Raw genomic sequence first — 57,671 nt, forward strand, 5'->3', positions numbered from 1 at the left:
CGAACAATACGCGTCTTATCGTTCAATTCCGTCTCCGTGGAAAAACACTATCGCGCTTCCAAATGGCATAACAGTGGATGGCTAAAAGCTGATCCGGCAAGGCAAAAATAAGGCCCGAAGTATATCGAACTGCTCAATAGGCAACAATAAATCAATATTCAAATATATTTGCATACGACCGTTTCGCACAACAACCATAAGGACCATTGTTCACCTGTCTGCTGTTGCAAGCAATTACGCAGCATTACATAGTGATAATCGCTGTTCGATTTTTTTCACTTAAAACATTCCTGGTAAAGCTTGCCAATACCCAAGCTGTCTTTTTGGTATTATCATTCCCGCAATATATCCCTGCTTTTCATTCCACAGTCAATCCTCTGGCAGGAGAAACCGTCATCCCGATAATTGGGGTCGGAGTCGAATACGGGAAACAGGCGTAATCCCGACAGGCATTGAATGGTTGTAATTAATTGGTGCCAGAGTTGATTTAATAAAAAAAAATAAGGTTTTTTTTTGCTGCGCCCTCTGCTTAAATCCCCCCAGTTGCCACTGTGATGCTGATCCAGTAAAAGCGCGATTGCAGGGGTAAAGGATTAACCACCAACACCATCAGCCAAATACAAAGAGGGACTCCCCATGGCTATCTATATGAACTTCAACAACAAATCTCATAAAGGCAACGTTACCGCACAAGGGTACGAAGACTGGATCGAGGTAGACAGCTTCAACTTTGGTGTTGGTCGTGGAATCACCATGGAGGCCGGAGCCACCTCCAACCGCGAAGCCTCTCGCCCCAGCCTGAGCGAGGTGACGCTCACCAAGCGTATCGATGCCGCTTCAGGCGGTTTGTTCAAAGCCTCTGTGACCGGTGACGAAGGTGTACCCGTGGAGATCCATGTAGTGCAAACCGGTGCCAACTCTGTAGAAAAATACGCAGTTTACAAGTTGGAGAACGTCCTGATTTCTTCTTACAGTATTGGCGCCTCAGCAGGCGGTGCACCGCAAGAGTCCATATCCTTGAGTTTTGCCAAAATTGAGGCCGACCTCAACCATGCGGACAAGACCAACAAGAATCCGAAAAATATGCGGGTTGGATACGACCTCACCACGGCTACCCCACTGTAAGCGATTCGGTTTCTTTCGAGTACTGGGCGCTGGCCTGCAGAATCTCCTGCGGGCCTCGCTTTACGGGTCTTTAGCTGAGCGCTTTACGAGCCCTCACCCAAGGATCCGCTGGTCCACAGTAATTTTTCTATTCCCTAAGGCACCGTCGGGATAGTTGGGGCTGCCCATGGCAACACTAAATCAAGATAAAAGAATGCTAAAAGTCGACAGTCCTGTCGGCACCGATGCACTGGTTGCAACCACGTTACAAGGGGAAGAGCATATATCCAAGCTCTTTCACTACGAAGTTCACCTTATTTCAGACAACCACGCCATTGCGCAGAACGAAATCGTTGGCAAACCCATCACTGTTTCTATTCATCACTCTGAAACACCTCGCTATATTAACGGCTTTGTCACCCAGTTTTCATTACACGATGTCAACTCTGAAGGCATACGTTGCTATAGCGCTATTATCCAGCCGGGACTGTGGTTCACAAGCCTCGGCAGCTGTAACAGGATTTTTGAAAAAAAAAGTGCCAAACAAATTCTGGAAGAGGTGCTGGGTGAATACAATCGTGTTATTCGGCTGACACTGAAATTAAACGCTGAATACATTACTCGTGAATACTGTGTACAATTTGATGAGACCGACTTCGAGTTTGTCAATCGTCTTATGGCAGAAGAGGGGATATCCTACTATTTTAAACACTCCGACGGACAGCATGAACTTATTTTATGCGATGACCCCCAGGATTTTTACGATTGTAACAGCGAACAGATAGAATATGCCGGCGGGGGCAGCCATCCCACCAAAAATTCTATCAACAGCTGGAGGCATAATTTCAATTATCACAGTGGAGGCTTTGAACTTAAGGACTACAGCGAGTTCACTGCAACAAAAGATAACAAGCAGCAGGTAAAAACAACCAGCAAGCTCAATGATGCCGCAAGTTATCTGCGTGGATTATACGGCCTGAATCATTTCCAGGCCGATGGTGAGCATAAACATAAATTTACCGACAACTACCACAAGGCGCTGGCCGAGCGTGCTATGGAATCCCAGGAAGCCCTATTCGATGTGAGCCATGGGCGCAGTGATTGTCCGTGTCTTGGTGCTGGAGGGCGCTTCCTTTTCGATCACCCCCTGTCCACAGAAAAGGGCAAATACCTGGTTACCGCTGTACATATCTCCGCCGCTGATGGCAATAACAGCGAAACACACTTTCACAACACTTTCAGTTGTGTACCCGCATCCGTATTACCGCGTCCGGCACCCAATATCTGCGCCAAGAAAATCCACTCCCCCCAGGTGGCCCATGTACTGGAGGTAAAAGCGACAGCCTCCGATAGCTCTCAAGACCCCTATACCCAGCTCAAGGTAAAGTTCCCATGGAACTCCCGCCAAAACAGCTGCTGGGTTCGGGTTATGCAGTCCTTTGCCGGTAAAAACTGGGGGGCCAACTTTGTACCCAGAATCAACCAGGAGGTTGTCGTCAATTATATCAACGGCGACCCGGATCGCCCCTTGATCACTGGTGCAGTCTACAACGGCGATAATCCCGGCCCCAATTACACCGCTACCCAAAGCGGCTGGAAAACGGAGCACGAAGGCAGCACCTTCAATGAACTCAGGTTTGATGACAAGAGTGGCAGTGAAGAAATTTATATGGAGGCCGGCAGGGATCACACCTTTGTGATTCACAACGACCAGAGCGGAAAAATAGAAAACAAGCAGACTCTGGAAGTAAAACAGGATCGCACTATTACCGTTACCGATGGCAGTGAAGTAGTCACTATTGCCAAGGGGGACCAGAAGCTGAATGTCGACAAAGGCAATCAGGTGGTCACAATTGGCTCGGGAAATCATACCCTGAAAATAAGCAAGGGATCTCAAACAACGGACGCCATGGGTGCCATAAAGATATCTTCAAAAGCTTCTATTGAATTAAAGGTGGGAGGCAGCAGTATTAAACTGACTCCGGCAGGAATCACCATTAAAGGCACAATGCTCTCCTGTAAGGGAGATGCCTCCGCTGAGGTAAAAGGGGGCGGGATGCTCACCCTGAAAGGCGGCGTCACTATGATCAACTGACGGGAATCGAGACTCAATGACCGATTTGATCAAAGTACAAGAACTTACAGCGGCAGAACTTCTCAAGAACTTCGATGTAAGCGAGGAAGCTGAAGAATACCTGGTGCCGGATACGGCACCAGAAGTCAGCATCAATCAACTAATCAATGCCGGCCTATATCCGGATGCGATCAAATTACTGGCCCATGGCCTGCCCAAGCGTGAAGCGGTATGGTGGGCTTGTCTCGCGGCTCGGGATATCCAAAGCCCGGCAACCGACGAGGACAATGTCAATGCCCTGATCGCTGCGGAGAGCTGGGCCAAGAAACCCAGCGAGGAGGCCCGCCTGAAGTGCAAGGTTCTTGGGGAAAAAACCAAACACAAAACACCGGCGAGTTGGGCGGCAACTGCCGCCAGTTGGTGCCACGGAAGCCTGGCAGCGGTGGGGGAGCCCGTGATTGAGCCTCCGCAATACCTGTATGCACACGCCGTAGCCGGCAGCGTAACACTGGCAGCTGTATTATCCGATCCCGTTGATCCCGGTAAAATCTTTGTTCGCTATATGGCGCAGGGACTGGATTTGGCCCGTGGCGGCGACGGCAGAGTGGAGGACTGATGCATGGGCAAACCCGCCTCACGTATCACCGATATGCACGTTTGTCCAATGGTCACAGGCACTGTGCCACATGTCGGGGGGCCGGTCCTGAGTCCCGGGGCACCCACCGTCATCATCGGTGGTATGCCTTCAGCTACGGTCGGCAGCATGTGTACCTGTGTGGGGCCACCGGATACGGTTGCCATGGGCAGTACCACCGTGATGCTGCAAGGCAAACCGGCTGCACGGATGGGTGACACTACAGGACATGGAGGCAAACTCGTTGTTGGCTGCCCCACAGTACTCATTGGTGGCTGATATCAGTAAACGTTACACATGCCTATTTGCTCTATCACATTCAGGTACACCTTAGAGCAGATCCCATTGCAAAACCTCAAAGGGCAGCTATTTTCATACACTCATTGCCATTCAACTGGCAAAACCGGGATGAAGACAATGATTGCGCAACATTCACTCAGCGCCTGGAAATATGCAGGGAAGCACAAAAGGGCCGCTCACTGACAACAGAGTGTTAAACCCGGTCAGAAATCACACTAGCGAACGATCCGGAAAATGACTTAATTGCTTATAATAAAAATAAAAAATGAGACAGCCTCAAGAAAATAATTTTTGTATCACCATAAGATAATAAATTATTTGCAGAAAACTGATAGCGAACCAGAAAAATAATATATAACTGAATTATTAGACGTACAGCGTGGAAGAAATTGAAGAAATTTTCCACTTTGCTGGAACGCAATGTCACAGAAGTTTGTGTTGCAGAGTATTTTCCTTACCGGGAAGTATTTTTTCTTTCAATTACCCGGCAAACGACAATGAAGTGTACTGTGAGAGCAACCAGGCAGGAAAGTGATATCTATGAGTAAAAAGAGATGTACTGTAATTTTTCTGTCATTGATTTGGCTTAGTTTCTCTTTTTCGGAGGCGTCTTACGCAATGACTTTTTCAAATCCCTTAAAAGCCTGTACTTTTTCTGAAATGAATCTCAGGATCACCCTAAATGGACAACCGGCAGCAGGAGCAAAAGTTATTCGACTGGTGGACTGGAAGAAGGAATCTATCGACACCTTTATGGTTGATGATAGTGGCAAGGTCCATCTTCCGGCCAAATTTGAAAGCTCTATTACACAGGCTTTACCAGTAGAATTTGTGTCTTCCCAGGTGATCAATGTGCAATATATGGATCAAGTTTACAAAATATGGGTATATGCAAAAAGAAATCCAAAAGAGAACTCTGAACTTGAAGGAGAGCCACTAAACCTTAGCTGTGAACTGCTGGATGATCCAAAAACAGAGAGAGTATTTAATTCGCTGCTTAAAACTTCATGCAAATTTATTTGATCATTAACAAAACAGGGGTGATAACAGTATGCTTATGCTTACTCCAAAATATAGTGCCCAACTCGCTGCGGATATCTATCTGGTACAAAAACCCGGCACGCAGGAATTGTTTTATGATGTCTATAAATCTGATCTTGAGGTTAACAACAAAAAAAACAACAACCTAAGCGGAAAAACAGGAGCCTTTTTCCTGCTTAAGAATATCCATACCATGGGTATAGCGGCCTGTGGTACTGGCCGATTCAAAGGCCAGGCTTTTATCGCATTAAAAGGGACTTCAAGCGGTTATGATGCGCTCACCGATATCAATGCAGGCATCAAGCGGTTCCATACTGGTAGCGCCGTACACCAGGGTTTTTATTACACTTTTGAATCCCTCCTGCCGCAACTGGAACAATTTGCACACGAGTTGCCCAAGGAGATCCATACCATTCATTGCGTCGGTCACAGCCTCGGGGGCGCTCTGGCCACTCTGGTCGCAGACTGGCTGTCTTTGAACAGTGGAAAAACTGTCAAACTCTATACATTTGGCAGCCCGAGGGTTGGTTTGGATCACTTTTCCAGAAATTGTAAACGCAGGCTTACACCCGGTAACATTTATCGGGTTTACCATCGCAATGACCCGGTGCCCATGGTGCCCACCTGGCCGTTTGTACATGTACCCAATGGTGGTGTGGGGGATTTTCAATTACCAACTCCCACCCACAGCCCTATTACAAGCCACAGCAGCCAGACGTATATAGCCTCGGTTTCCCCGAATGACTCCAGCCTTGATTGGGATGCCATCAAAAACAGGAAACCCAAAGAAAACCTGGAGAAAAGTATTGAGGCCTGGCTGAGATCCGATGGTGTGCTGTCACTGACAATGAATACCGCCTGGATCGCCGGAGAGGCACTGCTTTGGGTATTAAAGAAAATTGGTAACTTGGCCGGTATTTCCCTGGTTGTTGCTGGCAGCACAACCTTTACCCTGTTGGACAGGCTGGCAATCTTCCTCCATAAGGCCTATCACATCAGCAAGGATATTTCCTTCTGGGTCATACGCCTGATACGCAGGCTGGCCCAGTTAATCGGAATGGCTGTGGTCACCGGGGCAGATATCACCGCTTCATTTATTCGCATGGTGTTTTTGCGTTTACACCATGCTATCTCCGATCTGGTGATGCGCGCCGGGCGTACGATTCACTAATCCTGATTCGCAAACGGTGTATGCAGGGAGCCCCCTGACCGTGATAGCTTCATGTTGTGAAGGTGTATTGCTTTTACCTCGGAAAATATTCCCGCGGTTCTATGATCAGCGTGATTTTAACTTTTATGTGATCGGGGGCTTTCACAGGGAGACCGTATTGGCATAACCCGGTTTTGCACAACACTTTTACACTTGCTCTTGAATCCTCTGCAGGTGGATGCCCGGCAAGCTATATAACCGGGCAAAAATGCCTTGACGTAGCTGGATGACGCCCTTGCATACCTATTGTAAGGATTTGGGTTTGCCCTGAAATTCCGCCAACCGCATTTTAATTTGCTGACTCTCAAATTCATCGGGAATTTCAAATATCAGGGGTTTGGCAACCCGCACGTAGTATTCCGCATCCTTTTGCTGGTAGAGCTCTTCCGCCAGCCACTGGGCGATATGTAACTCACGCGGTGCCCGCTGATAAGCCTGTTCCAGCATCTCCAGGTATTTTTCCCTCGGGTAGTCCAGCATCTCCATTGTCATGGCCAGACCAAACCAGTGGGAGGCTTTCTGGGGTTCTTTATCTACCAGATACGCAAATTCATCAGAGGCCCGTTTCAAACTGCGCAAATCCCGTCCCTTATTGGGGATCGTGGCCTGCTGGTTCACCGTCAGCCAGGCATGTGCACTCAGGTACCAGGGCTGTCGGCGATCATTGCCCGGTACGCTCGCCAGCAGATGGCTGGCTTGGGGGAAGTCGCCCATACGCAGGTCGGCACTCGCCTTGATGGAAACCAGCTCGGTATTGTAGATACCCGTTTGCAGGGCGTAGGCCATCAAGTCTTCCAGCGCCTGCAGGTTGTAACCGGACTGGGCGATAAAACCCGCCAGTACATTCACCGCTTCCCTGTTTGTCAGGCGCTTAACCTCGGGGGTCGCCTCGAGAAAGTCGGCGGGAATTTCTCCGGTCACTGTGTCAAATTCGCCCAACTCGTAGGCAGCAACGTAGGCCTTTTCAATTTCCGCCAGTGTCATGTCGAGGGCCTCTTCCAGCGCCAGCACCGGGTCCGCACCATCGTTGTACGCCTTGACAAACTGATCAAATTCCTCTGTCTTGCCACTTGTCATCTTCAGCCAGTGCGACAGCAGCCAGCCACTGGCATAGACATTGGCTTTGGCTTCCGCATCCGTGTTGTATACCGTGGCGCGCAACAGCGGCTCCAGGGGCATCAGGCCAGCGTACATCAGTGTCATGGCACGTTCATGCGGAATGTCCCCGAGTTCATAGCGGCCCTTCTTTGGGAAAGACATTGTCGCCATAAATTCGGCAAAGCCTTCGCTATACCAGTAGGGGAAGTGGGTGGTGTTGCCGTTATAACTGAGAAAATGAGTGTACTCGTGGAAGAGAAACTCACGGGCCTTGAGCTGGCGCTCGGCACTGCGGCCATCCAGATTGACCAGGGCATAGCTGCCTTCCGCCGAGGTGTCGAACAGTCCATTGGTCATTTCTGCCAGTTCAGCACCCACCAGGCCGGCATAGGTATCGCGGTCTCCGGCAGCATAGATGGTGAGCTTCGGGATATCGGGTGTCGCATCGAGTAATTCAATCGCCACAGCACGGTAGCGCTCCAGATCGGCCACCAGGCGCTTTACGGTCTGGGGGTCACCATCGGTAATTACCCGGAAGTTGTCACTATCCACGGCATACCAGATTTCCTCCCCCAGATAGCGTGGAGCGGCAACGGCAGTCAGCACAAAACCGAAACAAAATACTAAACAAACAGCTGCGCGGGAAACCATAGTTCAAGTCACCGAGTCATTATTGCCGGAAGCCTCCCTGGCACGCCCAAAGAGCCTCCACACTACCGGTTTTTATTGGTTAAAAAAAGATCATTTCGATCATAAATTATCTAATTCGTGAATTTTATATGACTGAATATTCATAAATATATCGAACAAATCAAAAGCCATAGCGGATGCCAGCAGCGACAAGCAACGAGACAGATCTCTCAATTTTGCCCTGATCCACCTACCAAAAGCGGTCAAGGCTCTATATTTTCCTGTTGACCAGATACCAGTCGTTGGTCAAAAAATAAAAATGATTCAAACAGATGAGAGATAACAATGAAAATAAGTCGATTACTGGCGTTGCTTGGCAGCGCCCTGATCTCAATCCACGCCTGGTCGGCACCGGAGTATATTGCAGACCTGGATATCACTTCCTTTGACGGCACCCTGCTGGATGCCAATCTCTTTGTACCGGAATCACCCCCACCGGCAGAGGGCTTCCCCACGGTGATTTTTACCAATAGCTGGGCCCTGGATAAGCACCAGTACTATTTCCAGGCCCGGGCACTGGCGGAAAAGGGCTATCTGGTACTGAGCTACTCGACCCGCGGTTTCGGCCAATCCGGCGGCCTGGTGGATGTGGCCGGAGAAAATAGTATCGCCGACGTCAGTGTGCTGATCGACTGGCTCGAAGCCAACTATCCCGTGGGCAGACTGGGCATGGCGGGCATTTCCTACGGTGGCGGTATCTCATTGCTGGGTGCCGCCCAAGACGCCCGCGTGAAGGCCGTGGCCTGCCTGTCCGGCTGGGCCGATGTGGTAGAGGCGCTCTACCCCAATGAAACCGTCAATCTGGTTTGGGGCGGTCTATTGGTCAACACCGCCCTGCGCAAGGAACCGGAGCTGAACCAACTCTGGGCCGATCTGCGCAGCGGCCAGAATTTGGAGCAAGTGATTCGTTTTGCCGCGCAACGCTCGGCCATTAGCTATATCGATGGGTTAAACGAGCACGGCACTGCCGTACTGCTCTCGAATAATTTCGCCGACTATCTGTTCAAACCCAACAGCATGGTCCACCTCTATTCTCTTCTGGAAGGTCCCAAAAAGCTGTTGCTGAATCCGGGTACCCATGCCATTACCGAAATCCTCGCGGGCAGCGACGGTCGTATCTGGTCCACCAGTTTCCGCTGGTTCGATCATCACCTCAAGGGTGAGGACAACGGTATTGACAGCGAACCCAAAGTGGATATGGCGGTGCGTATCAGCAACAAACTGGAGCAGTACGAGGACTACCCGGTAACGGGCGAAAGCACCACCTGGTACCTGCGGCCGCGCTTTACCCTGTTCAACAATGGAGGCATGCACGGCGAACGCTATGATGGCTGGCGCTGGACCAATACATTCCACGGAGGTTCCGACACCTTCGCAGGTACCGGTATCCCGCTGTTATCCGACGCCCTGGAAGGCTTCGGTATCCCGGTTTACACCCCCATGCTAGCCATTAACGGATACTACGCGATTGAGTATCAATCCCCAATCCAGTGGCAAACCCTCAGGATTCGCGGGGAGCCGAGACTGGCAATGTGGATTGAACCCAGCCGGGAAACCGTACAGCTGCAGGCGCACCTCTACGATGTCGGCCCCCTGGGGCTGGGCCGGCTGATCACCCATGCGCCCATCACCCTGCGCGGTGGCAGGGCGGGAGAGCCGCAGAGGGTCGATGTGGAGCTGTTCACCACCAGCTACGATGTCCCCGCCGGTCACCGGGTGGTGCTGGCCATTGATACCCAGGGCCTGATCTACCAGAAACCCCAGGACACCGATTACCGTATCCGCGTGCCCTACAGCCGCAGCGAGGCCTCCAGCCTGACGATCCCGCACCTCTGAGAATACGCCAGCTTGCCCTTTCCCCGGCGGTGGCCTGCCGGGGGACTGAACCGCCCCGCTGATCAACTCGTCTCAGCACAGCGCGTATTTTCTCACCGAACCGTTACAATGCGCTTTTCGACTGAATACCCACACTTATGAATAAGAAGATTCCTTTTGCCCTGCTGGCCACTGCGCTGCTGTTTGCAGCTGCTCGCGCCCCGGCAGAAAAAACCCCGGAGCATCAACAACAAACCGCCGCGGAAACAGCGGCAGCGGACTACAGTGATGTCCCGGGAGGCAAACTGCCCGAGGGCGTGCACCCTTTGGCCTATCGCCTCGATTTGCTGCTGGATCCGCGCCAGGCGTCCTTTGACGGCAGTGTTGCCATCGATATCCGCCTGGACGAGAGCACAGACCACATTTGGCTGCACGGCAAGAATCTCACCGTGGAAAAAATCCATGCTCAGCGCAAAGACGGCCAGACCGTTGCGGCCTCTTACCGCCAGGTTCTCGACAGCGGCGTGGCCGTAATTGCTTTCGCCGAGTCTCTGCCCGCCGGCGACTTCACCCTGCACATCGACTATAGCGCGGCCTTCGATCGCAACCTCGCCGGCCTGTTCAAGGTAGAGGAGCAGGGCAATGCCTATGCCCTGGCCAAGTCCGAATCCATCCAGGCGCGCAAATACCTGCCTGGTTTCGACGAACCCGGCCTCAAGGCGCCCTTCTCTATCAGTCTCACCGTGCCCGAGGGCTACGCCGCCATCAGCAATGGTCCGGAGCTGGCACGGGAGCCGGCCGGTGCGGGTCTTGAGAAAGTCACCTTTGCCACCACGCCCCCCATGCCCACTTACCTGCTGTCTTTGTCAGTGGGCCCCTTCGATATGGTGGAACGCCCGGCCATCCCGCCAAATAAATACCGCAGGGAAGCCATCCCATTAAGAGGTTTTGCGCGCCATGGTCGCGGCGGGGATATGCACTATATCCTCGATATCACACCGAAAATGGTGGAAACCTTTGAGACCCAGCTACAACGCCCCTACCCTTTCAAAAAGCTGGATATTATTGCTGCCCCCCAGTGGCCCAGCGGCGCAACAGAGTTGTCTGCCGCCATTACCTACCGCGAACAGCGTATTCTGGTGGGAGACAACCCGGCACCCGGTACCCGCCTGGCCCTGGTGGAGGTGCACGCCCACGAGATCGCACACATGTGGTTTGGCAATCAGGTCACCCCACCCTGGTGGGATGACCTGTGGCTGAAAGAGGGCTTTGCCACCTGGGGTGAACCCCTGGCTCTCACCATTATGGAGCCCGAGGGCGGTCACGACCTCAATGCCACCACCTCCGCCATCAGCGCCATGCAGCTGGACTCCCTCGCCAGCACCCGCGCTATCCGCGAGCCGGTGACAAACAACAACACTATCCGCAACGCCTACGATGCCATCACCTATTCAAAAAGCCTCGGCGTCATCAATATGGTGGACAGCTACTTCGGCGCCGAACGGTTTCGCCCGGCCCTGGGCCGCTACCTGGAAACTTTCAGCGGTGGCAAAGCGGATTCCCCGTCCTTTTACCGTGTGATCGGTGAAGAAACCGATACCCCGGAATTGACGGAAACCTTTCGCAGCTTTGTGGAGCAGAAGGGGGTCCCCCAACTGGATCTGTCACTGGAGTGTGCCGATTCTGGCCGTGCCAAACTGCACGTACACCAGAGCCGCTACAAGCCGTTGGGCTCTCCCATTGCCGATGCCCGGCAACAGTGGAACATTCCCTTCTGCTACAAAAGCGATACCGCTGTGCAACACTGCCAGATGCTCACGCAGGTCGATACGACCCTGAATGTGCCCGGCGAGGCCTGCCCCGGTTGGATCATGCCCAATGTGCAGGGTAGTGGTTACTATCGCTGGAACCTGCCCACAGCCCAGTGGCAGGCGCTGGTCAAGCGTTTTGACCAGTTTGCCCCCACCGAACAGCTGTCGATTATCGACAGCGCTTTTGCAGCCTTCGAAGCCGGCAAGCTGCCGGACACCCTGCTGCTTGACGTAGTGCGACAATCTGCCGGGGCAGGCAAGCGCCAGGTAATCACCATGCCGCTGCGCTACCTGCGCAAGTACCGCAACAATTATCTCGGTCAAGCACAGCGCTCTGCATTTTTGCAGTTTACCCGCAATCTCTACCTGCCGCTCCTCAACAGCAGCGCCGACAGTCACGAGGCCGACCGGCAGATACTGCACAGTACCCTGCTCAGTTTTATGGCCCTGGTGGCTGAAGACCCGCAAGCGCGCAGGCAATTACTGGACAGGGCCAGGGCCTTTACCGGCTTTCAAGTCCCGCGCGATCCACAGGCACTGGACTCAGACCTCTACACTGCCGCCCTGACAGTTGCCGTGCAGGATGCCGGCGAGGCATTTCTGACACACCTGGTGAATCTGCGCGGTGCACTGGATGATCCGCGTTTTGAAAACGCCAGCGCCAATGCCATCGGCAGCAGCGACAGCCCGCGGCAGGTGGAAACCATCCACAGGCTGGCCCTCAGCGAGGATATGGGCCCGCGCGAGGCCTTTGGCCTGATCCAGTACGCTATGGCACAGCCCCGGGTACAGGCGCAGCACTGGGCCTGGCTACAGCAGAATTTCGAACAGGTGGTGGATAAAATCCCCGCACAAATCCGCCGCCGCACCCCCGCATTCGCCAACACGTTCTGCGATCGAAAGCATCTGGGAGAATTGCAGCAGCTGTTCGCAAAGCACGGGCATTTAACCCCCGGTTATGAGCGCAGTCTGGCCCAGACCGAGGAGCGTATTGCACTGTGCATGGCACTGCGGGAACAAGGCCGCTCTCTGATGGAGGCACTGCCCGGGGCGGAAGGTAAGGCGGCAGACAGCCCTTCCTGAGCCCACTCGGTCAGACCCAAATTGTAATGCCCCCCCGGTCCCTCAGGGAAGCCTGGGCGGGGCGCAATGGGCACACCCAATCCGCCTGCAGCGTGACACTGCGCGGGTGATTGCGATCGCAGGGCTTGCTCTGATTTGTCTCTGAACCGGGTCAAGGCCCGGATCAACCCTCGGACTCCGCACGGTAAGCATCGGCGTCCAGCATATTGTCCAACTCACCCGCATCCGCAGGCTTGACACGGTAAAACCAGCCATCGTCATAGGGCGAGGCATTCACGGTTTCCGGCGCATCTTCCAGGGTTTCGTTCACCGCCACCACTTCGCCGGATACCGGGGAGTAGATATCGCTGGCGGCCTTTACAGACTCAACCACACCGGCCTCATCACCCGCGGCCAGGGTACTGCCCACTTCCGGGGTTTCAACGTACACCACATCCCCGAGGGCATCCTGGGCATGGTCGCTGATGCCAACGGTGATGGTGCCGTCCTCTTCCAGGCGCGCCCACTCGTGGCTGGGCAGGTATTTCAGTTCATTGCGGATTTCACTCATGCTGTGATTCCTTGATTAAGCCTTTGAATAGATGTTCTTTTCCACGCATCCACCTGCGGTGCAATGCTCAGATGACCGATTTGCCGTTGCGCACAAAGCAGGGCTTAACCACCTTGACCGGCTGCAGTTGCCTGCGGATTTCCACCTGGGCACTGTTACCGACACTCGCAGGCACCCGCGCCAGGGCAACGGAATGCCCAAGAGTCGGTGAGAAGGTGCCGCTGGTAATGATACCGCGGTCCTCCGTGCCGTCTACCACCACGGGCTGGCCCGCGCGCAAAACACCGCGCTCCTCCAGTACCAGGCCCACCAGCTTCTGCCGGCCCCCCTGCGCGCGCTCCTGCACCAGCGTTGCGCGGCCGATAAAATCGCGATCCTCCGGCGCCCAGGCGATGGTCCAGGCCATGTTGGCCTGCAGTGGTGAGATGTCCTCGTCCATTTCGTGGCCGTAGAGATTCATACCCGCTTCCAGACGCAGGGTGTCGCGGGCGCCGAGGCCGCAGGGCGCGACGCCCGCGTCGGTCAGTGCACACCAGAAGCCACTGGCCTCTTCACCGGGCAGCATGATTTCCAGGCCGTCTTCACCGGTATAGCCGGTGCGCGCCACAAACCAGTCGCCGCGGGCGGCACTCTGAAAAACCTTCAAGGCGTCGATGGCCGCGGCCCAGTCGTTACCCAGGGCCACCTTGGCCCGATGGATGGCGCTGGGTCCCTGGATGGCGATCATCGCCAGTTGCGGGCGCTCGGCCAGCTCCACATCGAAGGGCTTCGCCTGTTGTCTCATCCAGGCGAGATCTTTTTCCCGGGTCGCACAGTTCACCACCAGGCGATAGCCGGGATCGCGCAGATAGACAATCAGGTCGTCAATGACACCGCCCTTGTCATTCAGCATGCCCGTGTACAGGGCCTTACCGGGGTTGCCATCCAGTTTCGCCACATCGTTGGCCAGCAGATAGCGCAGGTAGTCGCGGGCACCGCTGCCCTCGATATCGATCACCGTCATATGGGAGACATCGAACATCCCCGCCTCAGTGCGTACTTTGTTGTGCTCCTCCAGCTGAGACCCGTAGTGCAATGGCATATCCCATCCACCAAAATCCACCATCTTGCCACCGGCGGCGACATGTGCGTCATAGAGAGGCGTTCTGTTTCCCATTGTCAAATCCCAGTCTGCCAGGTTGCGAAGCGGCGTATTCTAGCGGCTTGGGTAGTGGCGTTTCCAGCAGACGCGGCTGCGCGGCAGATCTGCTCGGTTAGCCCTGCGGCCACCGGGACTTAACCCTGCCCAGATCATTGTTCACCGCCAAAGATTCCGCCGGGGCGCTTGCGAAGACAGAGGGGAAGTCCGGATCGGGCAGGTCCCCCAGGGAGAGCCGGGACTGACTGGGGAAAATCATTTGTCGGAATGATTCCGCCCATCGCCGGTGTCCTCGGTGTCTTTCTCCTGCTGGGCTGATTCATCCACCTTGAGACCATACCTCTTCGAGCGCCAGCGCCACAGCCGCTTGGCCAGTTCCTGTCGGTCCGGCGTTTTGTCGGCCTCATCGACGATTTCCTCGCCGAGTAGCGTCTCCAGCAAATCCTCCAGGGTCACCAGCCCCTCGAGGCTGCCGTACTCATCCAGAACGGCACTGATCTGTACCCGCCGCGACAACATTTTCTGGAAAGCCTGATAGATGGTGGCGGTTTCCGGCAGCATCAGCATATCGCGGCGGTATTCGGCCAGTTTCCTGTGCCGCTCCCCCTTGGCATAGGCGAGCAGCAGCTCCTGCTTGAGTACAAATCCCACCACACAGTCGGGGTCGCGATTCTCAAAAACCGGGATGCGGGAAAAACGGCCTCTCTCCACCTCCTCGTAGGCTTCACCCACCGTCTCATCCTGGGGCAGGGAAAATACCACGGTGCGCGGTGTCATCACCTCCCGCACCGAGTGATCGCGCAAGGTAAAAAACAGGTTGCGCAATATATTCGATTCGCGTGGCTCCAACTGCCCCTCCGCCTCGCCGATCTCCGCCATGACCGCAAACTCGTCGCGGCTGAAACCTGTCAACGTGGGGCCGTGGGTGAGACCGCGGGTCAGCCACTCCGACATTTTCACAAACGGATACAGCAACCACACCAGAGTACGCAGCACGAAAGCGGTAAAAGGCGCCAGTTGACGCCAGTAAATCGCGCCCAGGGTTTTGGGGATAATTTCGGAGAAAACCAGGATTAACAGGGTCAGGATCGCCGAGGCAATGCCCAGGTACTGACTGCCGAAAACCTCTGCAGCCTGGGCACCGGCGCCCGCAGCTCCGACAGTGTGCGCAATGGTATTCAGGGTGAGGATAGCGGCCAGAGGCGCATTGATATCCGCTTTGAGTTTGCGCAACAGTGCTCCAGCCCTGTGCCCCTTCTGCTCCAACAGGCGCACATAAGGTGTGGTGACACTGAGAATGACCGCCTCGGCGATGGAACACAGAAAGGAGAAACCGAGAGCAATCAGGATATAGGTGATTAAAAGACTCATAATTTACCGGCAACAGTGGCATCAGGGTTGAATTCTCGCGCACCTCCCAAGGCACAGTAAACCAGGGCAATCACCAGTCCGCTGAGAAAGCCACCGATATGCGCGGCATTGGCCACACCCACGCCGGTAAAGAAAGTCACAATGCCCAACGCACACAGGAGCAACCAGATCAGTGCCACAGCCGGGATACCATAGGGAACATCCCGCCACGCGGGCTGCCAGCGCTGTATCACCACTACGGCGCCCACAAGCGCGTATACCACACCGGACATACCGCCAAAGCGGACCTGCGGTTCCCACAGATACTGGGACACATTGGAGATAACGGCCCCGAACACGACCAGGGCGGCAAACGCCAAACTCCCTGCGCGGGCCTCCAGGGGCCGGCCCAGTATCCAGATGCCCAGGGCGTTGAACAGGGCATGGGCCAGGGAAAAGTGCACCATCGCCGGGGTGATCAGGCGCCAGTACTCCCCCCGCTGCAAATGCAATGCCAGGGAGGAGTGCACAGACAGGGGGCTGCCACTGTGATTCGGGGTGATCAACAGGGCATCTGCGGAGTGATTGGCCAAAAGAACCCAGCCGAGGAAGCACAGGGCAATCAACACCAGGCTGACCGGGGTCCGGACCAGGGGGAAAAACGGTAACACCGGGCTTGCCGGTTGCAACCCGGCCGGCTGGTTTCCGGTGTGGTTTTCAGGGCCTGACTCCGGTGCCTGTGGCGGCTGTACCCCGGTCTCACCGGGCCCGGAGCGATCGCCGGGCGCGACGCGCTGCAACTGTACCTCATCGAAACTGATCTCCCCTGCCTCCCAGCGCTGCAAAAGCGGCTTGAGTATTTGCCCGAGGTGATCGTCAACCGTCAGCAATAACTGCCGGTTTTTTTCCTCGACGATCCGCAGCGGCAATTGGTAGCGCCGGATAAAACCGACCAGGGCACCGAGATCTTTTGAGAGGGGAAACGAGTAAACTGCAATCCACTGGCTCAATTGACAAAAACCTTTTTTATAGTCCCGCCACAGGCGCGCCCAACGCCAGCGCGACGCCTTCAAGCGGGCGCCCCCGCTGGCCTGAAGAAAGTGCGGCGGCGCAAATCGACAATGCGCCAGTGGGCCCTCACTACACCGCCATAGCCCGCAAGATGATCCGTTTCTTTAACATGGGGCTGGCGTCCACCATATTCAAACCGGTATTGCGCAGCCAACGCCAGTGCAACTGCCCGGCACCAAAAAGCGATTTGAAAGCGCTCATGGCCTTCAGGGTGGCGGCATTGTCTCCGCGACGACGGCGCTCATAGCGCGCCAGTACCGATGGGTGGGCGGGTTCCAGTCCGCGCGACAGAGCGCGATCAATCTCATCACCCAGCACGCGCACATCCTGTAATCCCAGGTTGACGCCCTGCCCCGCCAGGGGGTGGATACTGTGGGCGGCATCCCCTACCAGGACGGCTCCCGGGCCCTGATAGCGCTCCGCATGGCGGGCGCGCAGGGGGAAGGACAGACGCTCAGTGACGGATTCCACTTTGCCGAGCCGGCTCTCGAAGGTTTTTTCCAGGTTCAGGGCAAAGGCCCGGTCGTCCAGCATCAGCAGTTCCCGCGCCAGTTCGTTGTCCGCCGACCAGACCACGGCACAGTGGTTGTCATCACCGAGTCCGGCCAGGGGCAAAAAGGCCAGCGGGCCTGTCTTTAAAAAGCACTGCCAGGCGGTGTGGCGGTGCGGCTTTTCACAGCGGGCCACACACACCAGGGCAGTCTGGTGGTAATCGGTGTCCTGGCAGCGGATATGCAACAGGTCCCGCACCCTGGAGCGGACCCCGTCCGCGCCGACCAGAAGCCGTGTGCGCACTATCTCGGGCTGCTCCCGCAGCCCCTCCAGCGCATTGACCTGGTCACCACGGGATTGCAGATGCCAGAGCCCGCAATCGCGCCACCAGCTCTCCAGGCAAAAGCCGTTGACCAGCTCTACATTGGGCAGTGCCTCCAGGCGCGAGCGCAACGCATTCACAATCACAGTGTTCTCGACGATATGGCCCAGGTTGGGCAGTTGCACATCGCGGCTCGTAAAGCGCACAGAGCCGGTACCGTCGGCATCCCAAACGCGCATCTCCACATAGGGGCAGGCGCGCGCCGCGGCGATCTCCCCCCAGGCACCCACCTCCTCGAGCAGTTCGCGGGAGGCCTGGGTGAGCGCCACCACGCGGGACTCGTAGTGCTGTGCCGGTTTGGGTGCGGTTTCCGGAGCGGACTCCAGCAGCGCCAGGCGCATCCCCGGGTGGCGCACTGCCAACAGTGCAGTCTGGGCCATGCCGACCATGCCGGCGCCGACAATGGCGAAATCCAAGCGGTGTCTATTCATAGCAAACCCATTGCGCAGTTGTGCCGATCGGGGCACCGTTAAAGCCCAAATCCCGCCGCCTGACGCACAAACGCCGTGCGCAGAGGCGGTACCAGTGTCAAACCCAGCATGCCCATTTGACGCAGGCCCTGCAGCACTGGGTTCGATGCTGCGAACAGGGCCGGTATACGATCGCTGAAGCCAACCGTCAGCTGCTGGTCCAGACGACGGCCACGACCATAGGCCGCCAACCTCTGCAACTGCGACGAAGATCCCTGTACCGGCCTTTCGCCTGCCATCGCCTGTGCCAGACCGTAACAGTCACGCAGGGTCAGGTTGAACCCCTGTCCGGCCACCGGGTGCAGAAAGTGTGCACAGTTGCCGATCAACACTACATTGCGCCGCCACTGCTCCCGCGCCAGGGACAGGCTGAGGGGGTATGCTTGCAGGGACCCCATACGCACAAACCGCCCTGCTCGCCAGCCAAATGCCCGCTGTGCCTGCTGCAGCCGCTGGCGCTCGGACAATGCACACAGCGCTTCGGCATCCTGTTGCCCACAGACCCAAACCAGAGCCGCGCGATACAGCCCGTCCCGCTGTGGCAGTGGCAGCAGGGCCATGGGACCGTCAGCGGTGAACCGCTCGTGAGCAACCCCACTGTGGTCCCGCTGTAGACCAACAGTAGTGACCAGCGCCCGCTGTTGGTACTTTACTGTGTCAATTTCTATACCCAGCTGTCGGCACAGGGGGGAGTCAACCCCATCGGCGACCACCAGCAACCCGGCGGTCAGGCGACGCTCAGCGTATTCCTCGCCGGCGCGCCAGCGCAGGCTCGCGCCCCGCGCGCCCATGCAAACCGTTGTTACCTGGGCCGGGGCAACAAGTTTGACCGATGTGTCAGCCAGGGCACTGTGCAGGATAGGCCCCAGGGCTGCATTCTCAATCACTGCCCCCAGCATACCCTCGAAGCCTGCCCACTGCTGTTCACCGGCAGCGAGGCAAGCGCCAAACGCCTGGCCGCGGTCGCTCACCTGAATACGCTGAATGGGGGCGCTGTATTCACGCAGGGCGGGCCAGAGACCCAGCTGTTGAAACAACTGCAGGCTGCCCGCGGCTATCGCCGTGGCGCGGGTATCGAAACTGGGTAACCGGACGCTGGCTGCAGCATCCGTCAGGGCGCTCTGCTCCAGTAAGACCACACGGAGTTGTGGGCAAAAATGCGACAGCATCAGTGCCAGGCTTGCACCGGCCATGCCACCGCCGACAATAGCCACATCGGTTCGCTGGTGAGGCTCGTTCATGAAGCGTTTCCCCCGGGCCAGGCGCCCCACAGTCTCTGGGCCGGCAGGCACAAAAATAGCGCATTAAACATTAACGGGTCATTAGGTCCCCGCCGTGGCGCATGGTGTACTCAATCTCTGCCACGGCCCTGGGAGCGGAGGCGGACAGGACCTGCACACCGTCACGGGTCAGGGCGACATCGTCCTCGATTCGAATGCCAATTCCGCGAAAGTTCACAGGGATACGCTCGTCATCCGCAGGCACATAGATGCCGGGCTCAACAGTCATTGCCATTCCCACCTCCAACTGGCGCCAGGCGCCGTGTACGCGGTAATCCCCGACATCGTGCACATCCATACCCAGCCAGTGGCCGACGCGGTGCATATAAAAGCGCTGGTAGTCACCGGTTTCTATCAGACCGTGCACCTCGCCGCGCAATAATCCCAGATCCACCAGGCCGCGCGTAATCACTTCCACGCTGGCAGAGTGGGGGTCATTCCAGTGATTGCCTGCCCGTACCTGATCAATTGCCGCCTGCTGCGCCGCCAGAACGATGTCATAAAGAGCCCGCTGCGCACCGCTGAAGCGACCGCTGACCGGGTAGGTTCTGGTGATATCGGCAACATAACCGCGATATTCACAGCCGGCATCCACAAGCACCAGATCCCCCGCCTTTAATTGCGCACGATTGCTGCAATAATGCATCACAAGGGCGTTGCGGCCACTGCCGATAATGGTGGGATAGGCGGTTTCCCGTGCCCCGCTGTCCACAAAAGTGTGTAACAGTGTTGCCTCCAGGTGGTATTCATAGAGCCCGGGCTCACAGCGCGCCATGGCGCGGCGGTGTGCATCGGCACTGATGTTTGCGGCTTTGGCCATCAGGCGCAATTCCCGGGCACTTTTTATCAGCCGCAGTTCCCGCAACGGATAATCCAAATCCACCGTATCCGGCACACCTCTGTTGCCCGGGGCCGCATCAATGGCCTGCAGATAGTTGCGGATGCGCCTGTCCAGATGGGGATAGCGCCCCATGGGGAAATAAATACGCCCGCAGCCCTCCAAAAGCCCTGGCAAAATATCGTCCAGATCTCCGATGGGAAAGGCGTCGGCCAGACCGAGGTGTTCGGCGGCGCTTTCGGGCCCCAGGCGCGGGCCGTCCCATCTCTCCCTTGCCGCATCTTTCTCCCGACAGAACAACAGGGTTTCCCCTCGCACACGCCCCGGCACCAGCACCAGCAGTGCTTCGGGCTCAGCAAAGCCGGTCAGGTAGAGAAAATCGCTGTCCTGGCGAAAGGGAAAATAGGTATCGCGGGAGCGCAGTTGTTCACTGGCGGAGGAGAGAATCGCCAGGCTGCCCGGTACCAGTTCGGCCATCAGCCGGGCGCGGCGGCGGGCATATTCCGCTTTGCCAATGCCCTCTGCACTTTTCACCTGGCTGGGTATCAGTGCACGGTAGGGCCATCGCCGGTTTGGCCCGCCTGTAACTCGGTGAAGATATTGAGCACTGCAACCCGCACATACTCCTGCAGCTCCATCAATTGCTGTTCCGCCTCTTCCCCCTCCTCGACATGATCCGCATCCACCTGCGAGATCGCGCCGATATCTTTCAGGGCTTCCTCACTGGTAGGCATTATTTCTACCCCGGTACCGCCGACACCAAAACCGTGTAAAAAACCCGCGCACCAGTGGCCCAGTGCCAGCGTTCGTTCGACAATATCCCCATCCTCGCAGAGTACCAACTGAAAGGAAAAGGCGCTGTCACCCAGTTGTTTTCGGCTGCCCTCCGCCAACTGCAACAACTCCCGGCTCAGGCCAGCAGGCACGGTCTCCAGGTCGAGCATTTCGGCCAGCTCGCGCTGCCAGCGCTCCTTGTCCGGTTTGGCCCCTGTCGCCAGCACACCACAGATAAAACCGTGTAACTCACTGGGGTCCGCGCGGCTGCCAGCCGCGAGAATGGCATTGGCGAGAAGCGCAAATCGGCTGGTTTCAGAGGTCATGCATAGCGCACCGTTTTTTCCCAACCGGGATGCAGTCAGCACACTGCGACTGCAGTGCCAGTGCAAAGGCCGGGCATTGTCGGAGAATTTTGTGATTGCCCGCGCAGGTGGAGCGATTGACCCACCATATCGCCGGCCATATAGTAGCGTAAACCCTCGCAGTCTGTCGTGTTGCGAGTCCGATGTCGACCTCAAATGCAGGAAATATGGATAAGCTGCGCGCGTTAGAAAGCACTGTGGATGCACTGATCGCCCGCTGCCAGCAGCTGGCCAGTGACAATCGTGAACTGCGTCGGCAGGAAGCTGACTGGCTGCGCGAACGCCAGCTCCTGATAAAAAATACCGAAACCGCCCGCTCGCGGGTCGAAGCCATGATCAATCGTCTCAAGGGGCTAACGCAGGATTCCTGATGGCTGACTCTGCCCAAACTCCCGAAACCGTCACTGTCTCCATTCTTGACAAAGAGTACCGGGTCGCCTGTTCGGAAAGTGAGCGCGCCGGGCTGCAGGCCTCTGCCCGTCTGTTGCACGAGCGCATGTCACGTATTCGTGCCTCCGGTACAGTTATCGGCATTGAGCGTATCGCCGTCATGGCGGCTCTGAATATTGCCCACGAGCTGATCCAGGCAAAAGCGGAATTGGGCCGCATCCCCCTGCAAGAGGAAATGCTCGACCGGCTCAAAGATAAGGTGCAAAACGCACTGGGAGAGATAGACTCCCCGCAGGAGTCCCAGCCATAATGGCCTGTGTCTCGGGGCAAGGTTTACATTTTCAGTTAACAGCCTCGCCACTCCCGGTTATACTTACTCCATACCCTGGGGTGCTGGCCAGCAGACTTTGTCCTTGAGCCGATAATCTTACCCTGGTGGTTTCCAGCGAGTGCTGGTGTGCAGGTCCGCCGTGCAGCGGAAAGCCTAATGTACTCCGGATACCACCACCTTGAACCTTACGGTTCAAGGCCCCGTCTACAGCCGCACACTCGGGGTTCCCTATTCTCTCCAGTCACTCCCCACAGATGAGCGAAAACAAAACGCAACTGCGCCGCCGTATGCGTGCGGGGCGACGGGACCTGAGCGCTTACCAACAGCGCCTGCACGCCCGCGCGGCCATTACCCTGTTAAGCCGCCTGCCGCAAATGAGGCGCGCGCGGCATATTGGCATTTACTGGCCCATTGACGGTGAACTGGATATTCGCCAGTTATTGCAACGCTTTCGTGCAAAACACTTCTACCTGCCGGTGCTACCGGTGGAATCGCAGCCACATCTAAGGTTCAAACGCTGGCATGGGGAGACACTTTCTTTTCGCAACCGGTTTCATATTCCCGAACCCGCAGCCGGTCCCTGCCGCGCACCGAAGTTACTGGATCTGGTACTGGTTCCCCTGGTGGCATTCGACCCGAAGGGGGCCCGCCTGGGCATGGGTGCGGGCTTTTACGATCGCACCTTTGAACACAAGCAGTTATTGCCCGGCGCCGGTCCGCAATTGATTGGTACCGCCCACCAGCTACAGTGCGTTGAGCACCTCCCCACAGATAACTGGGATATCCCCCTGGATCTGGTAGTGACAGAAAAACGTATCTATCGCTGTCGATAACCCCTGAGCAGCCAGATAAAAAAAAGGCCGGGCACACAGTGTGACCGGCCTTTCTTCTCAGTGCGCGAGCAGAGCGCCCCCCGGCATCAGCCTAGCGGGTAACCACTCCCTGCTGCAGAGCAGCTGGTGGCTCCGGCTCCGAGGCAAAAACCCCGGACAAGCCACTGGTGCTCAACAGTACGCCCGCGACAAAGACAATCACAGCGATTGTCAGCGCATCGGGTTTCATTGGGACCATCCTGTACGATCAATTTTGTTGTTATAGGTGCTTCGCCCCGCATATGACACAAGCCACAGCAAAAGTTCCACAACCGGAGAAGATACTGAAGATTCGATGGAATAGTAACCGTTTTCTGCCCATTTTATGGGGTTTTTGTCGCATTTTTACACAAAGAAACCCACAAAAAGTAACTCCCGGTCGGCGCAACCATTCTTGTCAAAAGCTTTTACTCTACCTGGTTCGGTGCGGGACTCAGTTGGCCAGAAAGCAGGCATAGGCCGGGTTCTCTGTTTCATCCCAGAAGGGGAATTGCAATTGCTGCAGTACCTCCAAAAGCGCGCTCCGGGCAGCTGGCGCAACCTGCAGCCCAACCAGAACCCTGCCATAGGCAGCACCGTGGTTGCGGTAGTGAAACAGGGTAATATTCCAGCGCCCCGCCAAGTGTTCAAGGAATGTGCGCAGGGCACCTGGCCGCTCGGGAAATTCAAAACGATATACGACTTCATCGCGCAATCCCGGCACCCGGCCACCCACGAGGTGGCGGATATGCAATTTGGCCATCTCATTGTCGGTGAGATCAGTTACCCCATAGCCGCCCACTTCCAGTTTGCCGATCAATCGCTGTCTGTCGTCATCGGCACTCACCTGCAGACCCACAAAGATATGGGCTTCCTCGTCACTGGCATAGCGGTAATTAAACTCGGTGATGGCGCGATCTCCCAAATCCCGACAAAAGCGCAGGTAGCTGCCGGGGCGCTCGGGTATGCGCACCGCGAGCACCACCTCGCGCTTCTCACCGATTTCCGTGCGCTCGCTGATATAGCGCAGCCGGTCGAAATTGAGATTGGCCCCACTGCACACCGTGGCCAGAGCGGCGTTGCGACACCCGTTCTGACCGGTAAATTTCTTCAACCCCGCCAGCCCCACTGCACCGGCTGGCTCGGCGATGGAACGGGTATCTTCAAAGATATCCTTGATGGCGGCACAAATCTCGTCAGTGCTCACAGTAATCACACCGTCCAGGGTTTCACTCAGCACCCGGAAAGTCTCCTCGCCGATCTCGGCTACGGCAACACCGTCGGCAAACAGTCCCACTTGCGGAAGGCGTACCCGTTTACCGCCTGCCAGAGCGGCTTTGAGGCAGGCGGCGTCCTCGGGCTCAACCCCGTACACCCTGGTCTCCGGTCTCACATACTTGATAAAGGCGGCCATACCCGCAGCCAGCCCGCCTCCACCTACCGGAATAAATACGGCTTTCAGCTCGCCGGGGTGCTGGCGCAGCATTTCCATGGCCACGGTGCCCTGGCCCGCGATCACATCGGGGTCATCATAAGGATGGACAAAGACCAGGCCCCGCGCCTCAACCAGTTGCCGCGCACGCGCAGCCGCCTCGTCAAACGTATCCCCGTGCAGCACCACCTCAGCACCGCGCATACGCACCGCGTTGACCTTGATAAGTGGAGTTGTCTTTGGCATCACAATCGTGGCGCGCACCCCCAGTTGTGCGGCCCCCAGAGCCAGGCCTTGTGCATGGTTGCCCGCAGAGGCGGCGATTACCCCGCGTGCCCGCTGCTCCGGCGGCAGTTGCAGCAGTTTGTTATAGGCACCGCGTATCTTGAAGGAAAATACCGGTTGCAGATCCTCTCGCTTAAGCAAAATACGGTTGTTGAACCGGTGGGACAACTGGCGCATCTGCTGCAATGGCGTCTCGGTAGCGACATCATAAATGCGCGCGTCTAAAATGCGCTTGATATAGGACTTGGGCATAGCGTGTTTCGGTAGCCGTTGCGTATCATTACTTTGCGCGACTCAGGGGGAAGGGAGCTGCAGACGCACACCTTCGGCAGGCCAGTCTAAGCCCTTGCAAGCACATTTGCCATAAATTTTACGATATTGCGCTTTTTTATATCAAATAATATAAACAAGCCCGATATAATTGCTGAGGAAATTATCCTTAAGATGACCCAGGATGAATTGAAGCTGGCTTCCGCGCGCGCGGCTGTCGACTATATCGCCCCACACCTGGAAACCGGCTCCATCATCGGTATCGGTACCGGCTCTACAGCGAACTTCTTTATCGATCACCTGTCAGGGATCAAGGGCAAATTCGACGGTGCTGTGGCCAGCTCCGAAGCCTCCGCCGAGCGACTCAAATCCCACGGTATTCCGGTTTATGAGCTGAACTGTGTCGACAGTATCCAGTTCTATGTGGACGGTACCGATGAGGTCAACCCGACACTCGAGCTGATCAAAGGGGGAGGGGCGGCTCTGACCCGGGAGAAAATAGTCGCAGCCTGTGCCGACCTGTTTATCTGTATTGCCGATGAGAGCAAGTGGGTCGAGACACTGGGGGCGTTTCCACTGCCGGTGGAAGTGATTCCCATGGCGCGCGCGCTGGTAGCCCGCGAGTTGGTAAAACTGGGGGGAGACCCTGTGTATCGCCAGGGTGTGATCACGGACAATGGCAATGCAATCCTGGACGTGTATAACCTAAAGATCCACCAGCCCATTGACCTGGAAGAGACGATCAACAATATCACCGGGGTAGTGACCAACGGCATCTTTGCCAGGCGCCCGGCAGACCTGTTGCTGCTCAGTACCGGCACAGGGGTAAAAAACATCACCGGTTAACTGTGTTCTATGGCTATGCGACAAAACAGGAAAAAGGGGATACTGGCGGTATTGATGACCGCCGCGGCACTGTGTATCGGCTGCGCAACCAGCCCACCGGATAATCCCGATGACCTCTGTTCCATCTTTCGCGACAAGAAAGGCTGGTACGCAGACGCCAGGGGAGCAGAGAAAAAGTGGGGCTCACCAATTGCAACCATGATGGCAATCCTGCACCAGGAGTCCCGCTTCGTATCCGATGCCCGCCCACCCCGCAGCAAGATACTGGGCTTTATCCCCGGACCGCGCCCCTCGGACGCCTATGGCTACGCCCAGGCCCTAGGTTCCACTTGGCGCGATTATCAGCGCTCCACATTCAGCTATGGGGCGGATCGCGATGATTTCGGAGACGCTGTCGACTTTGTCGGCTGGTATAACAATACCAGTGCGCGCCGATGCCAGATCCGCTCGAATGACACCTACCATTTATACCTGGCCTATCACGAGGGCCACGGCGGCTTTAACCGGCGCAGTTTTAAAAACAAGACCTGGCTCAAGCAGGTCTCCCAAAAAGTATCCGCACAGGCACAGCACTATCAGCAACAGCTCAATCGCTGTGAGTCGTCCCTGAACAGGCGCAAGAAGCTCTTCGGCCTTTTTTAAGCTCCAGGTACTGCCGGCAAAAAAACCGTGCCTGGCGGGTAATTACACAACAGGCTCCCTGAAACTGGCTACCCTAAAACTAATGTCCCAGAACTGAGGCCTCGGCCGCCTGCCAGTTCCCCCCACCGACTCGTGTATGAAGCCGGTAGCCCTTACGTGACGCTGGGCGCTCCCCCAGACAAGCAAAAGCGTCCACCGACCTTCTGGAGAGCCCAATGAAGTTTTTTTCAACCTTCCTCGCGCTATCTGCCCTGCTGCTCACCGTGCCGGTTTCCCTGGCGCAACCTGCAGCGCCACAGACAGAGGTATCGAAAGTCTCTTTCAGTGAACCTCAACTCAAACAGTTTGCGGAAGCCTATCGTGCAATTGTGGTGTTGAGCCGCGAGTACGCGCCCAAACTCAAGGCTGCCAGCGATATTCGCGAAGCAGAGGCCCTCAACAAGGAGGCCCAGGGCAAAATGGTCGCGGCGATTGAAAAAACAGGACTGTCGAAAAGCAAATACCAGGAAATCGCCAACAGCATCAAATCCAATCCGGCTTTACTGGAAAAGGTCAACAAACTCCTGCAACAGCCCCAATCACAACCGCAATAGCCAATCCCAGCGGCACGCCACAGTCACCGGGTGTGCCGTTTTAATCCAGCGTAACCTCCAGTAACCGGCAAATAGCCGGCAAATTGCGTTTCACCCAATCTCTGTCAAAAGAGCCCCAGTCGCACAGCCGATAGTAGCCATCATTGTGGCGTACGCCTTCCTGGATAAACGTTACCCTGGTGCCATGACCAGGCAGCCCCTTGGCGATGATGTCTTGTATAGTACGCCGCGGCCAGCCGGTAGCCGCCTCCAGTGCAGGGTTGTTTGGGCGGGGAATCTGTTCGATTAAATACGCAATCAACATACGCCGACAGATCGTCGGGTTCAACTGCGCTTCAATGTGTGCTGACGGCATGCAACTACTCCTTCAGAACCAGGTTACTTGAATGGCCAACCCATATGACTTGCAGGTCTAAGCAATAAACGAACAGCGGGCCCCAGGCCACAGACTTTTACACAACAACCACAACAGCACCAGACAAATTCCAGCTTATCCGTACTGCCCAGCGGACTTGTCCCTTTCTGACACTCGGCGGCAATAAACCTGACTTTCTCACGCGCTTTACGCATAATCCCGCTTGCATCTGATAAAACACATGCGCCATACACCATATTATTGAGGGTTGAGAGAGTGGAAAGCGTGACACCCAACCTCCGTGAAACGGGCCCAGGGATCCTCGCCGCTGCAGTGCGCGCCCTGCTGGCCGGCGCTCAAGCAGCAGGACTGGACTGCCAGCAGCTGTTGCGTGACAGTGGCATTGATCCCGCCCGGCTCGATAACCCGGAGGGCCGCATCGGCCGGGAAGAAGTGGCCAGCCTCCTGCGCCTGAAGTGGGATCTGTTGAACGACGAGTCCGGTGGCTTCCTATTACGCCCCTGGCTACCAGGCACCTTCGCCATGATGGGCCACGCCTGTATCAGCTGCCCCAACCTGCACCGGGCCTTGTTGCGTTCCGCGCGCTTTATCCACATGGTCAGCGACGATCTACAGATCAGGCTGGTGGAGGACGGCGAGGAGGCCCACCTGATCTTTCACCACGGCAACGAAAAGAAGCTGCCCAACCAGATTTTTGTGGAGTCCATCGCGGTTATCTGGCTGCGCTTTTTCAGTTGGCTGATCGACCGCACCATTCTGCTGGAGCGTGTGTTGTTGGCATTCCCACCACCGGACTACAATGAAGACTACAGTGATATGTTCCCCTGCAGACACTATTTCAACCAGTCAGAGACCTGCCTGGTTTTCAGCACCCGCTACCTGCAGCTGCCTCTGGTACGCGATGCGCAACAGCTGGCGGAGTTTTTGTCCCGCGCACCGGAATGCCTGCTGACCCAATATAAGTCTGACCGCAGCTTTACCGGCCGTATACGCCGTATGCTGCAACAGCAAAACAGTATTGAAAATCTTTCCCTGGATGATGTTGCAGCGCGCCTCTATACCTCCCCGCAAACGCTGCGCAGACGTCTCAAGGAGGAAGGCAACAGCTGGCAGGACATCAAGGATTCCGTACGCCGCGATATGGCGGTTTACCAGTTAAAACAACAGGAGACTGCTGTTGCAGAAATCGCCGAGCGACTCGGTTTTTCCGAACCCAGCGCTTTTAATCGCGCCTTTAAAAAATGGACAGGGCTCGCTCCCGGTGCCTACCGGGAGAAATTCCGCAACTATTAATCCTATAAAAAACCATACCCCGTAACTCTCTGTTGGTTTTGTTCGGGGTATACCGGCGCAACGGTGTAATTGCACATTTTCAGGACATCGGCCATGGGACCAATGGAAAAACACACCAGGAATTTTTAGAGTTCGTACAAAAAAATACTCAATAAAGGATTAAATACCCTATTTCGTAGCCACGCTGTTTTATCCAGTCCACAACTAAGTGCCAACTGAATAATGGTACTGAGACCGCTTAAATTAAGTCGAAGTATCTTATAAAAACCCCCTCTTGGTCGACCAATCCAGCATTACTGAAAAGTCACCACCCTTACGCTGATCTGCGGGTTCTTTAAGGACGGGTTTTCCACTCCACCGGCCATATCTTCTCCCTCCGACCTGGCAGAACCCATACCGATGGCCGTGATGCGGTCGGCGGCGATGCCTTTTTGCAACAGCATTCCACGTACCACATCCGCACGCTCCTGCGAGGTTTCCTGCTCCGCAATCTCATCTCCCTGGCCTTTCACGTGACCCTCTATGGCAATTGTAATCTTGGGGTTCTCCTGCAGAATCTTTGCTAGGGCGTCGATATCCGGTGCCGAGGAATTGACAATCCTGGCCGTGCGCGCCTGAAAATTCACCTGCATGGGAAATTGTCGGTTTGGCTCCCGAGCACTATTTTTCAGATACTCGCGCAGTTTGCCGGCAAAATCATCAGATCCCGAGTCCGCCTGAGCGTCACCATTGGCCAGGGGGGAGTCGCCCACCGGCTCCGAGGGGGACTCCATAAAGGCAGATTCCTCCGGTGTCATTGAAGGCTCCTGCTCCGCCATTTCATCTTTTCCTTTCTTCATGCACATGTTCAACGCATACAGCACCACCAGTATCACCAGTAGAGGAAAAAACCAGCTGCTGAAACTCACAGGCTTGCGCTTTTTTCCAGAGTGGCGCAATGCCTCGGGCCGCGGCTCCTGGGGCTTGGCATGGCCGTGTGTCACCAACGATGCACCCAGTTTGTCAAAATCCGGCACATCGAAGACGTTTAAAAGGCCTTTGGGTATTTTATCCCGGATGAATTCCCGCTGGCCGATAAGAAGTGAGGCCAGGTCAGATAGATCCATTTTGTGGAGTCTCACCTGCTCACCCAACAGCGAAGTTGCCAGTACCACTGTCGCATTGAGCAGTTTATTGCCGCTCCCGCCATCCAACGTAGTAGCGGTCAGTTCCGCCGCTGCTTCGGTTCGGGTGCCAAACACTTTCTTGAGCATTTCTGCGCCATTTTGTTGAATGGCCTCGAATTTCTCCGGCTCTGTAAAACTCTCTGATAGAGAGGACAAGTCCAGTTCACCGGCGTCACTGATCATATTGAACAGGTAGCCCATTCCAGTTTTACTACTGGCTCTGTTCAGCATTCCAGCCAGAACCGTTGCGAGGCCGGTATCCAGGGCAGCCTGACTTTTTTCAATCGGAATGCCCAATGCCTGGGCCAGAGAGTCAATACCTGCAGCACCCATTTTGCCCGCCGCCAGATCCAGTAGATTTTCCACCATAATCAAACCTCCCTGCTTGCCTGCTTATCCCACATCCAGAAGACGGTATTGCTTTATTCCTCCCGGATGGGAAGGTATGCGCAGATTGAATATTTATCGTGTATTTTAAAAGCCAGCTTATACACTTGGGGGGAACCTGTGACCGGCATTACAAATTTAGCCGCCAAAAATATCGGTCCGGCAGCAAAAATAACAAGGCTCTTTTGGGAATGTACGTCAGCCCGGCCGCCCGGTGAGGTTGAATTAAAATAACTGCCCCAATCCGCCTTCACCCGATAAACTATCTCAGCCAATACCGGCGTCACCACCGCTGGCGCCTTTTATCATTGCACCGGCCACATACACGATTAAGGTTATATCCGCAATCCGCAATAGAGAGGCCCAAACCGTGCCCACAGAAGCGTATATCTACGATGCCATTCGCACCCCCCGGGGAAAGGGGAAACCCAGTGGCGCCCTGTATGAAGTCAAACCCATCACCCTGCTCTCCGATTTATTGTGCAGATTACAAGACCGCAATTCCCTGGATACCGCCAGCATCGATGACGTGGTTATGGGGTGTGTGACACCCATTGGCGGGCAGGGCGCGGATATCGCCAAAATTGCAACACTGGCCGCGGGCTGGGACTGGGATATCGGTGGGGTCACCCTAAACCGCTTCTGTGCCTCAGGCGCCGAATCTGTCAACCTGGCCGCTGCCAAGGTGCGCTCCGGCTGGGAGCACCTGATCGTGGCCGGCGGGGTGGAATCCATGTCGCGGGTACCCATGGGTTCCGATGGCGGCGCCTGGGCCATGGACCCGCGCACGGCCATTGATACCGGCTTTGTCCCCCAGGGAATCGGCGCCGACCTGATCGCCACCCTCGGCGATTTCTCACGGGAGGATGTGGATCGCTTTGCACTGACATCCCAGCAAAAGGCAACGGCCGCCTGGGATCGTGGCGCCTTTGCCAAATCGATCGTGCCCGTGCGGGACCAGAATGGCCTGCCGATCCTCAACCGCGACCAACTGGTGCGCCCGGATACCTCCATGGAAGCGCTGGCAGACCTGAAGCCCGCTTTCGCCGGTACGGGAGACCTGTGTTTCGACAGTGTTGCCATCTCCCGCTATCCCCAGTTGGAAAACATCCACCATGTCCACACCGCTGGCAACTCCTCAGGTATCGTCGATGGTGCCGCAGCCGTTTTGATAGGCAGTGAGCAGGCCGGGCGCGATCAGGGACTGGTACCGCGAGCGCGCATCGTCTCCGCCGCAGTCGTCGGCACCGAGCCCACCATCATGTTAACCGGACCTGCACCAGCTGCACGCAAAGCCCTGAAATTCGCCGGATTGACCGTTCAGGATATTGATCTGTACGAGGTTAATGAAGCCTTCGCAGCGGTAGTCCTGCGCTTCCAATGCGAACTGGATATTGATCCGCAAAAGCTGAATGTGAATGGTGGCGCCATCGCCATGGGCCACCCCCTCGGCGCAACCGGCGCCATGCTGATAGGCACAGTCTTGGATGAACTGGAGCTGCGGAAATTGCGTTACGGCCTGGTGACGCTATGTGTCGGTGGCGGTATGGGCGTAGCAACCATTATTGAACGGGTGTAGGGGAAAAATCATGAAATCCATTCGCTTGGAAAAAGACGGAGACAATATTGTCCATCTGATTATGGACAATCCAAACGCCTCGGCAAATGTGATGGACCGGGATTTTACCAACGCCCTGCAGGATACAGTTGAGCAACTGAAACGGGAAGACTATGCGGGAATTATCCTGCGTTCGGCCAAAAAGACGTTTTTTGCCGGCGGCGATCTCAAATCCATCTATGCCGCGCAGGAAAATGAAGCCGAAGCCTTCTTTGCCTCCTGCGAATCCCTCAAGGCCAATTTGCGCTGGCTGGAAACCCAGGGAAAACCCGTGGTCGCGGCAATTAACGGCGCTGCCCTCGGTGGTGGCTGGGAGATCGCGCTCAGCTGCCACCAGCGCATCGCCCTGAACGCACCTTCGGTAAAAATCGGGTTGCCGGAAGTGACCCTGGGCCTGCTGCCCGGCGGTGGCGGCTGCGTACGTATGCCGCGCCTGCTCGGTATTCAAAGCGCCCTGCCCTTTTTACTTGAAGGCAGGCAGGTACGCGTCGAGCAGGCTCTGAAATCCGGTCTTATCCAACAAATCGCCAGCGATACAGAGGAGCTATTGACCTTGGCACGGGCATTTATCCTGGCCAATGGTCACCACCGGGTTTTACAACCCTGGGACCAGCCCGATTTTCGCATGCCTGGCGGGGATGCCAGTGACCCCGAAAATGCGCAATTGCTTGTGATAGCACCCGCCATGCTGGAGAAAAAAACCAAAGGGTGCCTGCCTGCCCCCGAGGCAATCCTGGCCACTGTGGTGGAGGGGGCCCAGGTGGATTTCGAGACCGCCACCCGTATCGAATCCCGCTATTTTGTCAAACTGGCCTGTGGGCAGGTGGCAAAAAACATGATCGGCACCTTTTGGTTTGCCCTCAACGAATTAAAAGCCGGTGCCTCCCTGCCCCAGGAAGCCCGCCAAGTGGAGACAACCCCAATCCGCAAAATCGGTATTCTCGGCGCGGGCATGATGGGCTCTGCAATCGCCTACATCTGTGCCAATAAAGGGGTTGAGGTGGTGCTCAAGGATATCTCCATGGAGGCGGCACTGAAAGGCAAAGCGTATGCAGAAAAATCCCTGCAAAAACGCCTGCAGCGCGGTAAAACTGACGAGGCCCGTATGCAGTCGGTATTATCCCGTATCCAGGCCACCGACAGTGCTGCTGACTTGGGCGGTTGTGAACTGGTGATTGAGGCAGTTTTCGAAGACCGGGCACTCAAGGGCAAGGTCACTGCTGAGGCCGAAGCCCAACTGGGTGACAGGGTCGTTTTTGCCTCCAATACCTCCACCCTGCCGATCACCGGCCTGGCCAAAGCAAGTGCGCGCCCCGACAACTTTATCGGCATGCACTTCTTTTCTCCCGCTGACAAAATGCCCCTGGTGGAAATTATTTGCGGTGGGGAAACCAGTGCATGGACCCTGGCCCAGGCCTTCGCCTTTGTGCTGCAAATCGGTAAGACACCCATCGTTGTCAACGACAGTCGCGGTTTTTTCACTTCCAGAGTGTTCGGCTGCTTCACCAACGAGGGCATTGGGATGCTCAGCGAAGGCGTCAATCCCGCCAGTATCGAAAATGCCGCGGCCCTGGCGGGCTTTCCGGTGGGGCCGCTGGCAGTGAGTGATGAAGTTTCCCTGACCCTGATGGAGAAGATTCGCCAGCAGACCACCAGCGATTTGCTGCGCGAAGGCAAAACAATACCCACGCACCCGGCCGATGGCGCAATAGATGAAATGCTGGCGCTGGGGCGTCCCGGCAGGGCCGCGGGCGGCGGCTTTTATAGCTATCCAGAAAATGGCGGAAAGCATCTATGGCCCGGTCTGCAAAAGGCATTTTCCCCGGCCAGACAGCTGCCAATGGCGGATGTGAAAGAGCGCCTGCTGTTTATCATGGCCATAGAAACACTGCGTTGCTATGAGGAAAATATACTGCGCAGTGTGCGGGATGCCAACATCGGCTCAATCTTTGGTATTGGCTTCCCACCCTGGACCGGCGGCGCCCTGCAATATATCAATCAATACGGGATTACTGCATTTATCCAGCGCGCCCAACAGCTGGCCAGGGCCTATGGCGACAGGTTTTCCCCGCCGGCTTTGTTGATACAGTTGGGAGAGTCACAGCAAATTCTGACCGATAAATAGTTATCGCAAACCTTTCTCAGGCATGGATAGCGATGGTTTCACAGGCAATTCACACTCAGGCATTTCCGGTGTGAACCCATAAATGCACAGTTTCAGATAATAACAAGGCATGGTGGTGTTAACGATGATACCCAGAACAGTTTTCAATGAAGATCACGAGCAGTTTCGCAATACCGTACGCAAATTCCTCGAGAATGAAGCCGAACCCTTCCATAACCAGTGGGAAAAAGACGGCCAGGTAGACCGCGACCTGTGGAACAAGGCCGGTGAGATGGGCTTTTTATGCCCCCAGGTACCCGAAGCCTATGGCGGCCTGGCACTGGATTATGGCTATAATTCCATTATCGACGAGGAAATTGCCCGCGCGGGCCTTTCAGGCATCGGCTGGGGCCTGCACTCCAATATCGCTGTGCCCTATATCGTCCGATACGGCTCCGAAGCGCAAAAAAGGACCTACCTGCCGAAATGCATCAGTGGTGATATTGTCACCGCAATCGCCATGACCGAGCCCGGCACCGGCTCCGATCTGCAAAGTGTCAGAACCACAGCCATCAAGCACAACAGCCACTACACGCTCAACGGTTCCAAAACTTTTATCACCAATGGACAGCATGCCGATCTGGTGATTGTGGTGGCGAAAACCAATCCCAGTGAAGGGGCCTCCGGAGTGAGTCTACTGCTTGTCGATGCCCGTTCCCCCGGTTTCAAAAAAGGCACCAACCTCGAGAAAATCGGCATGAAAGCCCAGGATACCTCGGAGCTTTTCTTTGACAATGTCAAGGTACCGGAGGAAAACCTGCTCGGAGTAGAGGGGCAGGGTTTTACCTACCTGATGCAGGAATTGCCCCAGGAGCGCCTCAGTGTCGCCATCTTTGCACTGGCCAACGCCGAGGCCGCCCTTCAGTGGACCCTGGACTATGTACGCGAGCGCAAAGCCTTCGGCAAACCGATTTCCGCCTTCCAGAACACCCAATTCAAGCTGGCCGAGCTGGACAGTGAGCTGACCGCGCTGCGGGTATTTGTTGACCGCTGCCTGGAACTGCACTACGAAGAGAAACTCGATGTCGCCACTGCGGCCAAGGCCAAATTGCTCAGCACCGATTTCCAGTGCAGGCTCCTTGACGAATGCGTCCAACTCCATGGCGGCTTCGGCTATATGTGGGAGTACCCGATCGCCCGCGCCTGGGCAGACGCCCGTGTTCAGCGCATCTACGCCGGCACTAATGAAATCATGAAGTTGATTATTTCACGCGAACTCCTCAAGGACACCTGATCCTTACAGACCCGGATACACCACACCGGATTCCGCCTTTGGCGTCGCAAGACATATAGGCCGTGGACAGTATGAACCATGATAAAGGCCCGCTCGAGGGATTAAGGGTCCTCGACTTCTCGACCCTGCTTCCCGGCCCCTACGCCACCATGCTGCTGGCGGATATGGGCGCGGAGGTCCTGCGTATCGAATCCCCGACACGCCCGGACATGCTGCGCGGCCTGCCCCCTATGGTAGGCGGCGGGAAAGCAGTCTCGGCTGCCCATGCCAGCATAAACCGCAATAAACGCTCCCTGGCTCTGGACCTGAAAAATCCCGGCGCGAAGGAGATTGTCCGGCGGCTTCTGAAAGATTACGACATTGTAATAGAACAATTCAGGCCGGGGGTGATGCACAGGCTCGGGTTCGGTTACAAGTCGCTTCGCCAAATACGCCCGGACATTATTTACTGTTCCATTACCGGCTACGGCCAGAGTGGTCCGCTCAAGCAGCGCGCCGGGCACGATATCAACTACCTGGCACTATCCGGTCTGGCCAGCTATTCCGGCCGCCGCCGCAGCGGCCCGGGCCTCAGTGGGACCCAGATTGCCGACCTCGCCGGGGGCTCACACCATGCGGTTATGGCGATACTCGCCGCTGTCTATCAGCGATTACAGACCGGCAACGGCTGTGAAATAGACATCAGCATGACCGATTGCGCTTTTTCCCTGAATGCTGTCTGCGGTGCAAGTGCCCTGGCTGTGGGCCGGGACCCGCAAATGGAGTTGGAATTGTTAAATGGCGGCAGCTATTACGATTACTACCGCACAGCCGATGATCGCTACCTGGCCGTGGGCAGCCTGGAACCCCAATTCGCCGAGACATTCTTCCGGCGTATTGGTCACCCCCAGTGGACAGGCCGGGTTCTGGAAGACGATCAACAGGAACCGCTCAAGGGAGATATTGCCGCTGTTATACGCAAGCGCACCCTGGAAGCCTGGCTTGAAGCCTTCGCAGACTGCGATGCCTGCGTCGAACCGGTGCTGAGTTTCAATGAGGCGGCAGAAAGCCAGCTGATGCAGGATCGACAGATGCTCTGTACTGCCACAACGTCCCAAGGCGACAGGCTGCGTCAGGTGAATACGCCTTTCCGCTTTGATGGCGTCAAAAGCCGGCAGCACAAGGCCGGCGCCACGCTCGGTGAACACAGTCGCAGTGTGCTTCGATCACTGGGTTTCAGTTCCGGTGAGATTGAGCAGATATACGCACAGGGAATTATTACCTGAGATCATTCAGAAACATAACCCCAGTCAGCGCAATCTGGCTCGCGTGTCCTTATAGGGTTTTAGAGTAAGACCAATCACCCTTTGCTCTGTTCAAACAGGTTTATTGCTTTTTCCCTGCCACCTGTTTTACCTGTTCACTGAAAACGGCATGTTGTAAACCCATAGTCCCCAGCGCCTCCACGGGCAAAAATACCTTGTTATTGGAGGTTGCCATTTTATCCAGAACCTCCAGAGTACGGTAGGCAAGGTATTTGTCGGTAACCGATTTGGCCAGGAGATCATTGACTTCTTTTTGCCCAATCGCCTTCTCACGGGCAATTGCGCGATTCATCTTCTCCCGCTCCAGATCCCGTTCCATTTGTATCTTTTGAATCTCAAACTGGGCTTTTTCCTGCTCAATCAGCTCACGGCGTTCTGCCGCCCGTTCTTTGGCCTGGGTTATGACCTTGGGGAACTGGATATCAGCAAGGCCCAGGCGCTTGATTTCAATAGGCGTTCCCTTTAGCGCAGAGGAAACTTCTTGAAACAGCTCCTGACTGAGTGACTCCCGGCTGGAGGCGATCTCATTAATGGAATACTTGGCCACAACCCTGCGCACAACATCCCTGATCACCGGTTGCGCATAGGTATTGTAGACATGCTTTACAGAGATATTGTCATTCACAGGAGGAATTCGGTCGAACACATGATCAATGACCCCGTCACTGATAGCGCCTGTCATACGCACATCAAAGCTCATATTGAGCTGATCTTTGGGCATAAAGACCTTGAACTTTTCCAGGTGGCCAAAGTCTGCAATGGTCAGCGTAACCAGTTTATCACAATAAAAAAGGCACATATCCAGGCGGAATTTGGAAGGCAGTACAACTTCGGGTTTGTAGCCGTTCTTGGTGAGCACCTTACCGACATGTGCCGGCGGCACTTCTACCCGTTCCGCACAGGCAGAGGTAAACAACAGTGGTATCAACAGCCCCAGTACAAAAATTAAACGCATTATTCCCCGATTCCCGAATCAAAAAAGTGAGTTTGTTTTACACAGCATAACAAGTTAATAAAATCCTATTCAATATGGTATTCTTTGTGCGTAATATCCGCCCGGACCGGATTTCGACTGAATCATAAATTTGGGACTATTTACCTAATTACACCCTAGTGACACTATGCAACTGGAATTTATAACCGCAACCTTTTTCAACTTTGGTATCAACCTGCTCTATACCCTGATCGCGCTGTTTATTGGTATCGTCGCATTAGTGACTATTGATAAAAAGCTGCTGCGTACCGTGGATATTGAGGGTGAGTTAAAAAACGGCAATATTGCGGTCTCTATTTTTGCCTCCACAATATTGATTTTTGTTGCCATCATTATTTCTTTTGGACTGAAAGGCTAGCACAGTGCGCAAATGGACATTGCCACTGATCGTGCTGTCTTTGGCACTGATGGCACCCGAAATACTGCGCAACACTTTGTATGGTGCTAGAGCCCAATTTGCGCAGGAGGCGTCACTGGATGCAAAAATCCGGATTGCAAATGCAAATACCGGTACTAGATCTCTGAAACAGGACCGCCAGCACGGCGTGGTACGTGTGGCGGGAAGTAGCCAGTCCCTTTCCGAGGAGGCCATTCAGCGCGTGGTGGCCAAGCGCACCCTGGAAGAAAGCGCCCATGTCTCCGTATGGAACTGGCAGGGCGTCGAAGCGGCAACTGCCTCTGCGCGCGGGCTGGATCAGCTGCATCACTTTGCCAGCAGTTATTTGGTGGGTTTCAAGCCATTCAAAACCAGACAGCTGTGGGTGCCGCTCTATACTCTGGCAATGAACAAAGAGTACCAGTACGACCATCTACAATATGCAGGCCTGTCCGATGTTTGGCAGACTTCCCGTCAGGCCTATTACCAAAAACGGGGAGATTGTGAGGACCACGCCATTCTTCTGGCCGACTGGTTGATTGAATTGGGAGTGGATGCACGGGTGGCACTGGGTACCCACAAGGGCCAGGGACACGCCTGGGTGGTCGCCATTGTGGATAACCAGGAGTATCTGCTCGAGGCCACCAGCAAGCGACGCCAGAGCAGCTGGCAGGCCATGCCGCTCGCTGCGCTGGCGGAGGGCTACAATGTGGAGTTTCAATTCAACCGGCATTTCTTCTGGGCCAAGCGCAGCCAGGCCCCCACCCACAAATATCGCGGCAGCCACTGGATTAAAAAGTCACAGTTTATCCGCAGTTAACCCGCAGACGAAACCGGCAACAGCAGCCTATTTCGCCTGCAGTGACATCGGTCATCAGATCGGAGAACCCGGCGGCATCTCCTTGATATCCCCCGCCTTGACCTCCAGTTCGCCGCTGATAAACGCCTCTATTCGTTTCGCCTGAAAGTAATAGTGAGCACTATATCCCTGGGGGTCTTCTCCAAACAGCCTCTTTTTACCCAATGCCAGCTGGAATTTGGCCAATTGCAAATGCGCCTTGGCCCGCACCGATTCGGCGGCGCTGTTATCGGAAGCCAGCAACATCAGATGCTGAATATAGGTGTGGTTCACGCGCTGATGGATTGCGGCCTGCAATCCGGAGTAGCGATCACTGTCGAGGGCCATGGCGGTCAGTTGAGACAGCAGTGTATCGAAGCCGGGAATTTCACTGCTGCGCGCGCTTTGCTGGTTCATGCGCGCTGCCCGCTGGGGGTGCATCAGGATGGACAGGGTATGATTTGCAGCCGCCTCGCCGAGGGCTACCGCGTCGAAAGCGACACCGGTATACGCGGGAAAACTCTCAACTGTGCGACTGTAGCCGTAAGACTTCGGTGGAATCATTTGCAACACCTGCTCCGGCAAGGCCAGGAAATCGGGGGAGAGCGTTGTCAACAGGGCATCGATGGCCTGTTGCTGGCGCTCAGCCGGCACCAGGGTATAGCTGTTCTGTTCTGCATCGTTGTACAGGTAGTCGTAATCCAGGCCACCGATCAGTTTACCCACCGCTTCGGCCTGGTAGCGGTGCCCGTAATACACTGGTACCAGAGTCTCCTCCAGATCCGAGCGAGGGGCCGATCTGGGGTTCGCGGCGATGGAAAAGTTATCCAGAACGTGGCGGCGTAACTCCAGCATACGCGCAAACTCCACCAGAGGGTCATTACCGTTATCCCACAGATGGGAAACCGCATGGGCATTGTTGATTGTGCGAGAGTCGGGGTCGGATATAAAGCGCAGCTTTTGCGCCTGAGCCTCGTCGATAATGGATTGCAAAAACACGCCTTCATCATCCCCATTGCCATAGCCGTATTGAATGGCCAGCTTGTCCCAGGAGCCGATACCGGTGGCATAGGCATCAGACAGCAGCAACTTATCCCCATGCAGTGAGACTAGCGGCGCGGGATAATCCATTACCGAAGCGCGCTCTTCGGCGCTCGCGGCAAAATTGTGCGCAAGTCCAAGTGTATGGCCGACTTCGTGGGCGGAAAGCTGGCGGATACGAGCCAGGGCCAGGGCTTTCAGGGCCTCGGTATCTGCAGATCCATCACCGTAGGGCCGCAGCAATCCCTGAGCGATCAGAAAATCCTGGCGTACCCGCAGGGAGCCCAGTGTCACATTTCCTTTGAGTATCTCCCCGGTGCGGGGATCGGCCACCGAGTAACCGTAGGACCAGCCACGGCTAGCGCGATGCACCCAGTTAATCACGTTGTAGCGCACGTCCAGTGGATCGACATTCTCCGGAAGGATCGCCACACGGAATGCGTTTTTATAGCCGGCTGCCGTAAATGCCTGATTCCACCAACTGGCGCCTTCAACCAGCGCGCTGCGCACAGGCTCCGGAACCCCGGAATCCACGTAGTAAACAATGGGTTCCACCACTTCATCGCTACCCGGTTTCTTCTCCAGGCGATGGCGATAGATCAAGCGCTGCTCCAGGGGCTGATCGATTGGGGCGGCGTAATTCCGGTAAGTGAAGGGAAAGTAGCCACTGCGACTGTGGAAGCGGCGCGGCTGGAAATCCCTGTCCGGCAGTTCGATCAAGGAAATATGTTGACGTAGGGATACCAGGGTCGGGGTCGGCACTACCTCGCGCAGGTGCTTGCCCGGTTCGGCACCTGTGAACGTCAGCTGTGCTTCGAACTCGCTGTTGTTGGGGAAGTTTTTGGTGCGCGCAAGGTAAATGGCTGATTTGGACCTATCCACCGTATAGCTGCCCTGTTTAGCCTGCTTGAGTCGAGGCCCGATACCGTGCTGGTCGCTGAGCAAAAAGGGGGTGAAGTCCACCAGCACACGGCCTTCGTCCTGTGCCAGAATGTCGAACCCCCAAAGTATCGAGGAAGCAAAGGCTTCCTGTACCGCACGGCGCTCAGCGGGGTTTTCCGACTCTGCGCGATAGAGCATATTCACCTGGTGCAGAAGCACCTTGTTTCCCGCACGTTGGAATTTTACCAAGCGGCTCTGTCCAACCTGGTTGCGGTCCAAACCTACCGGGTTGGAGCCCAACCCCTGCGCCAGGCCAGTAAGGAGCAGCAGCTCTCGATCAAACGCCTCGATTTCCAGCAGTACCCGGCCGCTGCTTTCATCCCAGTAGAAGTCGTGATAACCACTGAACTTCTGCATATCCACTGTGTACTCGACGATGCCCCCGGCCTGTGCCACTGCCCCAACTAGCACCAGCCACAGTGCCGCCAACGGTCTGCTCAAAGACATTGGTTGCCCCCAATCTTATTCACGTTATAAAACAGCCATGACCATGTTACCTGCCGCACTCCGGTCACCGTCAAGAATCACACTGCGCGCCACGGTAAAAAGCCCCGCTCTCTGCACAAAAAACAACCACCAATATTTCTTCACCACGCTGCATCCATTACCCGCACAGACTGCGTCATAGGAAGAAGACGACAACAGCAGGAACAAACTCCATGTGGAAACCACTCGGTATTTCAGTGCTTATCGGGCTCGGGGGCGCAACCCAGGCTGTAGGCCACGATGCCTCCAGCATCACCGGGGATAACTGCTATGTATCTCTGCATTATTCGGTGCGTGTCGGCACCGATTTCCTGGAGGTACAAAACACCGATAGCGGCGATCAGCTGGTACATTTCCGCTCCCCAACGCAGCTGTTGGTCGATGGAAAGCCCATTCCCTTGAACCAGCAACAACAGCAACTGCTGCAGAACTATCGCCAGAAGCTGCACCGTGCCGGGCGGGAAACACTACTGATCACCCTGGAGGCCATGGATATCGCCATGGCCGGCCTGTCCATGGCGATAACTGCCCTGGCCGGCCCAGACCACCCCGACAATCTCGAACTGCAGCGGTTCTCCAAGGAACTGCTGCAGCGCACCGAGGAACGACTCAATCGAGAGGGAGAAATCTACCAACTGGGAGACTCCGAGATCGGGGATTTCATTGACAAAACCATATCCGAGGAATTTGAACCGCGCATAGAGCAACTTGCCAGGGAATCCGCCACCACCATCGCCTGGCACGCCCTTAAAGCGGTATTTACCGCTGGCCAAAGCCTAGAACAGCAGGTTACTGAAGAGGCCGAGCAAATGCTGGAGCAGCGCTCAAATCAGATTGAACAACACGCAGAGCGGCTGTGTGCAACTTTGTCATCTCTTGACCGGCTGGAACAGCAAGTGCACCAATCAATCCCTGCACTCACAAGCTATGACCTGGTCAAAGTAGAGTAGATTTCATCCCCCCCGACTCGGCCGCTCTGCGGCCTTTTTTTTTGGCTTTTATCCAGGGATATACCAGTTTTGGCCGCTGACAGTGACCAGTCACCCGGCAACCAGACAGCGTGCCGGGCTGAACAACTGGCGCATCTTCACTTCAGACACCAGCAATGCGCCGGTGCACTTTGCTTTTTACAGCAGGCAGCCAAATCGTACCAAGCACTCTTCGACCGCCTGCTGTGCTCTTCCACGGAAGATTAATGTGCAGCCAGCTCGTCGATACGTTTGCCATCCACATCCAGTTCAATCATGGGACCGATATCCAGATCGCGAATGCCTTTTTCAATTTTGCTCTTGTCGCCGACAATCACCCAGATAAATTGCTCCGGTTTAATGGTCTCGCGAGCCAGAGTGTGGATCGTATCCAGGTTTGCACTGCGGATCTGTTCGGCATAATGATCCATATAGTCCAGAGGGCGCTCGTAGGTCACCATACTGGAGACCGCACTGGACACGGCATTGATGGTCTCAAAACGACCGGGCAATTCATTGACGCGTTTATCCTTGACCTTCTGCAGTTCTTCTTCTCGTGCGGGCCTGTTACGGGTATAAGCGCGCAATTCTTTTTGCAACTCACTCAGGGATTCACTGGTTTTGTCGGTCTGAACCGGGGCGTAGACGATCAGCGGCTGCTGTCCCTTGGCACCGGTCATAAAAGAATAGGCGCCATAGGCCCAATGTTTATCCTCACGCAGATTCATATTGATACGCGCAGTAAATGTGCCGCCAAAGATGTCATTCATCATATGCAGGGCTTCGCGCTCTGCGATTTTCTCGGATGGTGCCAGCAAGCCGCCGATAATCATGGTCTGCTCTGCTCCAGGTTTATCGATCAGATAGACACTGGCTTTTTCCGGGTGTGCCACCCGGGCCAGGTTCTTCTGTGGCAGAGCGCTCTCCGGTGCACGCCAGTCGGCAAAATACTGCTCCAGTTTTTGTGTCAATTCAGTCAGGGTAATATCCCCCACAGCCACCAGGGTGGCATTGTCCGGACGGATCCAGGTCTGGTGGTAACCCTCCAGATCATCGCGCCCCAGTGACTGGATAGAGTCCTCGCTACCGGAACCGGTGAGGGGCACCCCATAGGCATGATTTTCGCCGTATAGAAGCGGGGGCAGACTGCGCAGGGCCATATCCACCGGGCGGGTTTTTTCTTGCTGGATAGCGGCGATCCAACGTGTGCGCTTGCGTTCGATTTCATCATCGGAGAAGGCCGGACGCAGAACCACATCGGCAAACAGCGCTATGGAATCATCCAGGTTCGCTTTCAGTGCATTGAGACGCACGGTGGAAGTATCAATATCCGCCCAGCTGCTGATATGTGCTCCAAGCATCTCCTCTTTGGCACTGATTTCCAGCGCGCTCAGGTTGCTGGTGCCCTCTTTCAGCATGGACATAGCATAGCTGGATGTGCCCAGGGTATTGCCCTGATCTGCGGCATAACCGGCATCGAACTGCAGGCGCATATCCACTACTGGTACCGAATGGCGTTCTGCCAGCACCACTTTCAGGCCATTGGAAAGCTCGGCGGTTTGTAACTTGGGAAAAGGCACGCTGGGGAAATCACCGGTTTCCGGCAGCTTGGACCTGTCGGCCCCTGTCTTCGCCACAGCATATTCCGGGAAGGGGTGCACCTCCAGATTGTAGTCACCGCTTGTCAGCCACTTCTGCGCGGCAGCCTGTACCTGTTGTGGAGTGATTTCCTGCTTCACGCTCAACCTGTCCAGGTAGGCCGTGGGGTTGTCCAGGTAGAGTTCCCCACGGGCCAGGATAACGCCCTTGCCGCTCCAGCCTCCTACCTGCTCCAGATCCCGGGCATAGGAGGCGTACTCGCTCATATTGACACGCGCCAGCTCCTCCGCCGTTGGCCCTTCCTGGAGAAAGCGCTGCAGTTCTTCTGCAATGGCTGCCTCTATTTCTGACAGCTCAACGCCGGGTTTTGCATTGGCGATGATTTGAAACATTGAGGAGAGTTCAAATTCGTACAAGGGCACACTGACATCTGTAGCAATCTGGTCCTTATAGACAAGACGTTTGTATAACCGCGAGTTCTTGCCGTCGCCGAGCACTGCCGCTGCCAAGGCGATGGCATTGGCATCCTCATGGGTCAGATTAGGGGTATTCCAGACTTTGTAGAGTCGTGACTGGGCCACGCGGTCATACATATGTTCACGACTCGACTGGTCGCGTTTGGCAATCCAGGCTTTTTTCTTGATCAAAGGTGGGCCGGCGGGAATATCTCCAAAATATTTGCTGGCTTTCTCTTTCGCGGTCTCAAGATCGATATCACCCGCCAGCACCAGTACTGTATTGGCGGCACCATAGTACTGCTTGAACCACTCGTGGACATCTTCCAAAGTGGCAGCTTCAAGATCCTCCATAGAACCAATCGTGGTCCAGGAATAGGGGTGGCCCGCAGGGAAAATGGCCTTCTGCATGCGCTCCCAGACTTTACCGTAGGGTTGGTTTTGCCCCTGGCGCTTTTCATTTTGAACGACACCGCGCTGCTCATCCAGTTTCTCCTGGGTTATCACACCGAGCAGGTGTCCCATACGATCGGACTCCATCCACAGCGCCATATCCAGGGCGTTGCTTGGCACCGTTTCAAAATAATTGGTGCGGTCCAGCCAGGTGGTACCGTTCATGCCGGTAGCTCCGGCCAGTTCGAAGGGTTTGAAGTACTCGTCGTTGTAATTTTCCGAACCATTAAACATGAGGTGTTCAAACAGGTGGGCGAAGCCCGTGCGTCCGGGTTTCTCGTCTTTGGAACCCACATGGTACCAGACGCCTACGGAGACAATCGGGGCCTTGTGATCTTCGTGCACAATAACGCGCAGACCATTGGGCAAGGTGAATTTTTCATAAGAAATTTGTAGTGGCTCTGCAGGACGCATTTTCGCTGCAGCCGTATTCAGGGTTGATTCGGCCGGAGAGGGATTTGCAGCACTGTTTTGGGGCGCTTCTCCACAGGCAGCAATAGCCAGCGATAGCGCCAGAGGGATACTGTGCTTGAGTACAGTTTTCATGTCAGTTTCCTTGTCGGGCAGCCTCAAATGGTCACTTCCCCGGCAGGTAATACTCGTGGGAACAGCAGCCAGGAAAATGTTAGCCGGAAAACTACCGTTGTGTTTATCGCTTTTCCAGACTGCTTACCATCTCTGGGCATGGTAGCCCAGCGTCAAACCCCGCAACAATCTCTGCTGGTATTTGGAGGCGGCACTTGTCTTTTGGTCTTCCGGTTCAGGGTTTATATAGGCTCTGGCAACATTTGGCAAACCCGTCAGAGCGGGGGCAAAGACAAGTTCCTTTGATTTAGACGCACAACCGGCATAGTAAGCCTGGTGGATAATATCAATCCCCGGCTATATGGTTCGATAGCAGGCCGCTCCAATGCCCGGGATGAACTCCTAGTCGTGTTGTCGCACAGTGGCCAGCAGTACATCCAGCCACAGTCGGTACCACTCGGGACGGATATTGTATCCATTGCGATCATGGCTTTTCCCAGTGCGCGCAGTTTGATATCTGACATGCCGCGCGCATGGAGCACCGGTTGAATACTGTCATTGTGCAACAGGTGGCGCTGGACTTTCATGTCCATGTTGACAAACAATCCAGAAATATCTGCGCTATTTCCCATAAAGCGATCATAAAAGTCCATATTAACTGCGCTTTGTTGCAACCGCGCCCTTAACCTTGGAACACGATGCCATTTTCAGGGCAAAGCATAAGAAATAGGTCTCCGTGGTATATACCCTGGCGCCGCGTGTGTGACTGCAACCCGTGTAGGCGTGCCTGTTGTAAAGTCGGCGATTCCATCTGCGCCCTCGGCAAAAAAAACCTTCTATATCAAGGCATTAAACCATTTCATCGAGCTTGTTAAGCAGCTATTTGCTCCCGCAGAGTATTGTTGTCAAATCTGGGCGCAGACTAATGTGTAGATCCTGAGTGGATCGAATACCGGCGACAGCCCTGCGCTGGCTGCGCGATTGCGAGCTATAGCATTAGTGCGCTCCAGGGTAGTGCCGGAAACGAAACCAATCGGCTCGAGCGTAAGGTCAGAGGCTCTGAGAACAGCTCCAGGCACTTTGGGAGAACGAGGATCAATTGAATAGGCCCTGATCTTGATGGATGGGCCCACTGTTTCCTATGCCGATAGAAGAAAGTCCATGCCGTCATTGATACAGCAGCAAGCACCTTGCGACACTGGCAATCGGAAGAATATTCAGACTAAGAGAAGGCACAAAGCAGTGGGATAGGCTATAGCAAAATCAAGACAATAAATACCAACAACCAGAAAAATGTTCTGCATGAATCAATGAATCTATCTGATTTTTTCATATTTGTGCGGGAATAATGGAGAATTATTCCCGACCAGCCCAGTTAAGTTAAGTACTCAGCAAGGCCCCAAAGCCTTAGCCACACGGGAGTTGGTCTCCCGCCCCAGCTGTTCAGAAATAAAGTTCCCTGCCTCTGCCAGCAACTGTAAATCCACGCCGGTTTCAATACCCATGCCATTGAGCATATAGAGTACATCCTCACTGGCAACATTACCGGAAGCGCCACGGGCATAGGGGCAGCCACCCAGGCCGGCTACGGCGGAGTCTACTACTGCGACACCCATTTGTAAGGCCGCGTAGATATTGGCCAGTGCCTGGCCGTAGGTATCGTGGAAATGCACAGCAAGTTTTTCCACGGGTACGCGGGCCATCACCTGCTCCAGCATACGCTTGGCGGCTTCCGGGGTGCCGACACCGATGGTGTCGCCGAGGGAAATTTCGTAGCAACCCATTTCCAATAGCGCGGCACTGACTTCTGCCACTTTGGCCGGATCAATATCGCCTTCATAGGGGCAACCAAGTACGCAGGATACGTATCCGCGCACGGGTATACCGCCTTGCTTGGCTTTTTCCACCAGTGGACGGAAGCGCTCAAGACTCTCAGCAATACTGCAATTAATATTTTTCTGGGTGAAGGCTTCTGAGGCCGCGCCGAATACGGCGACCTCATCCGCTTTGGCTTCCACTGCGCGCTCATAGCCTTTTAAGTTTGGCGTGAGGGCGCTGTAGATAACACCGTCTTTGCGCTGGATACCCGCCAGCACTTCCTCGCTGGCGGCCATTTGCGGTACCCACTTGGGGCTGACAAAACTGCCGGCTTCAATAACCGACAGCCCACTGGCACTGAGCTTGTCCACCAGCGCGATACGGGTCTCCACAGAGATAGGCTGCTTTTCATTTTGCAGCCCATCGCGGGGGCCCACTTCGACGATTTTGACTTGCTTGGGCAAAGTCATTACTGCTCCTCCCCGGCAAAATCCACCAGCAGGCTACCGCCATCCACCAGCTCACCTTCAGCACAGAAGAACTGCTGCACGGTACCAGCGGCTGGAGCCCGCAGGGTGTGTTCCATTTTCATGGCTTCCATTACCAGTAGCGGCTGGTCTTTCTCTACCGTAGAGCCGGGCTCAACCAGCAGCGAAATTATGGTGCCGTTCATGGGGGCATCGAGGCCGTGGGCCTGGTCATTGCTCTCACCCATATCCGGTGGCAGCAACTTAAATTCCACCTGGGTGCCATCGACGAATACAGCACCACCATCGCGGGTATCCACGGCGGAGAAACTCATGCGACGGCCATCCACCAGCATCAAGTCGCGTCCCGGCAGCAGGCGAATGTCACCGCTGTTCTGTTCCTCAGGCAAGGCATCGCAAGTCCAGCGCAGGCTATCGCCCTGCGCAACAAAGCGAATTTGAGCGTGCTGGCCACGGTAGTCCACCGTCTGGGTGCGACTGCCAGCCAGAGCATTGCGCCAGTTATCGCCATTGTGCCAAGGGGAGAAAGGATCCCGCTGAGGTGCGCTATTGCGCAGATCGCGCTCTTCACGCTGCTGCAAATAACCGGCAATAGCAGCGCATTTCAGCGGCGTCAGTGTCTGCTCCTGGTGCAGTACTTCCGCCTCGTAATCCTCGATAAAGTGGGTCGAAATACAACCGCTGGCAAATGCCTGGTGATTGATCACTCGGCGCAGGAATTCGATATTGTGGCGCACACCGGCAATCTGATAATCACGCAGTGCGCGATCCAGTTTGGCCAGGGCTTCTTTGCGGGTGCGGCCGTGGCAGATCAATTTGGCAATCATCGGGTCGTAATGCACGCTGATTTCATCACCGGTCTGCACACCGGTGTCCACCCGCACACCCTCGCCTTCCGCCGGGGGCTGGTGGCGCACCAACACGCCCGTTGCCGGCAGGAAATCATTGTCCGGGTCTTCGGCATAGATGCGCACTTCCATGGCGTGGCCGTTGATCTGCAGCTCATCCTGGCTCATGGGCAGGGTATCGCCAGCGGCAACTGACAGCTGCCAGGCCACCAGATCCTGGTCGGTGATCATTTCCGTCACCGGGTGCTCCACCTGCAGGCGGGTATTCATTTCCATAAAGTAGAAGGCACCGCTGGCATCCAGCAGGAACTCCACCGTGCCGGCACCCACATAACCAATCGCGTGGGCCGCGCGCAGGGCCGCTTCACCCATGCGGGCGCGCAGCTCCGGAGTCATGCCCGGTGCGGGGGCTTCTTCCACTACTTTTTGGTGGCGGCGCTGCACCGAGCAATCCCGCTCAAACAGGTAGACGCCATTGCCCTGCTGATCACAGAACACCTGGATTTCCACATGGCGGGGACTCACCACATAGCGCTCCAGCAGCATGATGTCGTCGCCAAAGGCATTCATGGCCTCACGTTTGGCAGCGGCCAGAGCTTCGTGGAATTCATCGGCACTGTCGACACGGCGCATGCCCTTACCACCACCGCCGGCAGCGGCTTTCAGCAATACCGGGTAACCGATGCGATTGGCATGGCCTTCCAGCAGCTCTTCATTTTGGTTGGTGCCGTGGTAACCCGGCACCAGAGGCACATTGGCCTCTTCCATAATACGCTTGGCAGCGGACTTGGAGCCCATCGCCTCAATCGCGCCGGTGGGCGGGCCGACAAAAATAATGCCGGCGCTATCGCAGGCGCGGCAAAACTCGGCATTTTCCGACAGGAAGCCGTAACCCGGATGGATGGCATCGGCACCAGTCTGCTTGGCAGCACCCAATACCTTGTCGATATCCAGATACGAATCCCTGGCCGGGGCCGGACCCAGGTGCACCGCTTCGTCTGCCATCTGCACATGCAGGGCGTCGGCATCCGCATCGGAATAAACGGCAACAGTGGCCACCCCCAGGCGGCGGGCGGTCTTGATAATGCGGCAGGCAATTTCTCCGCGATTAGCTATTAACAGTTTGCGAATCATAAAAATTACCCTTCGCTACCATTCATCCAACTGGGCGCGCGCTTTTCCAAAAACGCACTCAGCCCTTCCTGTCCCTCCGGCGATACACGCACGGCAGCGATCAGTGCGCTGGTCTGGCCCTGCAATTCATCGTTGATAACCCGGTTGGACATGGACATAGCCAGTTGCTTGGCCATGGCGACTGCTTTAGGGCCATTGTCGGCAATGGCATTCACTAATTTCTGTACATGCAGGTCCAGATCAGCCTCGGCACAGACTTCGGATACCAAGCCCATTTGTTCCGCGCGCTCGGCGGAGAAACGCTCCGCTGTGACAAAGTAACGACGCGCATGGCGGGTGCCGATCGCATTGATGACATAGGGACTGATGGTGGCGGGCAGCAACCCGATTTTGACTTCGGACAAACAGAAGCTGGCACGCTCAGAGGCCACGGCCATATCGCAGCAGCTCACCAGGCCCACGGCCCCGCCAAAAGCGGCGCCCTGTACTCGCGCAATAGTGGGAGCTGGGAAAGTGTCGAGCTTGTACAGCATGGCAGCAAGAGCAGCCGCGTCGCGGCGGTTTTCCTCTTCTGAATAAGTCGCCATGCGCTTCATCCAGTTGAGGTCGGCTCCGGCAGAAAAGCTCTTGCCATTGGAAGCCAATACCAGCACGCGTACGGCTGGGTTTTGCGCCAGGGTGTCAAAGGTGGTGGCCAGCTCGTGGATCAGTTGATCATCAAAAGCGTTGTGGATTTCCGGCCGGTTCAGGATGACCGTGGCCACGCCCTCGCTATCCACTTCGCACAGCAATTTATCGCTCATTGTAATTCCTCGATTGGGGCGTCTCTCAAAAGCGGCACCGGAACATTTCGTTGGCGCCACAACCACGGTTCCTTACATGCGGAACACGCCGAACCTAGTCTCTTCCGGTTCCTTGTGGCTGGCCGCCGCCAGGCACAGACCGAGCACGCGGCGGGTATCCGCCGGATCGATAACGCCGTCATCCCACAAGCGCGCGGAGGCGTAGTAGGGATGCCCCTGGTGTTCGTAGTTATCCACAATCGGCTGTTTAAACTGGCGCTCTTCCTCTTCGCTCCAGGATTCCCCCCGGGCGGCCATCTGGTCGCGCTTCACCTGGGCCAATACGCCAGCAGCCTGTTCACCCCCCATAACCGAAATGCGCGCATTGGGCCACATAAACAGGAAGTTGGGATCGTAGGCGCGCCCACACATACCGTAGTTACCAGCGCCGAAAGAGCCGCCGATGAGGATGGTAATTTTGGGTACCTTGGCGGTGGCCACAGCGGTCACCATCTTGGCACCGTGCTTGGCGATGCCGCCCGCCTCGTACTGTTTGCCCACCATAAAGCCGGTGATATTTTGCAGGAACACCAGCGGGATCTTGCGCTGTGCGCACAACTCAATAAAGTGCGCGCCCTTCTGCGCACTCTCCGCAAACAGGATGCCGTTGTTGGCAACAATTCCCACCGGGTAGCCCTGGATACGGGCAAAACCGGTGACCAGGGTGGTGCCGTACAACGCTTTAAATTCATCGAACTCAGATCCGTCCACAACCCGCGCGATAATCTCGCGCACGTCAAACGGTTGGCGCGAATCTTTGGGCACCACGCCGTAAATGTCTTCCGGTGGATAAATCGGCTCCACTGGCTTTTGGATATCCAGGCCGGGATTTTTGATACGGTTCAGGCGCGCTACAGAGCGGCGCGCCAACTGCAACGCATGTACGTCGTTATTGGCGTAGTGATCGGAAACCCCGGAAGTGCGACAGTGCACCTCGGCACCGCCGAGTTCCTCGGCGGAAACTTCTTCACCGGTGGCTGCTTTCACCAGGGGCGGGCCCGCCAGGAAGATGGTGGCCTGCTCTTTCACCATAATGGATTCGTCTGCCATGGCCGGTACATAAGCACCGCCGGCAGTACAGCTACCCATAACCACCGCGATCTGCGGAATATTCTGAGCAGACAGGTTGGCCTGGTTAAAGAAGATGCGACCGAAGTGTTCGCGGTCCGGGAAAACGTCATCCTGGCGTGGCAAATTGGCACCACCGGAATCCACCAGGTAAATACACGGCAGGTTGTTCTGCTCGGCGATGGTCTGCGCGCGCAGGTGTTTTTTTACTGTAAGCGGGTAGTAGGTTCCGCCTTTTACCGTGGCATCGTTGGCCACTATCACACAGGGCTGGCCGGAGACGGTGCCAATGCCGGTAATAATACCCGCAGCTGGGACATCTTCACCGTAAACCTTGTGAGCGGCCAGCTGGGAAAATTCCATAAAAGGGCTCCCCGGATCGAGCAGTGCGTCGATACGGTCCCGTGGCAATAATTTTCCTCGCGCCAGGTGCTTTTCCCGTGCGCGCTCGCCGCCGCCCTGGGCGATGGCTTCCACTTTCTCGCGCAGGTCTGCCACCAGCGCCTGCATCTGCTCGCGGTTTTCGCCAAAGGCGGCATCGCGCGTGTTTATTTTGCTCTGCAACTGATTCATAAAGTCCGATTCACTTTCCCGGAGAAAAGACCTCCACAGGGTACCGCTTATCGCCGCAGTGCCCGGCTGGAGACAGCTGCCGCCGACAGGCGTCGGCGGCGAGAAGAAATACCCAGCCTTAGCGGGTCTCTTTAAACAGCTCGCGACCAATCAGCATACGGCGCACTTCAGAAGTGCCCGCGCCGATTTCGTAGAGCTTGGCATCGCGCAGCAGGCGACCGGTGGCATACTCGTTGATGTAGCCATTGCCGCCCAAAGTCTGGATAGCCTGTAGGGCCATCTGGGTTGCGCGCTCCGCAGTAAACAGGATTACTGCGGCGGCGTCCTTGCGCGAGTCCTCACCGCGATCACAAGCCCGGGCCACAGCGTACAGGTAAGAGCGGCTGGCATTCAGGTCGGCATACATATCGGCGATCTTGCCCTGCATCAGCTGGAATTCGCCGATGGCCTTGCCGAACTGCTTGCGCTCGTGAATATAGGGAACCACCACATCCAGGCAGGCCTGCATAATACCGACAGGGCCTCCGGAGAGAATGGTGCGCTCGTAGTCGAGACCGCTCATCAAAACGCGTACGCCACCATTCAATTCGCCGAGGATATTTTCTTCCGGCACTTCACAGTCTTCGAACACCAGCTCACAGGTGTTGGAACCGCGCATACCCAGCTTGTCGAGCTTTTGCGCCTGGGAGAAGCCGGCAAAACCGCGCTCAACGATAAACGCAGTAATACCGCCGGAGCTGATGCCCGGTTCCGTGCGCGCATAAATCACATAGGTATCGGCGTCGGGACCGTTGGTGATCCACATTTTATTGCCGTTCAAAATAAAGCGATCACCGCGCTTTTCCGCGCGCAGTTGCAGACTTACCACGTCGGAACCGGAGTTGGGTTCGCTCATGGCCAACGCGCCTACATGTTCACCGGAACACAGCTTGGGCAGGTACTTGAGCTTCTGCTCACGGGTACCATTTTTGCGAATCTGATTGACACACAGGTTGGAGTGGGCACCGTAAGACAGACCCACAGAAGCCGAGGCGCGGGAGATTTCTTCCATGGCCACGGCGTGTGCCAGGTAACCCATATTGGAGCCGCCGAATTCCTCTTCCACGGTCATGCCCAGCAAGCCCAGCTCGCCAAACTTTTTCCACATATCTGCGGGGAACAGGTTGTCTTCGTCGATCTGTGCCGCGCGCGGGGCCAGCTCCGCCTGGCAGAACTTGTAAACCATGTCACGGAGCATATCGATCTCTTCACCGAGACCGAAATTCAGGGTTGGGTAGGCGGTATTCATTGAGTCTCCACTACACTTTTAAATTGCTCTACTACAAATGGCCGCTAGCGACTACTGTGCACAACAGCCTTCGGCCCCGGGTGAATGCCGGACAGTTCAGGGGGAACCCTGCATGCGGCTTCGCACCAGTGCCGCTTTTGCACGGGCTTCCGCCTCGTCCAGTTCACCCATCAGGCTCTCAATATCTCGCAACTGTTGGTGCAGATGTGCGCGTTTCTGGGCAATGTGTTCCAGGAGACGCTGCAATTGCTCCACATTGCCGTGGGCGGGGTCGTACATATCGATAATCTCGCGGCTCTCATCCAGGGAGAAACCCAGCCGCTTGCCGCGCAGAATCAGTTTCAGACGCACCCGTTCCTCCGGGCTGTAGACTCGGGTCTGGCCACGGCGCTTCGGCTGCAGCAGACCCTTGTCCTCATAAAAACGAATGGTGCGGGTGGTGATATCAAATTCCCGCGCAAGCTCCGAAATACTGTAGTTGAGGGGTTCTGGGGTGCTGGCCTTGACTTTCATACGTACTTCCTCGCGATACGGCAAAGCCTAGCAAGACTTTACGTTAACGTAAACGTAAAGCAGATACCAAAAAATAACTGCAAAGGCATACTGAGTCACCGGCCAGCGGTCGAGAACAAGCACAGCTATCAGGCGCTCAGCAGCTGCTGCAACTGGCTGTTGAGCAGCTTTTGGTAGGGGAGGGGCAGGCCGGTCACTTCCAGGTTCCAGCCGGCACCGTGGTGCTCAATCCGCCCCGCCAGGGCGCTGTCCCCCAGCAGCTGCGGATGCAGGAACAAACCGCGCGATTGGCTTAGCAACTGCTCGGCGGAGAAGTCTAGCGAATCGGGCGTACAGGGTGCCACCGCCAGGGCCAGTTTGAGGCCGGCGGCACTACTGACGTTTTGCATTTCCCGCAGTAGCAGGCCACAGCAGACTGCGCGAAACGCCGCATCGGTACCGGAGAAACCCAGGCCAGTCTGAGGCCCGGCGCTATTTAGTGGATGCCCATCATAGATACGCTGCAGCAACGCCATACGGTCATCCAGCGCTCGCTGTATGCCCTCCAGGGCGCTGCGGCTCAGTTGGTTGGTCAATTGCGCCCAATTCAGTGGCCGAAGGTACAAACCCACACTGCCGCCCTGTTCGACAGGGGCTTCTGACGTTGGATGCACCCTCGTCGCCGGCGGGCTGTGCGGGGCGGAAAAACCGTCGATCAGCAGTGCCGACACCGCGCTGAACGGCAGGGCAAATACCAGGATCAGCAACAGGGTGGCCCAGGGAAAAGCCAGGTTGCCACCCGGCACCAGAGTCACAGTGACATTGCCGGCAATGCTGTCGTGCAGCACCACAGGCACATTGATGGACTCCCCGCGTCTCAGGTCACCCACTTCCGCCAGGGTATTGGATTCCACATCCTCAATAGCGATACCACTGATGGCGGGTAACGCCAGCAGTTGTCTCGCCAATAACTGCATACGGATACGATCACCGGCCACAATCAGCTCCAGGCTCTGTCCGGCGAGAAAACCGGCCGCTGCGCGCGCTGACTCTCTGTCCCTCTCCACAGTGGCGGAGTAACGCTGGCCATAGTAGTGTCCAAGGGCCGCGCTGCAAAAAATGGCCAAAGTCAACCAGACGGCCACTGCCAGCAGGCGGTGGCGAGCCTGCTGGGATAACAGTGCAACCCGGGCGGATACCTTGCGCAATAAAAAACTCATTGATACCGACATACCGTACTGCTTGCCTATTTTCGTTTAGCCTGCCCGTCAGCCGCGCGCCCCGCCTGATCATTAATCGCCTGCAAATACTGCTGCAGATACGCAGGCAGACCGGAATTTTACCGGCCTGCGACGAGACACTGAAAATATCTCCAGTGGCTGATATACGCCTGGCAAGCAGGCCCCTCCCCAGGGAGCTGCAAATCCTATCTGTAGCTTGAAGTCGGGCGCATTACCACGGGCGCAACCCCTCTGCTTGCCCCATCTCGGATAACCTGGCGGCGATTTTAGCGGAGATGGTGCCAAAAGCTATAATGCGCCGAAACTCAATCCTTTTATCCTGGGGCGCCCTGTCATGAACAATCCCACCACCTCCCAAGAATTCCACCTGCCCCTGGCACAAATTACCCAACCTCCACTGGATTGCACCCTGCGCTACCTGAATTTCGAGGGCCACTATGCACGTCTGGGCCTTGAGTATTCACACAGCGAACCCTTCGCGGGTATGGCCAGGTGTGCATTTTCCCCTATGGCCGCAGCGCCTGCGGCGGTCCGGGCCCCCTGGTGTATCACCCTGTTGTCCGCCTCACCCAGGCTCTCGCAGCTACAGCGGTTGCTACAGTTCTTTGCTGAACAACAGTGGACCGTTACCGCAGTGGATACCCTTTCACAGAGCTTGACGCGCACTGTTATCCGCTTCCAGATCGACGGCAAAGTCGAGTTATCCACAGCCCGCAATGCCTGCTTGCAAATGGCCGACACCCTGGGCGCCGACCTGGTTTTGCAGCCCGGAGCCAGCCAAAAAGTCCCGGCACTCGCCGGCTTTGATATGGACTCCACCCTGATCGACGCCGAAGTGATCGACGAGCTGGCCAAAATTACCGGAGTTGAAGACCAGGTAGCTGCCATTACCCAGGCCGCCATGAGTGGGGACCTGGATTTCTGCGAAAGTTTCAAAAGGCGCATGGCCCTGCTCAAGGGGTTTTCGGAGCAGAGCCTGGCAGAAATTGCCCCGCAACTGCCCTTGAAAACAGGCGCCCATAAGCTGCTCAATAATCTGCGGGCACTGGGTTGCAAAACGGCAATCCTCACCGGAGGCTTTTCCTATTTCGCCCACTATCTGCAGAGAGAGCGCTTGCCGGTGGATTTTGTGTACGCCAATGAAATGGTATTTTCCGGGGGGGTACTCACCGGTGGCGTAATGGAACCGATTGTCGACGGACTGCGCAAGCGGGCGCTGCTGCAGGCCAAGGCGCAAGAATTGAAACTGGGGCCTGAAAGCGTGGTTGCCATGGGCGATGGTGCCAACGATCTACCGATGCTGCACCTGGGTGCACTGGGCATCGCCATTCATCCAAAACCCAAAGTGCGCCTGGAGGCACCCCAGGTCATCAACCTGTTTGGACTGGATGCAGCGCTGTACCTGTTCGGCCTGAATGACCGGCAAATAGAAAAACTCGCCAGTTAATCCGGCCACCCAATAGATTGCCGGCTCGATTTCGGCTCACCCCCCAAAGGGGGGATCAGATCATGGCGTGGGGAAAGGGAAGCGAGCGTTGTTCGTTGTTGTCGGAACAGGCATTCGGCGCATCCTGGTTACAGCCAACCAACAAAAGGCCGAGAAAAGCCACCAATAAAAGCCGCCAGTACATACGTACCCCCTTGCTCGAATGGATATTTATCGAGCAACAGATTACGCAATGCGCGTCACTTTTGGTAGCAGTTTAATGGTTCTTGCGCCAGAAAAATGGCGTGAAAATTATTATTTCGCACGAATTTGCTATACACGCGATTACAGCTGTTGATCGCCAGTGGGGAAAGACCCGCCCGCGGGTATTGAACACCACTCACAGGCCATAACCAAACAGCTACAGGGTCCCCAGCGTCCAAAACAGTGGCATACGAGCCGTTCGGGTCAGGCCAGCGTTAAGCATGCCTGGCGGCCAGGCGGGAAACTGCAGCTCCAGCAGTCACACTGCGCCAGAGCCGCAGGGATCAGCGCAGGGGCCATCAGTCCGCTTTTTTGCCGTAGATCACCTGGCTGTTCACTTTTACCGACAGCGGATGGTAGCCCGTCCTGGCCTGTTCAAAAATGCGTTCCGCCATATCCTGTTTGCCGGTTTCCACCATTGTGCGATACAGCGGGCGCAGGAACTTGTTGCGACCGATGCTGGTGAGAAAGTGTTCCAGACGCTCGAACGCCGGCGCGTAGTCGTTGCGCACGGCAATCATCAGCCAGCTGAAGGCCACTTCGTTGTTGCGGGATTGGGTCAGACCAAAGGCGCTGTCCAGTGCCTTCAACTGCGCTTCCGTCAGCTTCTCCGGCATACCGTCGAGGAAGTACTTCCACTGGTGGAAGGTCCAGCCCTTGGTGTCGATATCCTTCGCCGCCAGCTTGCCGTCCAGCCACTGCTGGCGCAACGGGTCCAGTTTGCTGAAGGCATCGGACTGCGGGTGCGGCGCACCTTCGG

At 55.9% G+C, this 57,671-nt stretch carries 51 protein-coding genes and 1 other RNA gene (2 of these 52 only partly in view); 24 read left to right on the plus strand and 28 right to left on the minus strand.

Annotation, left to right across the window (positions count from 1 at the left end):
- Positions 1–26, minus strand: the beginning of a protein-coding gene (locus tag M8T91_RS16855; RefSeq protein ID WP_301415388.1) for a protein kinase domain-containing protein. It extends 2,593 nt beyond the left edge of the window; only the first 26 of its 2,619 coding nucleotides appear in the window; its start codon is at positions 24–26; the stop codon falls past the left edge of the window.
- A gap of 610 nt (positions 27–636) precedes the next feature.
- Between M8T91_RS16855 and M8T91_RS16860 the strand changes: the two genes are divergently transcribed.
- The 6 genes from M8T91_RS16860 to M8T91_RS16885 all read left to right on the plus strand — a co-directional run bounded on the left by M8T91_RS16860 (position 637) and on the right by M8T91_RS16885 (position 6,324).
- Positions 637–1,125 (plus strand): Hcp family type VI secretion system effector, encoded by a 489-nt coding sequence (locus tag M8T91_RS16860; protein ID WP_301415389.1) that lies wholly within the window; start codon positions 637–639, stop codon positions 1,123–1,125.
- A gap of 193 nt (positions 1,126–1,318) precedes the next feature.
- On the plus strand, positions 1,319–3,199 hold the full coding sequence (locus M8T91_RS16865) for a type VI secretion system Vgr family protein (protein ID WP_301415390.1): 1,881 nt from the start codon (positions 1,319–1,321) through the stop codon (positions 3,197–3,199).
- 16 nt (positions 3,200–3,215) lie between these two features.
- On the plus strand, positions 3,216–3,794 hold the full coding sequence (locus tag M8T91_RS16870; protein ID WP_301415391.1) for a DUF6931 family protein: 579 nt from the start codon (positions 3,216–3,218) through the stop codon (positions 3,792–3,794).
- A 3-nt stretch (positions 3,795–3,797) separates the two neighbouring features.
- A complete protein-coding gene (locus M8T91_RS16875) occupies positions 3,798–4,091 on the plus strand; it encodes a PAAR domain-containing contractile injection system baseplate protein (RefSeq protein ID WP_301415392.1) in 294 nt (97 codons plus the stop codon).
- A gap of 561 nt (positions 4,092–4,652) precedes the next feature.
- Complete coding sequence (locus M8T91_RS16880) at positions 4,653–5,135, plus strand: DUF6795 domain-containing protein (RefSeq protein ID WP_301415393.1); 483 nt, start codon at positions 4,653–4,655, stop codon at positions 5,133–5,135.
- Positions 5,136–5,169: 34 nt separating this feature from the next.
- Positions 5,170–6,324, plus strand: a complete 1,155-nt coding sequence (locus tag M8T91_RS16885) for a lipase family protein (RefSeq protein ID WP_301415394.1) — start codon at positions 5,170–5,172, stop codon at positions 6,322–6,324.
- A 282-nt stretch (positions 6,325–6,606) separates the two neighbouring features.
- Here the strand turns inward: M8T91_RS16885 and M8T91_RS16890 are convergent, their stop codons facing one another.
- Entirely contained in the window at positions 6,607–8,112 is a 1,506-nt protein-coding gene (locus M8T91_RS16890) for a hypothetical protein (RefSeq protein ID WP_301415395.1), read from the minus strand.
- A 324-nt stretch (positions 8,113–8,436) separates the two neighbouring features.
- Here M8T91_RS16890 and M8T91_RS16895 point away from each other — a divergent pair, with 324 nt between their 5' ends.
- Together M8T91_RS16895 and M8T91_RS16900 are read left to right on the plus strand one after the other, a co-directional pair.
- Positions 8,437–9,987, plus strand: coding sequence for an alpha/beta fold hydrolase (locus tag M8T91_RS16895; protein WP_301415396.1), 1,551 nt, complete (start codon positions 8,437–8,439; stop codon positions 9,985–9,987).
- 137 nt (positions 9,988–10,124) lie between these two features.
- Positions 10,125–12,860 carry a M1 family metallopeptidase gene (locus M8T91_RS16900; RefSeq protein WP_301415397.1) on the plus strand — a complete coding sequence of 912 codons (2,736 nt, stop codon included), beginning with the start codon at positions 10,125–10,127 and terminating at the stop codon, positions 12,858–12,860.
- Positions 12,861–13,023: 163 nt separating this feature from the next.
- Here M8T91_RS16900 and gcvH read toward each other — a convergent pair whose 3' ends face one another.
- The 9 genes from gcvH to M8T91_RS16945 form a co-directional block, all read right to left on the minus strand.
- A complete protein-coding gene (gene gcvH / locus M8T91_RS16905) occupies positions 13,024–13,410 on the minus strand; it encodes a glycine cleavage system protein GcvH (RefSeq protein WP_301415398.1) in 387 nt (128 codons plus the stop codon).
- Between the two features lie 67 nt (positions 13,411–13,477).
- The gene (gene gcvT / locus M8T91_RS16910; protein WP_301415399.1) at positions 13,478–14,566 is read right to left on the minus strand and encodes a glycine cleavage system aminomethyltransferase GcvT; all 1,089 of its coding nucleotides are present in this window, start codon (positions 14,564–14,566) and stop codon (positions 13,478–13,480) included.
- Positions 14,567–14,663: 97 nt separating this feature from the next.
- Positions 14,664–14,807: a hypothetical protein gene (locus tag M8T91_RS16915; RefSeq protein WP_301415400.1), complete on the minus strand. Its 144-nt coding sequence runs from the start codon at positions 14,805–14,807 to the stop codon at positions 14,664–14,666.
- The gene (locus M8T91_RS16920; RefSeq protein ID WP_301415401.1) at positions 14,804–15,919 is read right to left on the minus strand and encodes a CNNM domain-containing protein; all 1,116 of its coding nucleotides are present in this window, start codon (positions 15,917–15,919) and stop codon (positions 14,804–14,806) included. Before M8T91_RS16920 ends, M8T91_RS16915 begins: the two co-directional genes overlap by 4 nt.
- On the minus strand, positions 15,916–16,971 hold the full coding sequence (locus M8T91_RS16925) for a rhomboid family intramembrane serine protease (RefSeq protein WP_301415402.1): 1,056 nt from the start codon (positions 16,969–16,971) through the stop codon (positions 15,916–15,918). Before M8T91_RS16925 ends, M8T91_RS16920 begins: the two co-directional genes overlap by 4 nt.
- 67 nt (positions 16,972–17,038) lie before the next feature.
- Positions 17,039–18,274: a UbiH/UbiF/VisC/COQ6 family ubiquinone biosynthesis hydroxylase gene (locus tag M8T91_RS16930; protein ID WP_301415403.1), complete on the minus strand. Its 1,236-nt coding sequence runs from the start codon at positions 18,272–18,274 to the stop codon at positions 17,039–17,041.
- 38 nt (positions 18,275–18,312) lie between these two features.
- Entirely contained in the window at positions 18,313–19,554 is a 1,242-nt protein-coding gene (locus M8T91_RS16935; protein ID WP_301415404.1) for an FAD-dependent monooxygenase, read from the minus strand.
- Positions 19,555–19,624: 70 nt separating this feature from the next.
- Positions 19,625–20,908, minus strand: coding sequence for an aminopeptidase P N-terminal domain-containing protein (locus tag M8T91_RS16940; protein WP_301419133.1), 1,284 nt, complete (start codon positions 20,906–20,908; stop codon positions 19,625–19,627).
- A 68-nt stretch (positions 20,909–20,976) separates the two neighbouring features.
- The gene (locus tag M8T91_RS16945) at positions 20,977–21,531 is read right to left on the minus strand and encodes a UPF0149 family protein (protein ID WP_301415405.1); all 555 of its coding nucleotides are present in this window, start codon (positions 21,529–21,531) and stop codon (positions 20,977–20,979) included.
- Between the two features lie 206 nt (positions 21,532–21,737).
- Here M8T91_RS16945 and M8T91_RS16950 point away from each other — a divergent pair, with 206 nt between their 5' ends.
- The 4 genes from M8T91_RS16950 (at position 21,738) to M8T91_RS16965 (ending at position 23,124) form a co-directional block, all read left to right on the plus strand.
- Positions 21,738–21,941, plus strand: coding sequence for a TIGR02449 family protein (locus M8T91_RS16950; protein ID WP_301415406.1), 204 nt, complete (start codon positions 21,738–21,740; stop codon positions 21,939–21,941).
- On the plus strand, positions 21,941–22,270 hold the full coding sequence (locus M8T91_RS16955; protein ID WP_301415407.1) for a cell division protein ZapA: 330 nt from the start codon (positions 21,941–21,943) through the stop codon (positions 22,268–22,270). Before M8T91_RS16950 ends, M8T91_RS16955 begins: the two co-directional genes overlap by 1 nt.
- Positions 22,271–22,339: 69 nt before the next feature.
- A non-coding RNA gene (ssrS, locus tag M8T91_RS16960) (6S RNA) lies at positions 22,340–22,520 on the plus strand.
- 25 nt (positions 22,521–22,545) lie between these two features.
- Complete coding sequence (locus M8T91_RS16965; RefSeq protein ID WP_301415408.1) at positions 22,546–23,124, plus strand: 5-formyltetrahydrofolate cyclo-ligase; 579 nt, start codon at positions 22,546–22,548, stop codon at positions 23,122–23,124.
- 91 nt (positions 23,125–23,215) lie between these two features.
- Here M8T91_RS16965 and M8T91_RS16970 read toward each other — a convergent pair whose 3' ends face one another.
- Positions 23,216–23,353, minus strand: a complete 138-nt coding sequence (locus M8T91_RS16970) for a hypothetical protein (protein ID WP_301415409.1) — start codon at positions 23,351–23,353, stop codon at positions 23,216–23,218.
- A gap of 243 nt (positions 23,354–23,596) precedes the next feature.
- Positions 23,597–25,111, minus strand: coding sequence for a threonine ammonia-lyase, biosynthetic (ilvA, locus tag M8T91_RS16975; RefSeq protein ID WP_301415410.1), 1,515 nt, complete (start codon positions 25,109–25,111; stop codon positions 23,597–23,599).
- Positions 25,112–25,303: 192 nt separating this feature from the next.
- Here ilvA and rpiA point away from each other — a divergent pair, with 192 nt between their 5' ends.
- The 3 genes from rpiA (at position 25,304) to M8T91_RS16990 (ending at position 27,210) form a co-directional block, all read left to right on the plus strand.
- On the plus strand, positions 25,304–25,975 hold the full coding sequence (rpiA, locus tag M8T91_RS16980; RefSeq protein ID WP_301415411.1) for a ribose-5-phosphate isomerase RpiA: 672 nt from the start codon (positions 25,304–25,306) through the stop codon (positions 25,973–25,975).
- Positions 25,976–25,990: 15 nt separating this feature from the next.
- Positions 25,991–26,617, plus strand: coding sequence for a transglycosylase SLT domain-containing protein (locus tag M8T91_RS16985; protein WP_301419135.1), 627 nt, complete (start codon positions 25,991–25,993; stop codon positions 26,615–26,617).
- Between the two features lie 215 nt (positions 26,618–26,832).
- Positions 26,833–27,210, plus strand: a complete 378-nt coding sequence (locus M8T91_RS16990; protein ID WP_301415412.1) for a DUF4168 domain-containing protein — start codon at positions 26,833–26,835, stop codon at positions 27,208–27,210.
- Between the two features lie 40 nt (positions 27,211–27,250).
- Here the strand turns inward: M8T91_RS16990 and M8T91_RS16995 are convergent, their stop codons facing one another.
- Positions 27,251–27,565 carry a helix-turn-helix domain-containing protein gene (locus M8T91_RS16995; protein ID WP_301415413.1) on the minus strand — a complete coding sequence of 105 codons (315 nt, stop codon included), beginning with the start codon at positions 27,563–27,565 and terminating at the stop codon, positions 27,251–27,253.
- Positions 27,566–27,850: 285 nt separating this feature from the next.
- On the opposite strand from M8T91_RS16995, the gene M8T91_RS17000 reads away from it, so the two are divergent.
- Complete coding sequence (locus M8T91_RS17000) at positions 27,851–28,879, plus strand: AraC family transcriptional regulator (protein WP_301415414.1); 1,029 nt, start codon at positions 27,851–27,853, stop codon at positions 28,877–28,879.
- 293 nt (positions 28,880–29,172) lie between these two features.
- On the opposite strand, the gene M8T91_RS17005 is transcribed toward M8T91_RS17000, so the two are convergent.
- On the minus strand, positions 29,173–30,414 hold the full coding sequence (locus M8T91_RS17005; protein ID WP_301415415.1) for an OmpA family protein: 1,242 nt from the start codon (positions 30,412–30,414) through the stop codon (positions 29,173–29,175).
- 388 nt (positions 30,415–30,802) lie between these two features.
- Here M8T91_RS17005 and M8T91_RS17010 point away from each other — a divergent pair, with 388 nt between their 5' ends.
- The 4 genes from M8T91_RS17010 to M8T91_RS17025 all read left to right on the plus strand — a co-directional run bounded on the left by M8T91_RS17010 (position 30,803) and on the right by M8T91_RS17025 (position 36,713).
- Positions 30,803–32,011, plus strand: coding sequence for an acetyl-CoA C-acetyltransferase (locus tag M8T91_RS17010; RefSeq protein WP_301415416.1), 1,209 nt, complete (start codon positions 30,803–30,805; stop codon positions 32,009–32,011).
- 10 nt (positions 32,012–32,021) lie between these two features.
- Complete coding sequence (locus M8T91_RS17015; RefSeq protein WP_301415417.1) at positions 32,022–34,175, plus strand: 3-hydroxyacyl-CoA dehydrogenase NAD-binding domain-containing protein; 2,154 nt, start codon at positions 32,022–32,024, stop codon at positions 34,173–34,175.
- 124 nt (positions 34,176–34,299) lie between these two features.
- A complete protein-coding gene (locus tag M8T91_RS17020) occupies positions 34,300–35,448 on the plus strand; it encodes an acyl-CoA dehydrogenase family protein (protein ID WP_301415418.1) in 1,149 nt (382 codons plus the stop codon).
- A gap of 71 nt (positions 35,449–35,519) precedes the next feature.
- Positions 35,520–36,713 (plus strand): CaiB/BaiF CoA transferase family protein, encoded by a 1,194-nt coding sequence (locus M8T91_RS17025; protein ID WP_301415419.1) that lies wholly within the window; start codon positions 35,520–35,522, stop codon positions 36,711–36,713.
- 100 nt (positions 36,714–36,813) lie between these two features.
- Here the strand turns inward: M8T91_RS17025 and M8T91_RS17030 are convergent, their stop codons facing one another.
- The gene (locus M8T91_RS17030; RefSeq protein ID WP_301415420.1) at positions 36,814–37,707 is read right to left on the minus strand and encodes an SPFH domain-containing protein; all 894 of its coding nucleotides are present in this window, start codon (positions 37,705–37,707) and stop codon (positions 36,814–36,816) included.
- Between the two features lie 166 nt (positions 37,708–37,873).
- Between M8T91_RS17030 and M8T91_RS17035 the strand changes: the two genes are divergently transcribed.
- Complete coding sequence (locus tag M8T91_RS17035) at positions 37,874–38,104, plus strand: DUF350 domain-containing protein (protein WP_301415421.1); 231 nt, start codon at positions 37,874–37,876, stop codon at positions 38,102–38,104.
- Positions 38,105–38,108: 4 nt separating this feature from the next.
- On the plus strand, positions 38,109–38,942 hold the full coding sequence (locus tag M8T91_RS17040; RefSeq protein ID WP_301415422.1) for a transglutaminase domain-containing protein: 834 nt from the start codon (positions 38,109–38,111) through the stop codon (positions 38,940–38,942).
- A 54-nt stretch (positions 38,943–38,996) separates the two neighbouring features.
- Here M8T91_RS17040 and M8T91_RS17045 read toward each other — a convergent pair whose 3' ends face one another.
- Positions 38,997–41,390: a zinc-dependent metalloprotease gene (locus M8T91_RS17045; protein WP_301415423.1), complete on the minus strand. Its 2,394-nt coding sequence runs from the start codon at positions 41,388–41,390 to the stop codon at positions 38,997–38,999.
- Between the two features lie 212 nt (positions 41,391–41,602).
- Between M8T91_RS17045 and M8T91_RS17050 the strand changes: the two genes are divergently transcribed.
- On the plus strand, positions 41,603–42,379 hold the full coding sequence (locus tag M8T91_RS17050) for a DUF2884 family protein (RefSeq protein ID WP_301415424.1): 777 nt from the start codon (positions 41,603–41,605) through the stop codon (positions 42,377–42,379).
- A gap of 242 nt (positions 42,380–42,621) precedes the next feature.
- Here M8T91_RS17050 and M8T91_RS17055 read toward each other — a convergent pair whose 3' ends face one another.
- The 9 genes from M8T91_RS17055 to M8T91_RS17095 form a co-directional block, all read right to left on the minus strand.
- On the minus strand, positions 42,622–45,450 hold the full coding sequence (locus M8T91_RS17055) for a M16 family metallopeptidase (protein WP_301415425.1): 2,829 nt from the start codon (positions 45,448–45,450) through the stop codon (positions 42,622–42,624).
- A 254-nt stretch (positions 45,451–45,704) separates the two neighbouring features.
- Entirely contained in the window at positions 45,705–46,082 is a 378-nt protein-coding gene (locus M8T91_RS17060; protein WP_301415426.1) for a hypothetical protein, read from the minus strand.
- A 735-nt stretch (positions 46,083–46,817) separates the two neighbouring features.
- On the minus strand, positions 46,818–47,717 hold the full coding sequence (locus M8T91_RS17065; RefSeq protein WP_301415427.1) for a hydroxymethylglutaryl-CoA lyase: 900 nt from the start codon (positions 47,715–47,717) through the stop codon (positions 46,818–46,820).
- Positions 47,717–49,717, minus strand: a complete 2,001-nt coding sequence (locus M8T91_RS17070; protein WP_301415428.1) for an acetyl/propionyl/methylcrotonyl-CoA carboxylase subunit alpha — start codon at positions 49,715–49,717, stop codon at positions 47,717–47,719. Before M8T91_RS17070 ends, M8T91_RS17065 begins: the two co-directional genes overlap by 1 nt.
- Positions 49,718–49,722: 5 nt before the next feature.
- Positions 49,723–50,520 (minus strand): enoyl-CoA hydratase/isomerase family protein, encoded by a 798-nt coding sequence (locus M8T91_RS17075; protein ID WP_301415429.1) that lies wholly within the window; start codon positions 50,518–50,520, stop codon positions 49,723–49,725.
- 72 nt (positions 50,521–50,592) lie between these two features.
- Positions 50,593–52,200 (minus strand): carboxyl transferase domain-containing protein, encoded by a 1,608-nt coding sequence (locus M8T91_RS17080; RefSeq protein WP_301415430.1) that lies wholly within the window; start codon positions 52,198–52,200, stop codon positions 50,593–50,595.
- 118 nt (positions 52,201–52,318) lie between these two features.
- Complete coding sequence (locus M8T91_RS17085) at positions 52,319–53,488, minus strand: isovaleryl-CoA dehydrogenase (RefSeq protein WP_301415431.1); 1,170 nt, start codon at positions 53,486–53,488, stop codon at positions 52,319–52,321.
- A gap of 96 nt (positions 53,489–53,584) precedes the next feature.
- Entirely contained in the window at positions 53,585–54,001 is a 417-nt protein-coding gene (locus tag M8T91_RS17090) for a MerR family transcriptional regulator (RefSeq protein ID WP_301415432.1), read from the minus strand.
- Between the two features lie 128 nt (positions 54,002–54,129).
- On the minus strand, positions 54,130–55,212 hold the full coding sequence (locus M8T91_RS17095) for a hypothetical protein (RefSeq protein ID WP_301415433.1): 1,083 nt from the start codon (positions 55,210–55,212) through the stop codon (positions 54,130–54,132).
- Between the two features lie 343 nt (positions 55,213–55,555).
- Here M8T91_RS17095 and serB point away from each other — a divergent pair, with 343 nt between their 5' ends.
- A complete protein-coding gene (serB, locus tag M8T91_RS17100) occupies positions 55,556–56,668 on the plus strand; it encodes a phosphoserine phosphatase SerB (protein ID WP_301415434.1) in 1,113 nt (370 codons plus the stop codon).
- Between the two features lie 55 nt (positions 56,669–56,723).
- Here the strand turns inward: serB and M8T91_RS17105 are convergent, their stop codons facing one another.
- Both M8T91_RS17105 and M8T91_RS17110 read right to left on the minus strand, forming a co-directional pair.
- On the minus strand, positions 56,724–56,852 hold the full coding sequence (locus tag M8T91_RS17105) for a hypothetical protein (protein ID WP_301415435.1): 129 nt from the start codon (positions 56,850–56,852) through the stop codon (positions 56,724–56,726).
- 358 nt (positions 56,853–57,210) lie between these two features.
- On the minus strand, positions 57,211–57,671 hold the end of the coding sequence (locus M8T91_RS17110; protein ID WP_301415436.1) for a M1 family metallopeptidase. It continues 1,483 nt past the right edge of the window; the window shows 461 of its 1,944 coding nt (coding positions 1,484–1,944); the start codon falls outside the window, past its right edge; it ends in the stop codon at positions 57,211–57,213.

Origin of the sequence: Microbulbifer sp. MI-G, from assembly GCF_030440425.1 — a bacterium.
Taxonomy (GTDB): domain Bacteria; phylum Pseudomonadota; class Gammaproteobacteria; order Pseudomonadales; family Cellvibrionaceae; genus Microbulbifer; species Microbulbifer spongiae.

Excerpts from the sequence above, each read along its gene's own strand:
- M8T91_RS16860 (WP_301415389.1), top strand. The coding sequence starts at position 637 with ATGGCTATCTATATGAACTTCAACAACAAATCTCATAAAGGCAACGTT.
- M8T91_RS16865 (WP_301415390.1), top strand. The coding sequence starts at position 1,319 with ATGCTAAAAGTCGACAGTCCTGTCGGCACCGATGCACTGGTTGCAACC.
- M8T91_RS16870 (WP_301415391.1), top strand. The coding sequence starts at position 3,216 with ATGACCGATTTGATCAAAGTACAAGAACTTACAGCGGCAGAACTTCTC.
- M8T91_RS16875 (WP_301415392.1), top strand. The coding sequence starts at position 3,798 with ATGGGCAAACCCGCCTCACGTATCACCGATATGCACGTTTGTCCAATG.
- M8T91_RS16880 (WP_301415393.1), top strand. The coding sequence starts at position 4,653 with ATGAGTAAAAAGAGATGTACTGTAATTTTTCTGTCATTGATTTGGCTT.
- M8T91_RS16885 (WP_301415394.1), top strand. The coding sequence starts at position 5,170 with ATGCTTACTCCAAAATATAGTGCCCAACTCGCTGCGGATATCTATCTG.
- M8T91_RS16890 (WP_301415395.1), bottom strand. The coding sequence starts at position 8,112 with ATGGTTTCCCGCGCAGCTGTTTGTTTAGTATTTTGTTTCGGTTTTGTG.
- M8T91_RS16895 (WP_301415396.1), top strand. The coding sequence starts at position 8,437 with ATGAAAATAAGTCGATTACTGGCGTTGCTTGGCAGCGCCCTGATCTCA.
- M8T91_RS16900 (WP_301415397.1), top strand. The coding sequence starts at position 10,125 with ATGAATAAGAAGATTCCTTTTGCCCTGCTGGCCACTGCGCTGCTGTTT.
- gcvH (WP_301415398.1), bottom strand. The coding sequence starts at position 13,410 with ATGAGTGAAATCCGCAATGAACTGAAATACCTGCCCAGCCACGAGTGG.
- gcvT (WP_301415399.1), bottom strand. The coding sequence starts at position 14,566 with ATGGGAAACAGAACGCCTCTCTATGACGCACATGTCGCCGCCGGTGGC.
- M8T91_RS16915 (WP_301415400.1), bottom strand. The coding sequence starts at position 14,807 with ATGATTTTCCCCAGTCAGTCCCGGCTCTCCCTGGGGGACCTGCCCGAT.
- M8T91_RS16920 (WP_301415401.1), bottom strand. The coding sequence starts at position 15,919 with ATGAGTCTTTTAATCACCTATATCCTGATTGCTCTCGGTTTCTCCTTT.
- M8T91_RS16930 (WP_301415403.1), bottom strand. The coding sequence starts at position 18,274 with ATGAATAGACACCGCTTGGATTTCGCCATTGTCGGCGCCGGCATGGTC.
- M8T91_RS16935 (WP_301415404.1), bottom strand. The coding sequence starts at position 19,554 with ATGAACGAGCCTCACCAGCGAACCGATGTGGCTATTGTCGGCGGTGGC.
- M8T91_RS16940 (WP_301419133.1), bottom strand. The coding sequence starts at position 20,908 with ATGGCCGAACTGGTACCGGGCAGCCTGGCGATTCTCTCCTCCGCCAGT.
- M8T91_RS16945 (WP_301415405.1), bottom strand. The coding sequence starts at position 21,531 with ATGACCTCTGAAACCAGCCGATTTGCGCTTCTCGCCAATGCCATTCTC.
- M8T91_RS16950 (WP_301415406.1), top strand. The coding sequence starts at position 21,738 with ATGGATAAGCTGCGCGCGTTAGAAAGCACTGTGGATGCACTGATCGCC.
- M8T91_RS16955 (WP_301415407.1), top strand. The coding sequence starts at position 21,941 with ATGGCTGACTCTGCCCAAACTCCCGAAACCGTCACTGTCTCCATTCTT.
- M8T91_RS16965 (WP_301415408.1), top strand. The coding sequence starts at position 22,546 with ATGAGCGAAAACAAAACGCAACTGCGCCGCCGTATGCGTGCGGGGCGA.
- M8T91_RS16970 (WP_301415409.1), bottom strand. The coding sequence starts at position 23,353 with ATGAAACCCGATGCGCTGACAATCGCTGTGATTGTCTTTGTCGCGGGC.
- ilvA (WP_301415410.1), bottom strand. The coding sequence starts at position 25,111 with ATGCCCAAGTCCTATATCAAGCGCATTTTAGACGCGCGCATTTATGAT.
- rpiA (WP_301415411.1), top strand. The coding sequence starts at position 25,304 with ATGACCCAGGATGAATTGAAGCTGGCTTCCGCGCGCGCGGCTGTCGAC.
- M8T91_RS16985 (WP_301419135.1), top strand. The coding sequence starts at position 25,991 with ATGCGACAAAACAGGAAAAAGGGGATACTGGCGGTATTGATGACCGCC.
- M8T91_RS16990 (WP_301415412.1), top strand. The coding sequence starts at position 26,833 with ATGAAGTTTTTTTCAACCTTCCTCGCGCTATCTGCCCTGCTGCTCACC.
- M8T91_RS16995 (WP_301415413.1), bottom strand. The coding sequence starts at position 27,565 with ATGCCGTCAGCACACATTGAAGCGCAGTTGAACCCGACGATCTGTCGG.
- M8T91_RS17005 (WP_301415415.1), bottom strand. The coding sequence starts at position 30,414 with ATGGTGGAAAATCTACTGGATCTGGCGGCGGGCAAAATGGGTGCTGCA.
- M8T91_RS17015 (WP_301415417.1), top strand. The coding sequence starts at position 32,022 with ATGAAATCCATTCGCTTGGAAAAAGACGGAGACAATATTGTCCATCTG.
- M8T91_RS17020 (WP_301415418.1), top strand. The coding sequence starts at position 34,300 with ATGATACCCAGAACAGTTTTCAATGAAGATCACGAGCAGTTTCGCAAT.
- M8T91_RS17025 (WP_301415419.1), top strand. The coding sequence starts at position 35,520 with ATGAACCATGATAAAGGCCCGCTCGAGGGATTAAGGGTCCTCGACTTC.
- M8T91_RS17030 (WP_301415420.1), bottom strand. The coding sequence starts at position 37,707 with ATGCGTTTAATTTTTGTACTGGGGCTGTTGATACCACTGTTGTTTACC.
- M8T91_RS17035 (WP_301415421.1), top strand. The coding sequence starts at position 37,874 with ATGCAACTGGAATTTATAACCGCAACCTTTTTCAACTTTGGTATCAAC.
- M8T91_RS17045 (WP_301415423.1), bottom strand. The coding sequence starts at position 41,390 with ATGTCTTTGAGCAGACCGTTGGCGGCACTGTGGCTGGTGCTAGTTGGG.
- M8T91_RS17050 (WP_301415424.1), top strand. The coding sequence starts at position 41,603 with ATGTGGAAACCACTCGGTATTTCAGTGCTTATCGGGCTCGGGGGCGCA.
- M8T91_RS17055 (WP_301415425.1), bottom strand. The coding sequence starts at position 45,450 with ATGAAAACTGTACTCAAGCACAGTATCCCTCTGGCGCTATCGCTGGCT.
- M8T91_RS17060 (WP_301415426.1), bottom strand. The coding sequence starts at position 46,082 with ATGGACTTTTATGATCGCTTTATGGGAAATAGCGCAGATATTTCTGGA.
- M8T91_RS17065 (WP_301415427.1), bottom strand. The coding sequence starts at position 47,717 with ATGACTTTGCCCAAGCAAGTCAAAATCGTCGAAGTGGGCCCCCGCGAT.
- M8T91_RS17070 (WP_301415428.1), bottom strand. The coding sequence starts at position 49,717 with ATGATTCGCAAACTGTTAATAGCTAATCGCGGAGAAATTGCCTGCCGC.
- M8T91_RS17075 (WP_301415429.1), bottom strand. The coding sequence starts at position 50,520 with ATGAGCGATAAATTGCTGTGCGAAGTGGATAGCGAGGGCGTGGCCACG.
- M8T91_RS17080 (WP_301415430.1), bottom strand. The coding sequence starts at position 52,200 with ATGAATCAGTTGCAGAGCAAAATAAACACGCGCGATGCCGCCTTTGGC.
- M8T91_RS17085 (WP_301415431.1), bottom strand. The coding sequence starts at position 53,488 with ATGAATACCGCCTACCCAACCCTGAATTTCGGTCTCGGTGAAGAGATC.
- M8T91_RS17090 (WP_301415432.1), bottom strand. The coding sequence starts at position 54,001 with ATGAAAGTCAAGGCCAGCACCCCAGAACCCCTCAACTACAGTATTTCG.
- M8T91_RS17095 (WP_301415433.1), bottom strand. The coding sequence starts at position 55,212 with ATGTCGGTATCAATGAGTTTTTTATTGCGCAAGGTATCCGCCCGGGTT.
- serB (WP_301415434.1), top strand. The coding sequence starts at position 55,556 with ATGAACAATCCCACCACCTCCCAAGAATTCCACCTGCCCCTGGCACAA.
- M8T91_RS17105 (WP_301415435.1), bottom strand. The coding sequence starts at position 56,852 with ATGTACTGGCGGCTTTTATTGGTGGCTTTTCTCGGCCTTTTGTTGGTT.